The organism is Bradyrhizobium sp. BWA-3-5, assembly GCF_032917985.1.
In the GTDB taxonomy this organism is placed as follows: Bacteria; Pseudomonadota; Alphaproteobacteria; order Rhizobiales; family Xanthobacteraceae; genus Bradyrhizobium.
This window is the reverse complement of record NZ_CP136626.1, coordinates 5,423,413-5,480,720: the sequence shown is the minus strand read 5'-3', so window position 1 is coordinate 5,480,720 and position 57,308 is coordinate 5,423,413. Positions and strand designations below refer to the sequence as shown.

The 57,308-nt window shown below is 58.3% G+C and carries 51 protein-coding genes and 11 pseudogenes (2 of these 62 only partly in view); 45 read left to right on the top strand and 17 right to left on the bottom strand.

Annotated elements, in window-relative coordinates; genetic code table 11:
* From nifD to RX331_RS26330, 9 genes are all read left to right on the top strand, one after another.
* A protein-coding gene (gene nifD, locus RX331_RS26370; protein WP_317252698.1) for a nitrogenase molybdenum-iron protein alpha chain crosses the window boundary here: on the top strand, positions 1-1,258 show its 3' portion. The gene continues 236 nt to the left of window position 1, outside the view; only the last 1,258 of its 1,494 coding nucleotides appear in the window; its start codon lies beyond the left edge, outside the window; its stop codon occupies positions 1,256-1,258.
* Between the two features lie 68 nt (positions 1,259-1,326).
* Positions 1,327-2,886 carry a nitrogenase molybdenum-iron protein subunit beta gene (gene nifK, locus RX331_RS26365; protein ID WP_317252697.1) on the top strand — a complete coding sequence of 520 codons (1,560 nt, stop codon included), beginning with the start codon at positions 1,327-1,329 and terminating at the stop codon, positions 2,884-2,886.
* Between the two features lie 105 nt (positions 2,887-2,991).
* Positions 2,992-4,665 carry a nitrogenase iron-molybdenum cofactor biosynthesis protein NifE gene (gene nifE, locus RX331_RS26360; protein WP_317252696.1) on the top strand — a complete coding sequence of 558 codons (1,674 nt, stop codon included), beginning with the start codon at positions 2,992-2,994 and terminating at the stop codon, positions 4,663-4,665.
* A gap of 9 nt (positions 4,666-4,674) precedes the next feature.
* The gene (gene nifN, locus RX331_RS26355; protein WP_317252695.1) at positions 4,675-6,024 is read left to right on the top strand and encodes a nitrogenase iron-molybdenum cofactor biosynthesis protein NifN; all 1,350 of its coding nucleotides are present in this window, start codon (positions 4,675-4,677) and stop codon (positions 6,022-6,024) included.
* A gap of 52 nt (positions 6,025-6,076) precedes the next feature.
* Positions 6,077-6,472 (top strand): nitrogen fixation protein NifX, encoded by a 396-nt coding sequence (gene nifX / locus RX331_RS26350; protein WP_317252694.1) that lies wholly within the window; start codon positions 6,077-6,079, stop codon positions 6,470-6,472.
* A gap of 7 nt (positions 6,473-6,479) precedes the next feature.
* Positions 6,480-6,953 carry a NifX-associated nitrogen fixation protein gene (locus tag RX331_RS26345; protein ID WP_317252693.1) on the top strand — a complete coding sequence of 158 codons (474 nt, stop codon included), beginning with the start codon at positions 6,480-6,482 and terminating at the stop codon, positions 6,951-6,953.
* Between the two features lie 10 nt (positions 6,954-6,963).
* Positions 6,964-7,164 (top strand): CCE_0567 family metalloprotein, encoded by a 201-nt coding sequence (locus RX331_RS26340; protein ID WP_317252692.1) that lies wholly within the window; start codon positions 6,964-6,966, stop codon positions 7,162-7,164.
* 10 nt (positions 7,165-7,174) lie between these two features.
* Positions 7,175-7,471, top strand: a complete 297-nt coding sequence (gene fdxB / locus RX331_RS26335) for a ferredoxin III, nif-specific (RefSeq protein ID WP_317252691.1) — start codon at positions 7,175-7,177, stop codon at positions 7,469-7,471.
* Positions 7,472-8,229: 758 nt separating this feature from the next.
* On the top strand, positions 8,230-8,631 hold the full coding sequence (locus RX331_RS26330) for a Rieske (2Fe-2S) protein (RefSeq protein WP_317258254.1): 402 nt from the start codon (positions 8,230-8,232) through the stop codon (positions 8,629-8,631).
* Positions 8,632-8,640: 9 nt separating this feature from the next.
* On the opposite strand, the gene RX331_RS26325 is transcribed toward RX331_RS26330, so the two are convergent.
* Positions 8,641-9,231 (bottom strand): hypothetical protein, encoded by a 591-nt coding sequence (locus RX331_RS26325; protein WP_317252690.1) that lies wholly within the window; start codon positions 9,229-9,231, stop codon positions 8,641-8,643.
* 274 nt (positions 9,232-9,505) lie between these two features.
* Between RX331_RS26325 and RX331_RS26320 the strand changes: the two genes are divergently transcribed.
* From RX331_RS26320 to RX331_RS26190, 27 genes and pseudogenes are all read left to right on the top strand, one after another.
* Positions 9,506-9,826, top strand: coding sequence for an iron-sulfur cluster assembly accessory protein (locus tag RX331_RS26320; protein WP_317252689.1), 321 nt, complete (start codon positions 9,506-9,508; stop codon positions 9,824-9,826).
* Positions 9,827-9,845: 19 nt separating this feature from the next.
* Positions 9,846-10,136, top strand: a complete 291-nt coding sequence (locus RX331_RS26315) for a NifU family protein (RefSeq protein WP_317252688.1) — start codon at positions 9,846-9,848, stop codon at positions 10,134-10,136.
* The gene (gene nifS, locus RX331_RS26310) at positions 10,133-11,332 is read left to right on the top strand and encodes a cysteine desulfurase NifS (protein WP_317258391.1); all 1,200 of its coding nucleotides are present in this window, start codon (positions 10,133-10,135) and stop codon (positions 11,330-11,332) included. Before RX331_RS26315 ends, nifS begins: the two co-directional genes overlap by 4 nt.
* A gap of 3 nt (positions 11,333-11,335) precedes the next feature.
* Positions 11,336-11,560, top strand: coding sequence for a putative nitrogen fixation protein NifT (nifT, locus tag RX331_RS26305; RefSeq protein ID WP_317252687.1), 225 nt, complete (start codon positions 11,336-11,338; stop codon positions 11,558-11,560).
* A complete protein-coding gene (locus RX331_RS26300) occupies positions 11,557-12,420 on the top strand; it encodes an SIR2 family protein (protein ID WP_317252686.1) in 864 nt (287 codons plus the stop codon). The genes nifT and RX331_RS26300 overlap by 4 nt, the downstream gene beginning before the upstream one ends.
* Before the next feature lie 302 nt (positions 12,421-12,722).
* A complete protein-coding gene (gene nifB, locus RX331_RS26295) occupies positions 12,723-14,234 on the top strand; it encodes a nitrogenase cofactor biosynthesis protein NifB (RefSeq protein WP_410708019.1) in 1,512 nt (503 codons plus the stop codon).
* A gap of 11 nt (positions 14,235-14,245) precedes the next feature.
* On the top strand, positions 14,246-14,470 hold the full coding sequence (locus RX331_RS26290) for a 4Fe-4S binding protein (RefSeq protein ID WP_317252684.1): 225 nt from the start codon (positions 14,246-14,248) through the stop codon (positions 14,468-14,470).
* Positions 14,471-14,807: 337 nt separating this feature from the next.
* Positions 14,808-15,428: a hypothetical protein gene (locus RX331_RS26285; protein ID WP_317252683.1), complete on the top strand. Its 621-nt coding sequence runs from the start codon at positions 14,808-14,810 to the stop codon at positions 15,426-15,428.
* On the top strand, positions 15,425-15,745 hold the full coding sequence (locus RX331_RS26280) for a nitrogen fixation protein NifZ (RefSeq protein ID WP_317252682.1): 321 nt from the start codon (positions 15,425-15,427) through the stop codon (positions 15,743-15,745). Before RX331_RS26285 ends, RX331_RS26280 begins: the two co-directional genes overlap by 4 nt.
* Positions 15,742-15,982, top strand: a pseudogene (locus RX331_RS26275) (nitrogen fixation protein NifZ). The gene RX331_RS26280 and the pseudogene RX331_RS26275 overlap by 4 nt, the downstream one beginning before the upstream one ends.
* 12 nt (positions 15,983-15,994) lie before the next feature.
* The gene (locus tag RX331_RS26270; RefSeq protein ID WP_317252681.1) at positions 15,995-16,354 is read left to right on the top strand and encodes a hypothetical protein; all 360 of its coding nucleotides are present in this window, start codon (positions 15,995-15,997) and stop codon (positions 16,352-16,354) included.
* Positions 16,355-16,384: 30 nt separating this feature from the next.
* On the top strand, positions 16,385-16,654 hold the full coding sequence (locus RX331_RS26265; protein WP_317252680.1) for a DUF6129 family protein: 270 nt from the start codon (positions 16,385-16,387) through the stop codon (positions 16,652-16,654).
* Positions 16,651-17,830, top strand: a pseudogene (locus RX331_RS26260) (DegT/DnrJ/EryC1/StrS family aminotransferase); the annotation flags it as partial. The gene RX331_RS26265 and the pseudogene RX331_RS26260, both read left to right, overlap by 4 nt.
* An 83-nt stretch (positions 17,831-17,913) precedes the next feature.
* On the top strand, positions 17,914-18,174 hold the full coding sequence (locus RX331_RS26255) for a hypothetical protein (protein WP_317252679.1): 261 nt from the start codon (positions 17,914-17,916) through the stop codon (positions 18,172-18,174).
* Positions 18,175-18,558: 384 nt separating this feature from the next.
* Positions 18,559-19,125: a HipA domain-containing protein gene (locus tag RX331_RS26250; RefSeq protein WP_317252678.1), complete on the top strand. Its 567-nt coding sequence runs from the start codon at positions 18,559-18,561 to the stop codon at positions 19,123-19,125.
* Positions 19,037-19,486 (top strand): HipA domain-containing protein, encoded by a 450-nt coding sequence (locus tag RX331_RS26245; RefSeq protein ID WP_317258253.1) that lies wholly within the window; start codon positions 19,037-19,039, stop codon positions 19,484-19,486. The genes RX331_RS26250 and RX331_RS26245 overlap by 89 nt, the downstream gene beginning before the upstream one ends.
* Positions 19,487-20,226: 740 nt before the next feature.
* Entirely contained in the window at positions 20,227-21,111 is an 885-nt protein-coding gene (nifH, locus tag RX331_RS26240; protein ID WP_317252677.1) for a nitrogenase iron protein, read from the top strand.
* 142 nt (positions 21,112-21,253) lie between these two features.
* Positions 21,254-22,003: a nitrogen fixation protein NifQ gene (locus RX331_RS26235; RefSeq protein ID WP_410708018.1), complete on the top strand. Its 750-nt coding sequence runs from the start codon at positions 21,254-21,256 to the stop codon at positions 22,001-22,003.
* A gap of 1 nt (position 22,004) precedes the next feature.
* Entirely contained in the window at positions 22,005-22,448 is a 444-nt protein-coding gene (irr, locus tag RX331_RS26230) for a Fur family transcriptional regulator Irr (protein WP_317252675.1), read from the top strand.
* Positions 22,449-22,620: 172 nt separating this feature from the next.
* The gene (gene nifV, locus RX331_RS26225) at positions 22,621-23,829 is read left to right on the top strand and encodes a homocitrate synthase (protein ID WP_317252674.1); all 1,209 of its coding nucleotides are present in this window, start codon (positions 22,621-22,623) and stop codon (positions 23,827-23,829) included.
* On the top strand, positions 23,813-24,412 hold the full coding sequence (locus RX331_RS26220; RefSeq protein ID WP_317252673.1) for a hypothetical protein: 600 nt from the start codon (positions 23,813-23,815) through the stop codon (positions 24,410-24,412). Before nifV ends, RX331_RS26220 begins: the two co-directional genes overlap by 17 nt.
* Positions 24,413-24,581: 169 nt before the next feature.
* On the top strand, positions 24,582-24,923 hold the full coding sequence (nifW, locus tag RX331_RS26215; RefSeq protein ID WP_317252672.1) for a nitrogenase stabilizing/protective protein NifW: 342 nt from the start codon (positions 24,582-24,584) through the stop codon (positions 24,921-24,923).
* Positions 24,924-25,019: 96 nt separating this feature from the next.
* Positions 25,020-25,337 (top strand): hypothetical protein, encoded by a 318-nt coding sequence (locus RX331_RS26210; RefSeq protein ID WP_317252671.1) that lies wholly within the window; start codon positions 25,020-25,022, stop codon positions 25,335-25,337.
* A gap of 31 nt (positions 25,338-25,368) precedes the next feature.
* Positions 25,369-26,221 (top strand): annotated as a pseudogene (locus RX331_RS26205) (electron transfer flavoprotein subunit beta/FixA family protein).
* The gene (locus RX331_RS26200; protein ID WP_317252670.1) at positions 26,218-27,327 is read left to right on the top strand and encodes an electron transfer flavoprotein subunit alpha/FixB family protein; all 1,110 of its coding nucleotides are present in this window, start codon (positions 26,218-26,220) and stop codon (positions 27,325-27,327) included. The pseudogene RX331_RS26205 and the gene RX331_RS26200 overlap by 4 nt, the downstream one beginning before the upstream one ends.
* Positions 27,328-27,347: 20 nt before the next feature.
* Complete coding sequence (locus RX331_RS26195) at positions 27,348-28,655, top strand: FAD-binding protein (protein ID WP_317252669.1); 1,308 nt, start codon at positions 27,348-27,350, stop codon at positions 28,653-28,655.
* A gap of 38 nt (positions 28,656-28,693) precedes the next feature.
* Entirely contained in the window at positions 28,694-28,990 is a 297-nt protein-coding gene (locus tag RX331_RS26190; RefSeq protein WP_317252668.1) for a ferredoxin family protein, read from the top strand.
* An 821-nt stretch (positions 28,991-29,811) separates the two neighbouring features.
* On the opposite strand, the pseudogene RX331_RS26185 reads toward RX331_RS26190, so the two are convergent.
* Positions 29,812-30,052: pseudogene (locus RX331_RS26185) on the bottom strand (peroxiredoxin); the annotation flags it as partial.
* Between the two features lie 624 nt (positions 30,053-30,676).
* Between RX331_RS26185 and RX331_RS26180 the strand changes: the two are divergent.
* Positions 30,677-31,057 carry a hypothetical protein gene (locus RX331_RS26180; RefSeq protein ID WP_317252667.1) on the top strand — a complete coding sequence of 127 codons (381 nt, stop codon included), beginning with the start codon at positions 30,677-30,679 and terminating at the stop codon, positions 31,055-31,057.
* A gap of 29 nt (positions 31,058-31,086) precedes the next feature.
* Positions 31,087-32,943 (top strand): hypothetical protein, encoded by a 1,857-nt coding sequence (locus RX331_RS26175; protein WP_317252666.1) that lies wholly within the window; start codon positions 31,087-31,089, stop codon positions 32,941-32,943.
* 348 nt (positions 32,944-33,291) lie between these two features.
* Here the strand turns inward: RX331_RS26175 and RX331_RS26170 are convergent, their stop codons facing one another.
* The 4 genes and pseudogenes from RX331_RS26170 to RX331_RS26155 form a co-directional block, all read right to left on the bottom strand.
* Positions 33,292-33,804: a carboxymuconolactone decarboxylase family protein gene (locus RX331_RS26170; RefSeq protein WP_317252665.1), complete on the bottom strand. Its 513-nt coding sequence runs from the start codon at positions 33,802-33,804 to the stop codon at positions 33,292-33,294.
* Positions 33,805-33,810: 6 nt separating this feature from the next.
* On the bottom strand, positions 33,811-34,365 hold the full coding sequence (locus tag RX331_RS26165; RefSeq protein ID WP_317252664.1) for a peroxiredoxin: 555 nt from the start codon (positions 34,363-34,365) through the stop codon (positions 33,811-33,813).
* 15 nt (positions 34,366-34,380) lie between these two features.
* Positions 34,381-34,668 carry an ATP-binding cassette domain-containing protein gene (locus RX331_RS39045; protein ID WP_410708017.1) on the bottom strand — a complete coding sequence of 96 codons (288 nt, stop codon included), beginning with the start codon at positions 34,666-34,668 and terminating at the stop codon, positions 34,381-34,383.
* A pseudogene (locus RX331_RS26155) lies at positions 34,665-35,350 on the bottom strand (molybdate ABC transporter permease subunit). Before RX331_RS26155 ends, RX331_RS39045 begins: the two are co-directional and overlap by 4 nt.
* Before the next feature lie 1,042 nt (positions 35,351-36,392).
* On the opposite strand from RX331_RS26155, the gene RX331_RS26150 reads away from it, so the two are divergent.
* On the top strand, positions 36,393-37,574 hold the full coding sequence (locus tag RX331_RS26150) for a TlpA disulfide reductase family protein (protein ID WP_317252663.1): 1,182 nt from the start codon (positions 36,393-36,395) through the stop codon (positions 37,572-37,574).
* A 1,983-nt stretch (positions 37,575-39,557) separates the two neighbouring features.
* Here the strand turns inward: RX331_RS26150 and RX331_RS26145 are convergent.
* Both RX331_RS26145 and RX331_RS26140 read right to left on the bottom strand, forming a co-directional pair.
* Positions 39,558-39,815, bottom strand: coding sequence for a hypothetical protein (locus RX331_RS26145; protein ID WP_317252662.1), 258 nt, complete (start codon positions 39,813-39,815; stop codon positions 39,558-39,560).
* A gap of 265 nt (positions 39,816-40,080) precedes the next feature.
* Positions 40,081-40,168: pseudogene (locus tag RX331_RS26140) on the bottom strand (IS5/IS1182 family transposase); the annotation flags it as partial.
* Positions 40,169-40,171: 3 nt separating this feature from the next.
* Between RX331_RS26140 and RX331_RS26135 the strand changes: the two are divergent.
* Positions 40,172-40,403: pseudogene (locus RX331_RS26135) on the top strand (IS701 family transposase); the annotation flags it as partial.
* 144 nt (positions 40,404-40,547) lie between these two features.
* Positions 40,548-41,516 carry a metallophosphoesterase gene (locus tag RX331_RS26130; RefSeq protein WP_317252661.1) on the top strand — a complete coding sequence of 323 codons (969 nt, stop codon included), beginning with the start codon at positions 40,548-40,550 and terminating at the stop codon, positions 41,514-41,516.
* 3,862 nt (positions 41,517-45,378) lie between these two features.
* Here RX331_RS26130 and RX331_RS39040 read toward each other — a convergent pair.
* A pseudogene (locus RX331_RS39040) lies at positions 45,379-45,613 on the bottom strand (hypothetical protein).
* 2 nt (positions 45,614-45,615) lie between these two features.
* Positions 45,616-45,852: pseudogene (locus RX331_RS26120) on the bottom strand (transposase domain-containing protein); the annotation flags it as partial.
* Positions 45,853-46,157: 305 nt separating this feature from the next.
* Here RX331_RS26120 and RX331_RS26115 point away from each other — a divergent pair.
* The gene (locus RX331_RS26115; RefSeq protein ID WP_317252659.1) at positions 46,158-46,337 is read left to right on the top strand and encodes a hypothetical protein; all 180 of its coding nucleotides are present in this window, start codon (positions 46,158-46,160) and stop codon (positions 46,335-46,337) included.
* Positions 46,324-48,393, top strand: a pseudogene (locus tag RX331_RS26110) (recombinase family protein). The gene RX331_RS26115 and the pseudogene RX331_RS26110 overlap by 14 nt, the downstream one beginning before the upstream one ends.
* A 24-nt stretch (positions 48,394-48,417) precedes the next feature.
* Here the strand turns inward: RX331_RS26110 and tnpC are convergent.
* The 5 genes and pseudogenes from tnpC to RX331_RS26085 all read right to left on the bottom strand — a co-directional run.
* Positions 48,418-49,845: pseudogene (gene tnpC / locus RX331_RS26105) on the bottom strand (IS66 family transposase); the annotation flags it as partial.
* Positions 49,846-49,890: 45 nt separating this feature from the next.
* Positions 49,891-50,238, bottom strand: a complete 348-nt coding sequence (gene tnpB, locus RX331_RS26100) for an IS66 family insertion sequence element accessory protein TnpB (protein WP_317252658.1) — start codon at positions 50,236-50,238, stop codon at positions 49,891-49,893.
* On the bottom strand, positions 50,235-50,642 hold the full coding sequence (tnpA, locus tag RX331_RS26095; RefSeq protein ID WP_317252657.1) for an IS66-like element accessory protein TnpA: 408 nt from the start codon (positions 50,640-50,642) through the stop codon (positions 50,235-50,237). The genes tnpB and tnpA overlap by 4 nt, the downstream gene beginning before the upstream one ends.
* Before the next feature lie 255 nt (positions 50,643-50,897).
* Positions 50,898-51,143 (bottom strand): hypothetical protein, encoded by a 246-nt coding sequence (locus tag RX331_RS26090; RefSeq protein WP_317252656.1) that lies wholly within the window; start codon positions 51,141-51,143, stop codon positions 50,898-50,900.
* Positions 51,144-52,774: 1,631 nt separating this feature from the next.
* On the bottom strand, positions 52,775-52,996 hold the full coding sequence (locus RX331_RS26085; protein WP_317252655.1) for a hypothetical protein: 222 nt from the start codon (positions 52,994-52,996) through the stop codon (positions 52,775-52,777).
* A gap of 588 nt (positions 52,997-53,584) precedes the next feature.
* On the opposite strand from RX331_RS26085, the gene ald reads away from it, so the two are divergent.
* A complete protein-coding gene (ald, locus tag RX331_RS26080; RefSeq protein ID WP_317252654.1) occupies positions 53,585-54,697 on the top strand; it encodes an alanine dehydrogenase in 1,113 nt (370 codons plus the stop codon).
* Between the two features lie 315 nt (positions 54,698-55,012).
* Entirely contained in the window at positions 55,013-55,378 is a 366-nt protein-coding gene (locus RX331_RS26075; RefSeq protein WP_317252653.1) for a hypothetical protein, read from the top strand.
* Positions 55,379-56,160: 782 nt separating this feature from the next.
* On the opposite strand, the gene RX331_RS26070 is transcribed toward RX331_RS26075, so the two are convergent.
* Both RX331_RS26070 and RX331_RS26065 read right to left on the bottom strand, forming a co-directional pair.
* A complete protein-coding gene (locus RX331_RS26070; protein WP_317252652.1) occupies positions 56,161-56,841 on the bottom strand; it encodes an HAD family hydrolase in 681 nt (226 codons plus the stop codon).
* 9 nt (positions 56,842-56,850) lie between these two features.
* Positions 56,851-57,308, bottom strand: partial view of a hypothetical protein gene (locus RX331_RS26065; RefSeq protein WP_317252651.1) — the 3' portion only. It continues 1,129 nt past the right edge of the window; only the last 458 of its 1,587 coding nucleotides appear in the window; its start codon lies beyond the right edge, outside the window; it ends in the stop codon at positions 56,851-56,853.

Here is a 57,308-nt window from a genome sequence, read left to right as displayed (position 1 = left end):
CATGATCCACATCAGCCATGGTCCGGTCGGCTGCGGCCAGTACTCGTGGGGCTCGCGGCGCAACTATTACGTCGGCACGACGGGCATTGATACTTTCGTGACGTTGCAGTTCACCTCCGATTTCCAGGAAAAGGATATCGTGTTCGGCGGCGACAAGAAGCTTGCGAAGATCATCGACGAGATCCAGGAGCTGTTCCCGCTCAACAACGGCATCACCATCCAGTCGGAATGCCCGATCGGTCTGATCGGCGACGATATCGAGGCGGTGTCTAGGCTGAAGTCGAAGGAATATGGCGGCAAGACCATCGTGCCAGTCCGTTGCGAAGGCTTTCGTGGTGTGTCGCAGTCGCTCGGGCATCACATCGCGAACGACGCTGTGCGGGACTGGGTGTTCGACAAGGCCACGCCCGAGGGCAAATCGACGTTTGAGGCGACTCCCTACGACGTCGCGATTATCGGCGACTATAATATCGGCGGTGACGCCTGGTCATCCCGGATCCTACTTGAGGAAATGGGCCTACGCGTGATCGCGCAGTGGTCCGGCGACGGTTCGCTGGCCGAGCTCGAGGCAACGCCGAAAGCGAAGCTCAATGTGCTGCACTGCTACCGGTCGATGAACTACATCTCGCGCCACATGGAGGAGAAGTACGGCATTCCGTGGTGCGAATATAATTTCTTCGGGCCCTCGAAGATCGTGGAGTCGCTGCGCAAGATCGCCGGCTATTTCGATGACAAAATCAAGGAGGGCGCCGAGCGGGTGATTGCGAAATATCAGCCACTGGTGGACGCGGTGATCGCAAAATATCGCCCGCGCCTGGAAGGCAAGACCGTGATGCTTTTCGTCGGTGGTCTTCGTCCGCGTCATGTGATCGGCGCTTATGAGGACCTTGGCATGGAGGTCGTGGGCACCGGTTACGAGTTCGGCCACAATGACGACTATCAGCGCACCGCCCAGCATTATGTGAAAGACGGCACGCTAATCTACGACGACGTCACCGGATACGAGTTCGAGCGTTTCGTCGAGAAGATGCAGCCGGACCTGGTCGGCTCCGGCATCAAGGAAAAATATGTGTTCCAGAAAATGGGTGTGCCGTTCCGGCAGATGCACTCGTGGGACTATTCGGGTCCGTATCACGGCTATGACGGGTTTGCGATTTTCGCGCGCGACATGGACATGGCCATTAACTCGCCGATCTGGAAGAAGACCAAAGCGCCCTGGAAGGACGTCGCCAAGCCGAAGCTTCTGGCTGCGGAATAACCTGCCTGTCCGGCTCTCCGCCTCATAGCCGGCGCCGACATCGATTACGATTTTTCGAAAGGAACACCATGGCGCAAAATGCAGAACACGTGCTCGATCACTTCGAGCTTTTCCGCGGTCCGGAATACCAGCAAATGCTGGCCAACAAGAAAAAGATGTTCGAAAACCCCCGCGATCCCGAGGAGGTCGAACGCATCCGCGAATGGGCGAAGACGCCCGAATATCGTGAAAAGAACTTTGCGCGGGAAGCGCTGATGGTGAACCCGGCCAAGGCCTGCCAACCGCTCGGCGCGGTGTTCGCCTCCGTTGGCTTCGAGGGAACGCTGCCCTTCGTGCACGGCTCGCAGGGCTGCGTCGCCTATTACCGTAGCCATCTGTCGCGGCACTTCAAGGAGCCGAGCTCCTGCGTCTCCTCGTCGATGACGGAAGATGCTGCGGTGTTCGGCGGCCTGAACAACATGATCGACGGGCTCGCCAACAGCTACAACATATACAAGCCCAGGATGATCGCCGTCTCCACCACCTGCATGGCAGAGGTGATCGGTGACGACCTCAACGCCTTCATCAAAACGTCCAAGGAAAAAGGCTCGGTTCCAGCGGAGTTCGATGTGCCGTTCGCGCACACGCCGGCCTTTGTGGGCAGCCACGTCACGGGTTATGACAATGCACTCAAGGGCATCCTAGAGCATTTCTGGGACGGCAAGGCCGGAACAATGCCCAAACTTGAGCGGGCGGCCAACGATAAGATCAACTTCATCGGCGGCTTTGACGGCTACACCGTCGGCAATCTCCGCGAGATCAAACGCATCTTCGAACTGATGGGCATCCAGTACACCATCCTCGCCGACAATTCCGATGTCTTCGATACGCCGACCGACGGCGAGTTCCGGATGTACGACGGCGGCACTACGCTGGAAGACGCCGCGAACGCGGTTCACGCCAAGGCGACAATCTCGATGCAGCAGTGGTGCACGGAAAAGTCGCTACCGTTCATTTCCGATCACGGCCACGAGGTCTTGGCTTTCAACTATCCGGTCGGCGTGTCCGCAACAGATGAGTTCCTGATGGCGTTGTCGCGCATCAGCGGCAAGGATATCCCGGAGCAACTGGCACGAGAGCGGGGCCGCCTGGTCGACGCGATGGCTGACTCGAACGCGCATATCCATGGCAAGAAATTCGCGATCTATGGCGATCCAGATCTCTGCTATGGGTTAGCTGCCTTCCTGCTTGAACTTGGAGCCGAACCGACCCATGTGCTCTCCACCAACGGCAACAAGGCGTGGGAGGAGAAAATCCGGGGGCTGTTTGCAGACTCGTCGTTTGGGCAGAACTGCCACGCCTATCCGGGCCGAGATCTCTGGCACATGCGCTCGTTGCTGTTCACGGAGCCGGTCGATTTCCTGATCGGCAACACCTATGGCAAGTATCTAGAGCGCGATACCGGTACGCCGCTGATCCGAATCGGATTCCCAATTTTTGATCGGCATCACCATCACCGCTATCCGGTGTGGGGCTATCAGGGCGGCATGAACGTGCTGGTGAAGATTCTCGATAAAATCTTCGATGATATGGACAAGAAGACCAACATTGCCGGCAAGACCGACTACAGCTTCGACATCATTCGTTGATGACGACGACATGCCCCATCGCCGGCGAACGAAGGCCTCGCCCGGCGATGGGCCTGGCGAATGAAGGCTTTAGCTGCGACGAAACCCTCCGTTACGGAAAGAAAGATGAGTTCGCTTTCGGCCACCATTCAGGATGTCTTTAACGAGCCGGGCTGCGCCAAGAACGCCAGCAAGCCGGATGCCGAGCGCAAGAAGGGCTGCACCAAGCAGCTGCAGCCGGGCAGCGCCGCGGGCGGCTGCGCCTTCGACGGCGCCAAGATCGCGCTGCAGCCTTTTACTGATGTTGCCCATCTGGTGCACGGCCCGATCGCCTGTGAGGGTAATTCTTGGGACAACCGCGGTGCAGCTTCATCTGGTGCAAGCATCTGGCGCACGGGCTTTACCACTGACATGAACGAAACCGACATCGTGTTTGGCGGCGAAAAGCGATTGTACAGGGCAATCAGGGAGATCATAGCGAAGTACAATCCGCCGGCGATCTTCGTCTATCAGACCTGTATTCCCGCCATGATCGGCGACGATATCAACGCGGTCTGCAAGGCAGCTTCTCAGAAATTCGGAAAGCCGGTGATTCCGGTCAATTCGCCCGGCTTCGTGGGTCCAAAAAACCTGGGCTGCAAGCTTGCCGGCGAATCCTTGCTTGAGCACGTCATTGGCACCGAAGAGCCGGACTACACCACGCCCTACGACATCAACCTGATCGGTGAATACAATCTGTCGGGCGAGCTTTGGCAGGTCAAGCCGCTGTTCGACGAACTCGGTATCCGCATCCTCTCCTGCATTTCGGGGGATGGCAAATATCGTGAAGTCGCCTCATCCCACCGGGCGCGCGCTGCCATGATGGTATGTTCGAAGTCGATGATCAATGTCGCGCGCAAGATGGAGGAGCGTTACGGCATCCCGTTCTTCGAGGGCTCGTTCTACGGCATTCAGGACTCCAGCAATTCACTGCGCGAGATTGCGCGACTTTTGCTCGAACGTGGCGCGCCGAAAGATATTATCGACCGCACCGAGACGGTGATCGCGCGCGAGGAGGCGCGGGCCTGGGCCGCGATCGAACCCTATAAGCCTCGCTTTGCGGGCAAGAGGGCGCTGCTGATCACCGGCGGTGTCAAATCCTGGTCCGTTGTGGCGGCGCTGCAGGAGGCAGGGCTCGAACTGGTCGGTACCAGCGTCAAGAAATCCACCAAGGAAGACAAGGAACGGATCAAGGAGCTGATGGGCCAGGACGCCCACATGATCGAGGACATGACGCCGCGGGAAATGTACAAGATACTCAAGGACGCGAAAGCGGATATCATGCTCTCGGGCGGGAAGTCGCAATTCGTCGCGCTCAAGGCGGCGATGCCCTGGCTCGACATTAACCAGGAGCGATATCACGCCTACATGGGCTACATCGGGATGGTGAAACTGGTCGAGCAGATCGACAAGGCGCTGTTCAACCCGATATGGGAGCAGCTGCGCCGCCCGGCGCCGTGGGACGATACAGCCAATAACCGGCAGTTCAAGGCCATTGCGCAGAAGGACGCGCACATTGCGGAAATCACTGCCGATCACTTGCTTGCCGAGACGACCCGCCGCGCGAAGAAGATCTGCTTATGTAAGGCAGTCGATCTCGGCACGATCGAGGATGCGATCCGTTCGCATGGCCTGAGCACCGTCGAGGCAGTCAGACAGCACACCGAGGCAGTCGGTGGCTGCTGCAAGAGGCGGATCGAAGACATTCTGGCGTCCATGCCGGTCTCCTTGCCCCCTGCCATTCTGCAAGCCGCGGAATAGGACAGCGTCATGGCCATTGTCACCACGCCGAAGAAGGCCTGTGCGGTCAATCCGCTGAAGATGAGCCAGCCGATCGGCGGCGCATTCGCCTTCTTAGGGCTGCGTGGGGCGATACCGCTTCTGCACGGCTCGCAAGGCTGCACATCCTTCGGGCTGACGCTGTTCGTGCGGCATTTCAAAGAGGCCGTGCCGCTGCAGACCACTGCGATGAGCGAGGTGGCGATCGTGCTCGGCGGCTATGAAAATGTCGAGCAATCCATACTCAACATCTATAATCGGACCAAGCCGGAGGTGATCGGGATCTGCTCGACCGGGGTGACCGAAACCAATGGCGATGACGTTGACGCCTACATCAAGCTAATCCGCGAGAGACATCCCCAGCTCGCCAAGTTTCCTCTGGTCTATGTCTCTACGCCGGATTTCAAGGACGCATTCCAGGACGGTTGGGAAAAGACGGTGGCGCGCATGGTCGAGGTGCTGGTGGAGGCGCCGGCAGTCCAGGCTGAGCGCGATCCCGCGCGGGTGAATGTCCTACCCGGATGTCACCTGACACCGGGTGATCTAGACGAACTCAGGACCATTCTGGAGGATTTCGGCCTGAAGCCATCCATCCTGCCTGATCTGGCGGGATCGCTGGACGGGCATATCCCCGAGGAGTTCACACCAACGACCATCGGCGGCATCGGGGTCGACGAAGTCGCGAGCATGGGCAGAGCCGGCTGGACTATTGCCATCGGTGCGCAGATGCGGCGGGCAGCGGAAACCATGCACGCCCAGGCCGGGGTGCCGTTCCGCCTGTTCGAGCGCCTATGCGGACTCGTCCCCAACGATCAATTCATGGCATTCCTGAGCGACATCAGCGGACGCCCGATACCATTGAAATACCGGCGGCAGCGAGGCCAGCTGGCCGATGCCATGCTGGATGCTCATTTCCACATCGCCGGCCGGAGGCTCGCGATCGGTGCGGAGCCCGACCTGTTGTTCGATGTCTCCAGCATGCTGCACGAGATGGGCGGGCAGGTCACCGCGGCCGTGACCACGACGCAATCGCCGGTGCTGGAGCGCGTTAAGGCGAAGGAGGTGCTGATCGGCGATCTCGAAGATCTAGAGGAACTCGCGAACGCGCACGCATGCGATCTTTTGATCACCCATTCGCATGGCCGCCAGGCCGCTGCGCGGCTAAACGTTCCGTTCTATCGCGCGGGATTTCCGATGTTCGATCGGATCGGCGCGGGACACCAGCTATCCGTCGGCTATCGCGGCACGCGCGATCTGATCTTCGATATCGCCAATCTCGTGATCGCCGACCGCGAGGAAAATCAGCAGCCGACGCCCGATACCTGGCGATCACCGCGCTAGCCTGCAGGTCTGGCCGCCGCAGCTTTATTGACGCGACAGAGAGATCGATTGCATGAAAGTCGCATTCGCTACACAGGATTTGAGGCGCGTCGATGCGCATTTTGGTTGGGCTAAGAACATTGCCATCTATGATGTTTTTCCGGACGGGCACGTGTTTCTGAAAGCGTTTCAGTTCGACGGCGACCTCAAGGAAGACGGCAACGAGGACAAGCTCGCGCCCAAGCTCGAGGCGATCAAGGATTGCGCCATCCTCTATGTCGTTGCGATCGGTGGATCCGGCGCCGCGCGGGTGGTGGCGAACAAAATACATCCCATCAAGGTGAACAAGCCCGAGAACATCCTGGAGCTGCTCGAAAAGCTCCAGCGCGTGCTGAAGGGTACGCCGCCTCCCTGGTTGCGCAAAGCGCTAGCAAAGGACCAGGAGCGGACGTTCGATTTCGAAAAATGAGGACGATATGACTGAGACAGTAGAAATACTGCAGACCAAGAGCCTCGCTCTCGATGCGCCCTTCGTCAAGGAGCTGGTCAAGATCTGGCGCGCTCAGGACATGCATGGCTTATGGGAAGAAAAGAGCGATTTCGATCTGCTCGAGCCCTACATACTCGACAGGGAGAAGCGGAGGGAGTTGCCGATCGTCGGCGATCCCGATCCGGATACGATTTGGCGGTTGGAACTGTTCTTCAATGCGGTCGCGCTCTCGATCGAGAAGGCGACAGGTGTGATGATCCAGCCGATGCTGAAGATGCACCATGAAGGCTTTGGCCGCATAGTACTGATCGGCGGTCGGCTGATCGTAACAAACAAGCAGTTGCGCGATGTGCATCGCTTCGGCTTCGACGATCTCTCAAAGCTGGCTGCCGAGGGTGGCAAATATGTCAGAACGGGCATCAAGATGATCCGGAAATTTCCCGACGTGGCGAACTATTGAGGGGCAGCTCATGAGCAACCTTGAGATGCTGAAAGCAGAAATAAGAAAACTGTCGAGCAAAGCCACGCAGGCCAAGATGGATCTGCACGACCTTTCCGAGGAATTGCCCGTCAACTGGACTTCGATCATGGCGGTGGCGCAGAAGGCGCACGATGCCTTTGCGGAACTTGAGCGGAAGCACGAAGATCTGAAGGCGTTGGAAAAGGCGTAAGGGGCCAAGCATGTCATTTGCAACGCGCGATGGTCGCAACTGGACGCCGGATTACCTGATCTCGATCGATGCCAACCACTGCATCGGCTGTGGCCGCTGCTTCAAGGTCTGCGGTCGGAACGTCATGACGTTGAAGGGGATCACCGAGGGGGGCGAGGTTGTCGATTTCGATGATGACGACGATGAGATCGAGAAGAAGATTATGGTTTTGAATGACCCGGGCGCCTGCATCGGCTGCAGTGCCTGCGCTCGGGTTTGTCCGACCGACTGCCAAACTCACGCGCCCGCTTCCGCGGAAGCGGCTTAGCAACGCCTCTGTCTACTTCTCCCATGGAGCAGAGCGAGTTCGACACCAAGCTTCGGGCGAGGGGAATCTCCATGTGCTGCGCTCGCGGATGAGCCGCCTCGCTCGACCGTCCGCCACGGTGAGAGAGGACCACTCAATCCCCCGTGCGCCTTCGTCATCGCGGCGATGCGGAAACGTTCGGTGATGACGCCGGGACTCGCCAGCGTCGAGGCCTCGGCTTGCTTGGAAGACGCGAACGCGAGGTCCGCTTCCTCTCGCGTCAGCGGCACGCGGCCGGCCTGCGGGACAGCGGTCAGGATGGCACGCCGACTCGGATGCGCTAGCACCTCGACCAGTTCAATCGCTTCGAGCTCTCGGTCTAGACAGATGGCAAGCCCAATAACCTCGGACATTTGTTCACCAGCGTCGCCATCACTAGTCCAAATGGGGGCGCATACTAGCTTTAGCCGCCCACGCGGACCGCAACAGTGCCCGGTTAGCAGATAACCACCGAAGCTGCCAGCGCAAGGCGGTGTAGTAGGCATCGAAGCGGCGTCCGTCACCTGCAAGATGAGACAAAATAGTCCGTCCTGGAGACGGCAGCATGAAGGAGCTGCGGTCCACGGACTCAGGTCAGTCAAATCTCTCGCTGCGTCGACATGAGGTCGAGATCGCGCGTAGAATTCCCGAAAAGCTGAGGAGATCCGCACTTGCGCGATTTTTGCAGGGCTGATCGCACGGTGATCAATGACAGGGATCATGTCATGAACGAGCAACGGATGCAGTCGAAAATCGCCTATGCGATCTGCGGCTTCAACGACATTCCAAGTAGGCGCGCCATCGGCTTCAAGCTCATGATCCTCGACGAAGACGGCAGCCACAGGCCGTGGCCCATTGTCGTCGTGCGCTGGGGTAAGCAGGTGTTTGGCTATATCAATAGATGCCCGCACAAAGGCATCAATCTGGACTGGGAACGCAACCAGTTCCTCGATCCTAGCAGCATCCGACTGATGTGCGGCAAGCACGGCTCGGCCTTCGAGCTCAGCACCGGCCGCTGCGTTGATGGCCCATGCAAGGGTAGCGGGCTCACTCCGATCGCGTTGACGGTGTTGGACGGCGATATCTGCGTCATCGGCGTTCGGCTTCTCGAGGACGAGGACGATCGCTCAGGCGAAACCTGAAGCCGGCGCTCAGACCGGCCGGTTCTCGTTGCGGTTTTTCACGGGCTGCATCCTCTTCAAACCGTCTTCGTAAGAGATCTCGTCAAACGATGCGCCGACAGCCTGGGCTGCTTCGAGCAGGCAATCGAGCCTGCCACCCGCATCAAGCCTCTTGAGATCGTTCTTATCGACGCCGGCCAGGTACATCATCTCCTTCCAGACGGTGGATTCATCGCACGGCAGCACGTGGAAGGTGATATCGCCGAGCTTGGTTCGGTATTTCGCCAACAGGTCTATGTTGTTGCAGAAAATGAAATAGCTACCATGAGGGCTTAGCGCAGCGTCAAGAACCTCAGCGAAATCAGTTAGATAGGCGAAGGAGTGAAGGTAGCCGGCCAGCACCGGGATGGTGTTTTCGCCTTTCTGGGCGACCGTCAGTACCTGCTCGATCGAATAGTCGGGAGGCCGTTTCTCGTCCGCGACCTGGGCTTGGAATTTCAGTGCGATATCGCCGCGAAAGCCGAACCGGCCCGGCTTGGTGGTCGCGCCCTTGAATACGGCGTTGAGCAGGCGCCCCTCCTTCTCCAGCCGGCCGAGCGCGGTGTTCTCAATTGCAGTCATGAATCGTCCCTCGATCTAAGGCAATCGCCGGACAGCTCTGCCGGCGCGAACGCAATGCAAGTTGTTTGCCGCCGCGTGCGCCACGCTTATTGGCGGAATCCATGAGCGAAACACGAAAAGCGCGCCGCGATCTCTCGAATACTTGTCAACAATCCGACACGCGTCGCAAGACCAACAGGCGTGGTTCGAAAATGTTAGCATTTTCAACCGCGTGCGCGCTGGCATGCGACTTGCCAATTCGCGAGCAACCGAGCGAGGCAAATCAGGGTGAGCCATGATCAATCTGACGAAGAGCGCAGTGAATGCGGTCAAGGGCGCGATTTCAACATCGGCACAGCCGGCGAGCGGCCTGCGCATCATGATCGAGGCCGGCGGCTGCGCCGGATTCAAATACATGATGGGCTTGGTCGACGAGCCGAAGCTCGACGACACCGTGATCGAGCGCGATGGGGTCAAGCTGTTCGTCGACAACAAAAGCTATGCGCATCTTGCCGGCACGACCATCGATTTTGTGGTGGCGCTGGAGGGCTCGGGCTTCACCTTCGACAATCCGAACGCAAAATCGAGCTGCTCCTGCGGCAAATCCTTCGGCTGATGACAAGAGAACGCGAAGCATGCTGGTCGAGCCCAAACAACGGAAGCAACGCCCCGAGACTGAGACCGATCGGGAGCAAATCATTCAAGCTGTGATCGAGGAGATTCGTCCCAATCTGCAGCGCGACGGCGGCGACTGTCAGCTGGTCAAGATCGACGGCAACAAGATCATGGTCAATCTGACCGGTGCCTGCGTGTTCTGCAAGCTTTCAAGCTTTACGCTGGAAGGTATTCAGGCGCGGCTGGTCGAAAGGCTCGGCGAATTCGTTCGCCTGATCCCGGTCGCCGACGCCGCCAAAGCGCGGCATTGAACGAGGCGCTTGTGTCGGTTTATCTAGACAACAATGCGACAACTCGGACAGATCCATGCGTTGTCGAAGCCATGTTGCCGTTCTTCACCGAGCAGTTCGGCAATGCCTCCTCCACTCATGCCTTCGGGAACAAGGTCGCGGACGCTGTGATGAAGGCGCGCCGCAGCCTGAAGGCATTGTTAGGGGTTGCCTACGATCATGAGATCGTCTTCACCTCCGGCGGTACCGAATCTAACAACGCCGCCATTCTCTCTGCGCTTGTGACCCAGCAGGGGCGGGACGAGATCGTCACCACCTCCGTCGAGCACCAGGCGATCCTGACGCTGGTCAAACAGTTGGCGACCAGGGGTGTCAAGACCCATCTGATCCCGGTGGATTCGTGCGGCCGGCTTGATGTTGAGGCTTTTCGCTGGGCGCTCGGACCACGCACAGCGATAGCGTCGGTCATGTGGGCCAACAACGAGACCGGAACCATTTTTCCGGTGGAAGCTCTGGCCAAGATGGCGCACGCGTCCGGCGCGCTATTTCATACCGATGCGGTGCAGGCCGTAGGCAGGGTGCCGATCGACTTGAAGCTCAGTGATATCGACATGCTGTCGATGTCCGCGCACAAGCTGCACGGCCCCAAGGGAGTTGGCGCGCTTTATTTGCGCAAAGGCACAAAATTCAGGCCGTTGATCTGGGGCGGAGGACAGGAACGACAGCGCCGCGGCGGAACCGAGAACGTTCCCGGCATCGTCGGTCTTAGTAAAGCTGCAAAGCTTGCTTCAGAGCGCCTTGAGTGGGAGCGCGTTCGCGTTGGTGCGTTGCGCGATCGGCTGGAACAAGCGACGTTGCAGAACGGCCACTGCATGGTCCTCGGCGATGTCAGCAGCCGGCTGCCGAACACGGCCAATATCGCCTTCGAGCATCTCGAAGGCGAAGCTATCGCCCATCATCTCAATAAGGCCGGGATTGCCGTTTCGCTCGGATCAGCGTGCAGCTCCGGCTCAATAGAGCCATCTCACGTGCTGCGCGCCATGAATGTGCCGGCTAACAGCCTACGCGGCGCCGTGCGCTTTTCGCTGTCGCATGAAACCACTGTCGAAGAGGTAGATCGGGTCGTCCGCACTCTGTCCGACATCGTAGCTCACCTGCGCTCCATGTCTCGGGAGCACGCCAATCCCGCCAGCGATCCGTCCGATTCACGGAGTTGATTGATGAAAGTCATGATCCGCCGCTCTGCGGAGGCTGGCCTGTCGATTTACGTGCCGAAAAAAGACCTTGAAGAGCCGATCGTGGAATCCGAGCATGAGACGCTGTGGGGCGGTTGGATCAGAATAGCTAATGGTTGGGTCCTCGATCTGCCCAACATGCCGAGCGACACGCCGTTGCCGATCACCATCAATGCCAGGAAGCGTGGCGAGAACGCAGACGAGCGATGAAGGCGATCCGGAAAATCGATTTTGTAAATGCGGCGGATGCTGAGGCGATTCTCGCTGACGTGGCAGCCAGGCTGCGTGCCGGCAGCATCGTTCCCTATCTCGGTCCTGGCGTCGCCGAGTTGTCCAAGCCCTCTGTGCCGATGACGCCCGAAGCCCTGGCTGCCTTTTTCGCCAGTAAGGTCGCGCTGCCGCGCCGGGCAAAGGGCAATCTCTGGGCATCAGCACAGTACATCGAGAGCAATAAGCATCGGTCCACAGTGACGGCATTGATGGCGCAGGCCTTTGCGGCACCAGTCGAGCCGACGCCGCTGCACTATCATCTCGCCTTACTGTCCCTGCCTGTCGTCGTCGACGCTTGGTATGACGGCGCGATGCGTGCGGCCCTTCAAAAGCACGAGGGTTGGGGCGAGGTGCAGGGCGTCACCCGCGCAGGCTTGGGCGAAGATCACTGGTATCGGTTCTATGATGCAGAAGGCAAAGAGGTCGATCGCGCTGCGGCTGGCAGTTGGACGACAGTCCTCTACAAACCGCATGGCGGGGCGCTGCCCGCAGAGAACTTCTTGGTCTCCGATGCAGATTATGTCGAGGTGCTGACCGAGATCGATATTCAGACGCCGATTCCTGAAATTGTCAAGGAGCGACGGACCGGGCGGAGCTTCCTTTTCATCGGCTGTCAGTTCAACGACCAGCTGTTACGCATTTATGCGCGGCAGATCAGCAAGCGCTCAGCCAATGGCCATTACGCAATCGTGGAGCCGGACGCGCTCTCGCGCAACGAGCTGCGCTTCCTGGCCGAGCAACGCCTCATGCCGCTCGCGATTGCGCTTCCGCGCGCGGTCGAGATCTTGATCTCTGCCTGACGGGAGTTGCCTTCGAGCTTTCAGCAGAGCTTGCGTACTGTAAGACGCCAGTGTCGTTTGAGCGTTGATGTGCGCCCGATCGTATTCCATGTCGGTACCGCCTTCTGTCACCTTTCCAACAACTTAGAAAGATCGCGTGCGGGACGCTATCTCTAACATACTGACACCGCGCAGAAATTGCAAAGACGCTGTTAATGGCACGCGAGTTGCTAGTTCTCGCTTGAAGTTTCCGCCTGCAGAGAGAATGGCAAATGGACGTGCCGGAATGTAATGAAGCAAGCTCCTTGGGAGGCGGCGCTGATATGGCCGAGATCATGCAGCCCCACTCCGAGCAAAAGGGCTGCTGCACCTCGGGCGGCAGGAGCAAGGCGAGCTGCGGGTCTCAGGCCCGCCAAGGCGACCTGCCGACCGCGATATGGGAAAAGGTGAAGAACCATCCCTGCTACAGCGAAGAGGCGCACCACCATTACGCCCGCATGCATGTCGCAGTCGCACCAGCCTGCAATATCCAATGCAATTATTGCAATCGTAAGTATGACTGCGCCAATGAATCGCGCCCTGGCGTGGTGAGCGAGAAGCTCACCCCTGAGCAGGCGGCAAAAAAAGTGCTCGCCGTTGCTTCCACCATTCCGCAGATGACCGTCCTTGGCATCGCCGGCCCCGGCGATCCCCTGGCCAATCCGGAAAAAACATTCAGGACGTTCGAGCTGGTGGCCAAAGCCGCGCCGGACATCAAGCCATGCCTGTCGACCAACGGGCTGGCCTTGCCCGATCACGTCGATACTATCGCCCATTTGAACATTGACCACGTGACCATCACCATCAACATGATTGATCCCGAAATAGGCGCCAAGATCTACCCTTGGATTTTCTACAGCCACAAGCGCTACACGGGCGTCGAAGCCGCAAAGATACTGACCGATCGACAGCTGCAAGGCCTCGAGATGCTCACGGAGCGGGGCATCCTGTGCAAGATCAATTCGGTCATGATCCCGGGCATCAACGACAAGCACCTGATCGACGTTAACAAGGCCGTGAAATCGCGGGGTGCATTTCTGCACAACATCATGCCGCTGATCTCCGCGCCCGAGCACGGGACGGTATTCGGTCTCAACGCCCAGCGCGGCCCGACGGCGCAGGAACTGAAGGCGCTGCAGGACGCTTGTGAAGGGGAGATGAACATGATGCGGCATTGCCGCCAGTGTCGCGCCGATGCTGTCGGCCTGCTTGGCGAGGATCGCGGCGCGGAGTTCACCACGGAGAAGATCATGGCCATGGATGTCAGTTACGATCTCAAGACGCGCAAAGCCTATCAGTCCAAGCTCGAGGAGGAGCGCGTGGCCAAGGTCGCGGCCAATCAGGAGAAACTGGCCGACCTAGCGGGCGAGAAGAGCGATATCCGTCTTCTGGTCGCGGTTGCAACCAAGGGCTCGGGCCTGATTAACGAGCATTTTGGGCATGCCAAGGAATTCCAAGTGTACGAACTCTCAACATCGGGCGCTAAATTCGTCGGCCATCGTCGCGCCGATCCTTATTGCCAGGGCGGTTATGGCGAGGAGGGCAGCCTTGCGAACATCATCCGCGCGATCAATGACTGCCATGCGGTATTAGTGGCCAAGATCGGCGGGTGCCCGAAGAGCGAGCTGATCAAGGCAGGCATCGAGCCGCTTGATCAGTACGCGCACGAGTTCATCGAGAAATCAGCGATCGCCTGGTTCAAGTCTTATCTTGACAAGGTGCAAAGCGGTGAGATCCAGCATGTCGAACGCGGCGCTTTGGCATTCCGGAAGAGCGCGCTGATTTCGGCTGCGTAAGGGAGATATAGATGCCATTCAAGATTATTGCCTCGCAATGCACGAGCTGCTCGGCTTGCGAGCTCGAATGCCCGAATGTCGCGATCTCGGAGAAGGGCGGGACGTTCGTGATTGATCCTAAAAAATGCACCGAATGCATCGGCTATTTCGACGGACCGCAATGTGCGGCGGTTTGTCCGGTCGAGAATACCTGTGTGCTCGACGCTTCATTGCCGCGCTATCAGGCGCGGGCATAAGAGTGTAAGCGTTGTGAATTCCACAGGCAAGGACCCGGGAAAAATTCATGAATTTTGAGGTGCGCGCCAATAGCGCCGCTGATTCAGCCCGCCGGCTGGCCGGGCCGGCGGTTGCTCAGGATTGTCCACCGATATCGGTGTTGCGCCGGCACCGAAGCCCGGTCAGCAAGTCGTCGAGCGCAATGACCTAAAACGTGCTTCACAACGCCGGGGACAGTCGGCAGGTCGTCGGGGTGACGAGTCTCAACCGATACCGCTGCGCAGACCCGCCTGATCTTCCCCGAAGCAGGTGTGCTGCGCGCCACAAAGGCCGCCTATTCCAAGGAGAGAGCTGCCAATGGACCTGGATATAGCAGGCAAGCCGCTGTCCGGGAGCGCGAGGGAACTGATCGCACACACGCCGCTCGGCGAAGGCCTGCTGCGCGAAGCCGAGCGTCATCTGTGGCAGGCCGGGCTCTCCTATCATCTGGACGAGATCGCAGAAAAACACCTGCACCAAGCGCATGCGCTGGCGCCGGGCCACGCCGCCATCCTGATTGGCCTTTACCGTTTCTATCTCTACAAGGGCCGATTGTCGGAGTCGCGGGAGATTGCGCGGCGCTGCATCACCAAGGCCGCGCGTGAAAACGGACTCGCGGACGATTGGCGGCAGGTCAAAGCGGCCGATGCCGCCTTCGGCAGCCACGGAAGCATCCTGCCGCGCTTCTTTCTGTTTTCGCTGAAGGGCTTTGCCTACCTGCAGAGGCGGCTCGGCAATTTGGACGAGGGGCGCGTGGCCACGAAAAAGCTGCTCGAACTCGACCCGACCGACAAGATCGGTGCCAGGGTCCTTCTGGACGTGTGGCGAGGCGCATTGCGGCTGTCGAGTTGGCAGGTCTCATCGAAGATGAAAATGGTATGGTGCGGAAGGTCGCGCGCGGCCGTCTGGCCTGCAAGTCCGCGCGGAAGTGATTCATGAGCAACGTCGTCCGCGACAGTGACGTAGTCGAGCTAAGTGGGCCACCGTTCTTCAACCTTGGCGAAAAGGTACAGGCCAAGCGCACCATTCGCAACGACGGCACCTATGCCGGCAAGGAGATCGGTGACATCCTGGCCAAGAAAGGCGAGGTTGGGTACGTCGTCTCCATCGGGACGTTCCTGCAGCAATTCTACATCTATGGCGTCGAGTATCTTGAAAGCGGAAACCGCGTCGGCATGAAGCGCAAGGAGCTCGATCTGGCGGACGCGCGCGAGGAACCCGACGACCTGCCGTTGCCGGAAGAGATCGCGTCATGATCGAGCCGCGCCTTCCGAAATATCAAATGGGGACAGCGAGTCAGAGCCGCGGTCGACCTCGTTAACGACGGCTCCTTTCCCGATGCGCCGGCTGACGGGCTCTTGGTCGGCGCCGGCGCCATCGGCGAGATCGTGAAAGTCGGCATGCATACCGAAGCGAACTTGCCGATCTATGTTGTAGAGTTTGGTGAGCGGCTGGTCGTCGGTTGTCTTGAAGAAGAGATCACACTGTTTTGAGGGGCTTTCGCGATGAATGCCGCGGTGATGAGAAAGGTAGCAATCAGCTTGATCGCCCACCCGAACGAGCTCGATCGCAAGCGGATCGAGCGTGCCTTGAGCTCGCGCAAACGCTATCGCTATGTCTCGCCGAATGTGAGGCCGGTAAGGAATGGTTACCTAATCGAGAGTCCCTGCTGCTCGGGCAATATCGACAAAGACGGCGGCTTGATTGATGTCGCGCTGATCCATCATGACGCGGTGAGCGCGACATGGAGGCTGTTTCATAAAGATCACGCGCTGGGGCTCTGGGAGTTTCACAGCATCCACAACCGGCTGATCGCGGCGATCGACGAACTGAACACAGATGCCGAGCGAGTGTTCTGGCAATAGCCGCTTTGGAACTGGTCATAAGGAGTCGCGATGGCGCTCGGCACCGACGAACTTATCGAAATCGAACGGCTGCTTGCGGCAGCTGACGTCGATGCAAGCCCGTTCGCCGAGTTGCGGCGCCGCTTTCCACAGCTCGCTTGCACACGCTGTGACGCGTCTGACATGACGGAGGCGCCGTTTCGCAGGTTTTCACGGTTCGACCTGCATCTGATCGATGGCTCTGCCCATTGCGTGCAAATCACAGCCGATCCGGCGCGCGCGACTGGTATCGTGCTGGCGGCAAGAAGTACTCGGCGATGACTAGCGTCGCAATAGCAAAGGATCACGACGCCCACGCGGTCAAGGCGGATGTATCTCTTATTCCGCTCTCCGATCCCGATGTCACCTTCGCCGAGCTCTCCGCCGTGCAAACGCTGCTGTGCTCGCCGCGGATCTCGAACGGGCCGGTGACTGAGGCCTTCGAGAAAGCCTTTGCCGCCTATCTCGGCCGAAAATATGCCGTTGCCGTCCCGAACGGCAGGATCGGGCTTCAGCTTGCGCTAAAGGCCGTCGGCATCGGGCGGGGGCAACGACGTGATCGCCTCACCCTATTCGTTTCGCGAGACGGCGCATGCAATCAGTCTCTCGGGCGCGCGGGCGGTATTTGCCGATGTTGACTATTGGTCGGGAGCGTTGGATCCAGCGAAGGTCGAAGACCGTATCACGGCCAACACGCGGGCGATTGTTGCCGGAAATCCTAATGGCCATCCGGCACCATGGTCGGAGCTGCGCGCGATCGCACAGCGCCATCAGCTGATGCTACTGGAGGATTCGACCGAGGCGATCGGATCGAGATACAACGGCGAACTCGTCGGCCGCTTTGGCGATATCGCGGTGTTCGACTTTGCCCAGCCTCTGGCCCTGACCTGCGGCGAGGGCGGCATGGCGGTGACCGACGATATCAACATAGCCGTCGGCTTGCGTCGCAATCGCGCCCATCGGCTGGATAACCTCTCCTCCTCTGTGGTCAGCAGCGCAGCGCCTTACCAGGTCGGCATGAGCGATCTCACAGCCGCGTTGGGCCTTGCGCAGCTGAAGCGCCTCAATGAAATCCTAGAGCGGCGCCGGCTCATCGAGCAGCTCTACAACGCACATATGTTATCATTCGAGGGTATCAAGCCGCCGTATGTCGGCACCGATGTGACGGTGGACTGGTTCCTCTATCTCGTGCATCTCGGGACGCGCTTCACGCGCTCCAGCCGCGATGCCATTGTCGATGATCTGTGCATCGCGCAGGTCGAGGCCGCCGCGTACTGCCATCCGATGCATTTGCAGCGTTACTATTTTGAGCTTGGCTATCGCTACGGCGATTTCTTGGTCACGGAAAAGATCGCCGATCGCGCCGTGGCGCTACCGTTTCACAGCCATCTCACTGACAACCAGATCGAGTTCATCGTGGAGACGACGAAGGACGCGTCCATAAACGTCGGGGCAGGTGACGGAAGCAAGGTCCTTGTCGACGGGATAACAACTGCCAACAATCTTGGCCTTACCAACGCAGTTCCGGCCAAGGTAATTGTATGGACGGACTGAAGAAACTGACCATGCGCATGTCAATGCGCGGCTTCACTCGCCTGACCAATGCGTTCTCCAAGAAGTTTGAGAACAACTGCCACGCGCTGGCGCTCTTTTTCGTGTTCTACAGCTTCTGCCGCGTCTTAAAGACTTTTGGCGCTACGCCTGCAATGGCTGCGGGACTTGTGGATAAGGTTTTAAAAATGTCGGTCGTGGTTGCGCCGATCGACGCGGCCAATCCGGTCCCTATAGTTCGCGGCCCTTAAAAAAACGGGCTATCGCTGCCGAATTCTGATTCGATCCGACGCAAGCACAAATTGCGTCGATCCAACATGTTTATTTTTCCTGAGCGCAATGACCCTATTGTCGCTCGCGGAAGGATCGCGTCGAGTTCGATCCCGTCGAGCTGAAGCTCCAGGGGCCCCCGTTCCGGACGACGAAGCTGCGCGGCAATTTCGGACCTTGCGCGATAGCTCGCCAGACGCCTGGGGACGCAAGCTCATCGAGACTCGCCTGGGCAATCCGTCGCCGACCGAAGTACAATATCTACTCAACTCGCCAGACGATCGCGCTGGCGCGCTCGGCTTCGGTCTGAACGTTCAACCGCCGGCATCGGTTCGCAAGTTCAACAAACGCTCGATTTGGCACGCTTGATCGCGCTTGCGGACCAGATCGTCGCCGCCGAGAAGGACCCAAAGGCGCCGGCACCTGCTGGCTCCGACGCCGAACAGGCTGAGGCGCTCATGCGCGCCGGTACGTCCATGGGCGGTGCGCGGCCGAAAGCCACGGTCGAGGACGAAGGCGCGCTCTGGCTGGCGAAATTCCCTCATCGCGATGACAGATGGAATAATCCGCGTGTAGAACACGCCATGCTCACCCTAGCTCGCGAGTGCAGCATCTCTTGTGCCGAAAGCCGGATGACGACCATCGCAGATAAGGACGTACTTCTGGTGAAGCCGTTCGACCGCCACAAGGCCGAGACGGGGTATCTGCGCAGCAGGATGGTGAGCGCACTTACGCTGCTTGATGCGGACGATACCCAGGAGACCGCCGACAAGCGCCAGAAATGGTCCTACTTGCTTCTTGCCGACGAAATACGGCGAGCTACATCGGGGAGTCAGACCAAGGATCTGCCCGAGCTCTTCCGTCGGGGTATGCTTCAACGCACTCATCTCCAACACCGACGATCATCCGCGCAACCATGCGATCCTAGCTAAGGACCATGCTTGGTCGCTGTCGCCAGCTTATGACCTTACTCCGAACCCGATGATCGCGCTGGAACGCCGCGACCTCGCCATGGCGTTCGGCGATTGGGGTCGATACGCCAACCGGACCAATCTGCTGTCTCGGTGCGAGCGCTTTCTACTCTCTAAGGATCAGGCCGCGGCCATCGTCGATGGCCTGCTATCAACGATCAGCTCATCCTGGTACGCGGTCTGTCGGCAGGCGGGAGTCAGCGAACGCGATTGCGAACTCATCCGCAGCGCTTTCGTGTACGAGGGATTCGAATACGACTTGAATGATCCGACGATCGTAACCGACGACCCGGAGGAGTTGCCGACGATGCGCGCCCGCTAGACTAGACAGCGCGGAAGTGCATCTTGGCCGAACTCCAGGGCGTCTTGCCTTGGCCCGGGCCAAGCGACCGCTGCGGTGGCATATCGCCTCGGCGGGATGGATCTCACGGTCCTCCGCCAATGGCGTGGCGCTGGCAATCATCACCACGACCAGCTTGCCATCCCTGGCATGCCGATTGCCCCGCGGCGGCAACGGCGACGCCCTTGGCATAGGGCTCCTCTGGTGTCGCCAGCTCATGGGTTTCGATGTCATCATAGCATGAATTGCAGGGCCGCGCAGTGATCTCGTCATGATCAAATCACGAACACCCGTCGCCGGTCCACGGCCTTCGATGTTTCGACATCGATCTGCATTGTCGCTCTCCTGAAAATCGCGCCGGAGGGGCAGCTTACAAAAGTCGGTTGGCAACGTGCGTTCCGCGGACGGACTGAAATCGCCTACGGCGCGGGTCTCCTGCCGGTTGGAGCGCTTGTTCGCTTCCTGACAACGGCAGAGCTGCTGTCACTTTCAAGCCAGCTGACGCCTATGGCTGGGCCGTATTTTTCAAAGCCTAATCAGAAGGTTAAGCAGCACGGACAGTGCTGGCATGACGGTTGCTATGAGCTTGCCGCAACACTGAGTGAGGGCTGAGTGCACGCCGACGCGCAAAAGACGAGCGATGCTCTCCTTCCCTTGAGCCCGTGTGCACAAGCTCGCGCGCACTTCGCGCAATCTTTGGCAATCGGTTGATGGAGAGTAGCATGGCTTCACTGAGACAAATCGCATTCTACGGCAAGGGTGGCATCGGCAAGTCGACCACCTCGCAGAACACGCTGGCGGCGCTGGCCGAGATGGGCCACAAGATCCTGATCGTCGGCTGCGATCCCAAGGCAGACTCGACCCGCCTGATCCTGCACGCCAAGGCGCAGGACACGATTCTAAGCCTGGCTGCGAACGCTGGCAGCGTCGAAGACCTCGAAATCGAGGACGTCATGAAGATCGGTTACAAGGACATCCGCTGTGTGGAGTCGGGTGGCCCGGAGCCGGGTGTGGGGTGCGCCGGTCGCGGCGTCATCACCTCGATCAACTTCCTGGAAGAGAATGGCGCCTATGAGGATATCGACTACGTCTCCTACGACGTGCTCGGCGATGTCGTCTGCGGCGGCTTTGCGATGCCTATCCGCGAGAACAAGGCGCAGGAGATTTACATCGTGATGTCCGGTGAGATGATGGCAATGTATGCCGCCAACAACATCTCCAAGGGCATTCTGAAATATGCCAACTCCGGCGGCGTGCGGCTCGGCGGCCTGATCTGCAACGAGCGGCAGACCGACAAGGAGCTGGAGCTGGCGGAGGCGCTGGCCAAGAAGCTCGGCACGCAGCTGATCTATTTCGTGCCGCGCGACAATGTCGTACAGCACGCGGAGCTGCGCCGCATGACCGTGCTGGAGTATGCGTCGGACTCCCAGCAGGCAGATCACTATCGCAATCTCGCGACCAGGATTCACAACAATGGTGGCAAGGGCATCATCCCGACCCCGATCTCCATGGACGAGCTCGAGGACATGTTGATGGAGCACGGCATCATGAAGCCGGTCGACGAGTCCATCGTCGGCAAGACCGCCGCCGAACTCGCTGCTTCGTAAAGAGTGCGCGAATGAATGCCGGCTTCCCCGATTCTCGGGGAGGCCGGCGTTCTGGCGAGATTTGAGGGCCACCACAGTATCCGCCGAAGCACGCTTGAGCGTAGTGGGGTCGTGAAGCCATGTTCGAAGCACAATCAGTCCGATGAATATCACCACAGTGACGAACGCGAGCGGCGCGTCGCGTACGGGAATTGCGACCTATCGCCTGCTCGCAGGTTGCCATCCCGCAGACGCTGACATCAGTAGCGACAGCGATTTCGATCGCCACGTGCTCGCGTCCATTCTGGCCACCGCTGCGATGGAGGGGGGGCGGATTTCTGACAGGGCCGGCCTGTCCGGCGACGAGCTCGTCGCATTGTTGGAGCAGCACTTCCCCTCGTTTCGGATCAAACCCGAGGAGCTGCATTTGCATTTCACGTGCGATGAGAACGATGAGGTCGCAATGTTGCGTGATCTCCTGCTCGCGCAACGGTCGACCGACGGCGACACCGGTCGCTGGCTGGCTGCGATGATCGCGCGTCGCGCCATCGAGCCAAATCACCTATGGGAAGATCTCGGATTGCGCGATCGTGGCGAAGTCTCCCGACTTTTAAGCCGTCATTTCGCGCCGCTCGCCGCGCGCAATATCAACAATATGCGCTGGAAGCGCTTCTTTTATCGCACCCTGTGCGAGGACGATGGCCTCGTGATGTGCACGACGCCGGTGTGCACGCAATGTAACGACTTCAACGTCTGCTTTGGCGATGAGAGCGGTGAGAGCCGGATGGCCGAGCGCCGGCGAGACGCTCTGTTGCCGGCGGCTGCACTAGCTGAGTCGCGCCGGACAGATCGTCCGTTGGCGAGCGTTTCGGTCGATGACCACGCGGGTCCTGCGGGGTTTGCGGGGGATTAAGGTGGACGCGGCTGAGGCCGATTTTGGCGGGCTAGGCCCCAAGGCCGGCTGCAAGGATCTCCTGCTCAAGGCCGGGCTGCGGCCGACGCGCCAGCGCGTGATCTTAAGCAAGCTGTTGTTTGCCGGGGGCACCCGGCATGTTACAGCAGAGATGCTGTTTACCGAGGCGCGCGCCGCCGGCTTTCCGATCTCGCTGGCTACCGCCTACAACGCATTGAAGCAGTTCACGCAAGCGGGCCTGTTGCGCCAGATTCCTCCAAACGGGGTACGATCATTTTTCGACACCAACACCACGCCGCATCCGCATTACTATCTGCACGGAGAGGATACCCTGCTCGATATTCCCGCAGCCGATCTTCTGCTTGCGAGTGCGCCTGAGGCGCTGCCGGGCCACGAAGTCTCCGGCGTCGATCTGATCATTCATCTGCGCCGCACGCCGAGTTGATCCGAACCTATCGCGCCGAGAAGTAAGCCGGCCCGCCGCTTTGCGACGCTGTCGCGTTTGCGACATTAGGTCTGCTACAAAAAATTCAGCTTTATGAGTGAGTTAGGTCGACTGCTGACGTGGCACGCGGGTTGCTGATGCCTTCATTGACTAAGGTCAACAAGGAGCCGCCATGATCGCCGCCGCCGCTACGAAACCTCCATGGTCCGACACGGCTCGGACCAAGCCGATCGTGCTCAATGACACGACGCTGCGCGATGGCGAGCAGGCGCCGGGCGTCGCCTTCAAGGCAGCCGAAAAGGTGGCCATCGCGCAGGCACTGGCAAGGGCTGGCGTCACCGAGATTGAGGCGGGGACACCCGCCATGGGCCATGAGGAGATCGCCGCCATCCGCGCCATTGTCGAGGCCGATCTGCCGCTTACCACCATCGGCTGGTGCCGGATGCGTGAAGCCGATATCGACGCAGCCATCGAGGCCAAGGTATCCATGGTCAATGTGTCGATCCCGGCCTCTGACCTGCAGATTGCCGCCAAGCTTGGCGGTGACCGCGATGTGGCGGTGGAACAGGTGAAGCGGGTGGTCGGGTATGCCCGCGAGCGGGGGCTTGAGGTCGCTGTTGGTGGCGAGGACTCCTCCCGCGCCGATGTCAATTTTCTCATCACTCTGATCGCAACTGCAAAGGCTGCGGGCGCGCGGCGCTTTCGCATCGCCGATACGCTCAGCGTGCTTGATCCCGACTCAGCCTCCGCGCTGATCGCGCGTCTGCGCGCGAAGACCGATCTCGAGCTCGAATTTCACGGCCATGACGATCTTGGGCTCGCGACCGCAAATACGCTCGCCGCCATCAAGGGCGGCGCGAGCCACGCCTCGGTGACTGTCATCGGGCTAGGCGAGCGCGCAGGAAATGCGCCACTGGAGGAAGTCGCGGTTGCGCTCAAACAGCTCTACGGGCACGACACCGGCATCGTGCTGTCGGAACTCGAGAAGGTCGCTGCAGTCGTCGCAGCCGCGGCTACACGCGCGATTCCTCTGAACAAAGCGATCGTTGGCGAGCATGTGTTCACTCATGAGTCCGGCATTCATGTGGATGGCTTGTTGAAGGATCAACGCACCTATCAATCGCTCGACCCGCAATTGCTCGGCCGCTCCAATCGTATCGTGATCGGTAAGCATTCGGGGCTGTCGGCGATCACCTCGCTGCTTAAGGAATTGCAGCTCGCCGTCAGCGCAGAAGAGGCGAAGCGGATCCTGTCTCGGGTGCGCGAACATGCCGTCGAGTACAAGAGGCCGGTGCCGCGCGAGACCGTGGCGGCGATTTGGCGCGATGTTTGCGAACGATCATTGACCGACTGCGGTGAGGGCCATGTCCAGCATCGTTAACCCCGATCGCGTCGCAGTAACTCCCGCATGGCGAAAGCCCTCGCTGCTCGTGCTTGGTTCTGTGTTTCTGCGCAATCGCGCGGCGTGCAACCAGCTCGAGACCTTGCTGACCTACCGCAGCATCCATGCTGTGATCTGCTATTTCCTCGCGAGACGCCTCTGGACAGCCGGCTGGCGGTTTCCGGCGCGGCTGTTGTCCTGGTTCGGCGGCTTCCTGGCTCATATCGACATCCATTTCGGCGCGACCATGGGTCGTTTCTTCATCGATCGTGGAGCCTGTCGTGCTAGGCGAGACTGCCAAAGTAGGGAGAGCTCAATGCTCTATTACGACATCCCGCTTGGCGGCGTCATTGTCGCACGAGCAAGTGCCATCCTACCGCGGAGGACTGGGAATTGGTCGGTGACGGAGCAAAGATCCTCGGTCCGATCACCCTCGGGTTCGACGCGCGCATTGGGAAGACATCCGGTTATCATCGAGAGCACCCCGTCCGACATCACTCTGGTCGGCATTCCGGCGCGCGCGTGCGGTCGCAGCGGAGCCATCGCCGCTTTATCGGCCATATCGGCCTTGACCACCATCTGATGCTGTTCCGCTCAGCAAGGCGATCGCTGTCCTGCTCGACCGGTCGAGTTTTTAGGAGACGCGTTTGGGCCATATGCAGCGCCAGCGTCGCAAGGTGGGCTGCCGCGAAACGACCAGCTTATCCCGCGTCAAGAGCACGGGCCGGCGGCCTAACCCAAGGAGATTTTCGATGAGCGACACACAATCGGCTGCCGGCATCCTCTATCGGCTCAACAAGGCCTGCTCGGCGGAGGATTTTTTTGCCCTTCTCGGGGTCGACTACGACCCTAAAATCGTCAACGTCGCGCGCCTGCATATCTTGAGGCGCATGGGGCAATATCTCGCCAAGGAACAGTTCGCAGGTGCGGCGGAGGCAGAGGTGACGGCGCGGTGCAAGTCGGTATTGGAGCAGGCCTATGCCGATTTCGTGGCGTCGTCACCGATCGAACAGCGCGTGTTCAAGGTTTTGCAGGATGCGGTCGCGGAGCCGAAGAAGCAGGCGGCTTTCGTGCCATTGAGTGCGCTGAAGTAACCTCGTGCATCACTTCAGTGCAGTTTGCCCATGTCGGATCAGCGCGTTGCGCCGCCAAACTCATAACTGAGATCAACTCTGTCGCCTTCCCGACGTATGTCGAACCTGAAACCGTCGGCGATGCTAACTGCCAGTTTATCATCCTCTCTCAACGCGTTGGTTTTTCAACCATTTTTGATGGCGCCGCAATTGGTACAACACTTGCTGTTCTCCGGCCAAGTCCGTCGTCTACGCAGACCCGACCGAATGTCGCTGTCCGAGATGAAATTTGGAGAAAGACCAATGATGTTGTCGTTACTGCTCGCAGCTCGCGCCGGAATCATCTTGTGGGTCACGTTCGCAATAATGCCGCTCGAAATTGCCTTTGACGCCATCGAGGATGTGATTGACCGGGAGATGGCCGCCAATGGGTAACTCGCGTGTGCACCGTACCTCTGGAGAAGGCATGCACAGCGTCGCTTGCGTCAAGCAGATCCCAGGCTCCGCGCAGATCCGCGTGCACCTCGTGAGCAACACGATCATGCGGCAGGTGTGCCGACCATCATCAACGCCTGTGACCCGTTCGCGATGCAAGCCGCGTTCGAGTTGCTTGACAGGTTTGGCGGTGAGATCACCGTGCTCACGATGGGCCCACCATCGGCAAAGGATCCCCTGCGCAAGGCGTACCTTCGGTGCCGATCGTCCGGTTCTGCTCAATGACCACTTCTTTGTCGGCGCCGACACGCTGGCCACGACTTACGCGTTCGCGTCCGCGATCCGGACAATCCGTGGTGCGTTTGGCTCGCCCGATATCATCTTCGCCGGCAAGCAGAGCATCGACGGTGACACCGCTAAGGTATTAGCCTGGCATAGCCAGGAAGCCAGGCCTGTTGCAGTTCACTCTGGTCGTCGAAATCGCCGTTCTCGATCTCACCTGCCGCACCGTCGAAGCAGACCGCCGCGCCGAAGCCGACGTGCAGATGTTGCGCACAAAGCAGTCCCACCTGATCACCTGCCGGAATCGACGAACCAGATTAGCGGCGGCGTCGATGGCCGACGCCCCGCGCGCCGGTACGGCGCCGGTGGTGAAATCGAGCGCGCAGGAAGCTGGCTTCGAGGATATCTTGAAAGGCGACCTGCACGACTCAGCGACCATCGTCAAACTGGTCTTTGCGCCGTCGCCGCACGCCGCCAAGACGGAGCTGGTGGAAGCCGCAAAGCAGCCGGTAGAGGCGCTGATCGAACCCATCTTCAAACCGGAATCCGGAGTCGAGCTTTGCGGTGCTGGCGCGCTGATTCTAAGGGAGTTTGAGCCATGAGCAATTTCATCAAAGGTCCTACGCCTACCGCCGGCGGCCGGGCAGCAGCTAAGAAAGAATTGCCGGAACACTTCAAGGCCTACAAGCATGTCTGGGTCTTCATCGAGCAGGAGCGAGGTCAGGTGCATTCCGTTTCCTGGGAGCTCATGGGTGCGGGCCGCAAGCTCGCAGACAAGCTGAAGGTCGATCTCGCTGCGGTTGTAGTCGGCCCGGAGGGCGAGGCGGCGCGCAGCGCCGCCATCGAATCCTTCTGCTACGGCGCTGACCTTGTCTATCTCGTGGCCGACAATGTGCTATCGGAGTATCGTAACGAGTCCTACACCAAGGCACTGACCGATCTCGTCAACACCCATAAGCCCGAGATCCTGCTATTGGGCGCCACCACACTCGGTCGCGATCTCGCGGGCTCGGTCGCGACAACGCTACTGACGGGTCTCACCGCCGACTGCACCGGGCTGGACGTCGACGCGGATGGTTCACTTGCGGCCACGCGTCCGACCTTTGGTGGCACGCTACTTTGTACGATCTACACCTTGAATTACCGGCCGCAAATGGCAACCGTCCGCCCACGCGTCATGCCGATGCCCGAGCGCGTCGCACGCGACGCCGCCCGTATCATCATCCATCCGCTTGCTCTCGTCGAAGACGATATCGTCACCAAGGTCCTGTCGTTCATCCCAGACCGGGATTCCGCAAAATCCAACCTCGCTTATGCCGATGTCGTTGTCGCCGGCGGCTTGGGTCTGGGGTCGCTGGAGAATTTTCAGCTGGTGCGGCAGCTCGCCGCCATGATTGGGGCCGAATTTGGCTGCTCGCGACCACTGGTACAGAAGGGCTGGGTCACTTCCGACCGGCAAATCGGACAAACCGGTAAGACCATACGGCCAAAGCTCTACATCGCCGCTGGTATTTCCGGTGCGATCCAGCATCGGGTCGGCGTCGAGGGCGCGGACCTGGTCGTCGCCATCAACACCGACAAGAACGCGCCGATTTTTGACTTCGCCCATATCGGCATCGTGACCGACGCGATCCATTTGCTGCCGGCGCTGACGGCCGCATTTCGTGCGCGGCTGTCGCCGCATTCGCGCGACCGCATTGCGAGCTAGCGCACCAGAAGGAGAGACTCATGATCGAAGAACGATTCGACGCCATCGTCGTTGGCGCCGGCATGGCAGGCAATGCAGCGGCGCTGACCATGGCTAAGTGTGGCATGAAAGTGCTGCAGCTCGAGCGCGGCGAATATTCGGGATCGAAGAACGTGCAGGGCGCGATCCTCTATGCCGATATGCTGGAAAAGCTAATCCCGGACTTTCGCGAGGACGCGCCACTCGAACGTCATCTGGTCGAGCAGCGGTTCTGGATGATGGACGATCGCTCCCATGTCGGTCTGCACTACTGGTCCGACGAGTTCAATGAGCAGCGGCCCAACCGCTACACCATCATCCGCGCGCAGTTCGACAAATGGTTCTCCTCGAAGGTCCGCGAGGCCGGCGCGACGGTGCTGTGCGAGACCACGGTGACCGAACTCGCGCGAGATGCCAACGGCAAGGTCATCGGGGTGCACACGGATCGCGGTGACGGCGAAGTCCATGCGGATGTCGTAGTGCTGGCGGAGGGCGTCAACGGCCTGCTCGGTACTCGTGCGGGTCTGCGCGATCGGCCTAAGCCTGACAAGGTTGCACTCGCGGTGAAGGAAATGCACTTCTTGCCGCGCGAGACCATTGAGGCACGCTTCAATCTCGAAGGCGACGAGGGCGTCGTGATCGAGGCTGCCGGCACCATTTCCCGCGGCATGACTGGGATGGGCTTCATCTATGCTAACAAGGAGTGCATCTCGCTCGGCATCGGCTGCCTCGTCGCCGACTTCCAGCGCACGGGCGAGACGCCCTATGGGCTGCTCGATCGCTTCAAGCGGCATCCGTCTGTGGCGCGGCTGATCAAGGGCTCCGAGGTGAAGGAATATTCGGCGCATCTGATCCCTGAGGGAGGCTACAAGGCGATCCCGCAGCTTTATGGTGAGGGCTGGGTGGTGGTGGGCGATGCCGCGCAGCTCAACAACGCCATTCATCGCGAGGGCTCTAACCTCGCGATGACCTCGGGCCGCATCGCGGCCGAAGCAATCTCGCATGTGAGGTCGCGCCGGGCTCCCATGAGCGCTGAGAATCTCGCGCTCTACAAGAAGATGCTGGACGACTCCTTCGTGATCAAGGATCTGAGGAAATACAAGGATATGCCAACGCTGATGCACACCAATTCGCAAAACTTTTTTCTTACCTATCCGCAGCTTGTCTCAAGAGCGATGCAGAATTTTGTGCGCGTCGACGGCACGCCAAAGGCTGAGAAAGAGAAGGTGACGTTGAAATCTTTTGTCAATGCGCGGTCATGGACAGGTTTGTTCGGCGATGCATTCCGCTTCGCCCGCGCCTGGCGCTGACCAACCAACGTCGAAGCCGAACCTAAGGAGCTGAAAACATGACTGTCGAGCCCTCAATGCGCGTCGAGGATAAGCTGTTCTACAATCGCTATCTCGTCGACGTCGGTCGTCCGCACATCAAGGTACGCGCGCACACCAAGCCATCGCCGCAGCTACTTGCCCTTTTGAAAGCGTGCCCCGCGCGCTGCTATGAGCTGAACGACAAGAGCCAGGTCGAGATCGCCGTCGACGGTTGCATCGAGTGCGGCACCTGCCGCGTCATCGGAGAGCCCACCGGCGACATCGAATGGAGCTATCCGCGTGGGGGATATGGGGTGCTATTCAAGTTTGGGTGAAGGCTGAACGACAGGCAGTGTGTGATTGCCATTAATGAGGCGATCTCGCGGCGGATACAGTTTCGCCGCGCACCGCCTGCGCGAGAGACCGAAATCTAGCAAAAACCGCAACTTGGGGTGAGGGGACGCTTCGCGAACTCAGCGCCTTAGCCCGGCGGATTCTTCTCACGAACGCATCAAACGGGGAAACCGCCGAATGAGGCCTTATCCAGCTTAGGCTCGCGAGCCGTCCGAGGGCTGTATCAAGCCGCGCTTATAGCCAGCGACCACCGTCCGGGCCGGGATCGCTGATGAGGATGGTGCATGGCGAAGATGGAACCGCTTCGCCCCAGACACGACAAGACATGCTGGTTGTAAATGCGACCGCTGTACCGCGCGACTTTCGTAGGGTGACGCCGCAGGTGCATTCATTATGGATAACAAACTCGCGCGATGATGCCGGACTCTCGCCCGCGGCCGTTCGCGCGTGGGCGTTGATCGGCGCGTTAGTCAATCTCGCTTTTGTTGGACTAGTTCTATTCTGCTGCTGAGCCCAGATCTGGCCAACTAGCCTTGACCGCATCCGGTCGCTGACAACATCGTTTGGACAACTTGCGTTTGCTCCACCAAGGAAAAATCGATCGATGTTGAGAAAGAAGAAGTAGTAGTGTCGTGGACGGAGATGCACCAGATATTACAGCACGAAATGCATCAGAGATCCGGTACGCATTTGCGGCCGAGGTTCTATCGCCCGCGGCGCTTACGGCGCGTCTTGGATGAGACCTTCTCACCGCAGAACAAATACGCGCTGTTGTGCTGGCTACCGCGATCGCGACCCGCACCACGGCCTCCTTCCTGCTGCGACCGACATTCAGATTGGTCGCATAGACATGCTGGATGGTGTTGTCGGGATCGACGACGAACGTATAGCGATATGCAACGTCGTCAGGGGAGCGCGCGCCCAGGCCATCGACCAGCCGGGCCGTTGGTGTCGGCAAATTGCCAGATCGGCAGATGGTGCAGATCCTTATGCTGGCGTCGCCAAGCGAGCTTGCAGAACTCGTCGGAGATCACGCCGCCTAGCGTTTGCCGCGGGACACCAATTCAGTCTCACGGTGCCCAGCCGAAAAGACGAGCTCGGCGGTCACGGCCTGACCCGCCAATGTTATTCCTGCAGGGCCCCTCAACTAGCCGTACGGAGGACTACTCCAGGTCGGCGCAACCGAGTTTGCTAGTGCTTGCTCAATCAATTTCCTAACACCTTCCGATCTGCTCATGCCATAGGATCTTGACCAGCGTTCGATCCGTTGAATCAGCTCCTCTGGCGCTCGGAAGGACAGCATAGGGTCCTTACCGGTGGGGGGCCGCCCCATTTTGGCATGCGGCTTCCGTTCCTTTCGTCTTCCAGCTCTAGTTCTTGTCTTCATAAGCAACCCTGAGTCTGATTAGGTATTACCCGAAGGGTAGACAGTGATTCGGGTATTACCTTAAATAAATCTCTAAAATATAGGTAATACCTTTTCCTCAAAATTCAAAGATGGGTATTACCCAAAGGCGAATTGTGGCCAGCCTGTGCTGCAGCAGCAGCGCTGTGATTCGTCGCATTGAACGGAGGGCACTAGGACCTTACATCTGAACGGGAAGGCACTGGTAAGTGCCACGACCAGGTCAAGATCCTGTGCGATAGTGCAACTATACGGAGAGATCTTGATTGACCTATCCAATCCAACCTTGTTATTAACGCCACGTGAACACTTTCCCGCCACACTCCAGTCCAGCCGTTTCCTGATGGGTAGTGCCAAGGACATGAAGCGCCGTTTGAAGCCGCTCTCGAAGAGCAACGAGATGCGATCGCTCGCTCTCGCGCTCGGCGCAGGCCAGGGCGCCCCGGACATATTGAAGCTGCTGGAGTCTGATCCAGAAGCGGCTAAGCTCATTGGCAAGTACGCAGAACGTGCGCGCTCGTCCTTTGCTGCCGCGTATCCGGGGCAGACGCGGGAAAAGACGATCAGCAACGGCGATTGGGAACAAGCGGGCTACGCGGGCATCGCGGGATTGAACCGCATCTTGGGACTTAAGAGCTCCTAGTACCATCGCCCCTCATTGCGGGGCAGGGGATGAAGGGAAGACGCCGGTCGCGCGCGACGAACTTTCGCGCGTCAGCGACTGTTGGCAGCGAGCTGAGGAGGCTATTTCCGAACGGCACCAACCCCGATACGGGACGTTGGTCGTATCCTCCCGCGCTACCTGCCGAGCTGTTCGGTGCCGTTGCCCACCTGCTTGAGGCTTCGGGAGCCTACACCTACATCGTCGCTCCATTCGCCTCTACAAGGGGCGTGCCTAAGGTAAGCTACTCCGGTGCAACCCAGGCGCCGAGGGAGACGCAGCTGGTCGCTTGGCGAAGAATCGGTAAGCGGTGGGCTTCCAATGTGTTCAAGGAGCAACCGGAAATCGTCGAACTCTGGGCTGAACTGTGGGCCTGCCGCAACCACGTGCTTGTTGCTGGACAAAATTCCCGACCACGTCTCTCGTGGTGGAAATCGGCTCACGCGTTGCTGGTGATTGCGGATGAGGCCAGCACTAACTGCGGCTATGAGACATTCGACGATGACGGCGCCGATCCAAACTGGGCAAATAAGCTCGCCTCGTATTTGCTTATCAACCGCACCGGAAAGCTCGTGATCCCATCGAGCCGCTCTCGCTCGGACGACAGGCATCTCAGCCGCCACGTGGCGCTCGACAGCCTCGCGGTCGATGCGTCTCGTGACGTTGTCCGCGTTCTTCCAAAGGGACGCACCACCGACGTGGGCTGTACTATGAGAACGCTAAGTCACAACCTGACTATGCTGCGCCCGCACGGCCATCCGAACGTCTATTGGCATCAGCAGCTATGGTCGAGCACGTCAGATCGACATGACAGCCTGAGCGTGCTGCTTATTCCGTTTCCCTACGATATACCGGACGGTTGTTTCAAAGGCGATATCCACAACGGCCCTGCTGATATGAAGTGGGGAAGATTTCGGGTGGAGCAGAAATGGCTTTACCCAAAAGTCGGCGACTGTCATTGGAGCGATCGTAGCGCTCGTCGTTCGTTCGTCGACTTCGTCAATGAGCTCCTTTTGCGAGCTAATAAAGACGTGCATGGCGTGGTGCTGCCCGAATATTCACTGGACTGGGCTACATATGACGAACTGGTCCGGTACCTTCGGGATGAATGGCCCGCCATCGAGTTCTTGATCGCCGGGGTTTCAGAGGATTGCAACAGGCGCAAAGGCAATCAGGTCGTATTCTCCGTCATGCATCAAGAGTTGGGAAACCGGATCGCCGAAACCCATTCCAGAAGAAAGCACCACCGTTGGAGGCTCGATGACACACAGATCCGCACCTACGGTCTGCAGGCCGATCTGAGCACGGACTGCATTTGGTGGGAATATCTCGAAATCGAGGAGCGTGTGCTCCACATAGATGTGTTTAGGTCTCAATCGGCATTCACGGCGGTTATCTGCGAGGACCTCGCGCGAGCAGATCCAGTCGTATCCGAGATCCGGTCGCTCGGACCGAATTTGATCTTCGCCCTCCTGATGGATGGCCCCCAAATGAAGGAACGCTGGCCGGGTCTTTACGCCACCAACTTGGCTGACGATCCCGGTTCTTCAGTTCTGACGCTCACTTCCTTCGCACTGATTAAACGGTCGAACGCCACGTTCGGACGGAATAAACGGACCATTGCTCTGTGGCGCAACCGACCAACCAATCTTTCATCGCGAGCGGCAAAGGACTTTGTTGAACTCGATTTGGCTGATGATGCGCAGGCGGTTGTCGTGAATTTAAGAAGCACACCGGCCGTCGACGTGACAATAGACGGTCGCCAGGACCGAAATACAACGTCGTGGCAGTTTGAGCACGCTCGACAGGTCGGGATTCCGAGCGACGAAATCGATGCTCGTGGCTGGCGCTGGATCGTCCCATATTGATGGCGAGGTGGTTCTAGTACATTTCGATAACGAGACGTCAGAACATTTAGAAAAGGCGATTGCTCTCTATGACGAACACGATTAGCTGGGAGGCGCTCAGCAGCGGCGTCCTGATTGATAAGGACGAAATCGCTGGAAGCGAAATCGCGCGATCTTCGAACTGTCGTCAATCCTCGCGTGGTGCCGTTGCGTCGGTTCGCGACCGAGCAGTTTGTGCTCGACGATCAGGTGGGCCATACGACAATGGTGGACAACGAGATGCCTAGCACTTTTAATCCCATTCGGTTCGAGTCGAAGTGCACCATCTTTTCGAGATGAAAGACACGGAAAAATCGTTTGCGAAATCACCTACGAGATCGCAACCGCAACCGACTGCACGATCGCGGCAAAGCGCACTGCGGTCTGGATCGCAGCCGAGCCGACGCCAGCTTCCTGCAGTGCCTTCTCATGGGCATCCATGCAGGCACCGCAGCCGTTGATGGCGGAAACCGCCAGCGACCATAGCTCAAAATCGGCCTTGTCAACCCCAGGATCGGCGATCACGTTCATGCGCAGCCGCGCCGGCATACTCTTGTATTCCGGATTGGAAGCGAGGTGAACAAAGCGGTAATAGACGTTGTTCATCGCCATCACCGAGGCTGCAGATTTCGACGCCGTAAGCGCCGCGGGCGATAAAACCTCGGCCGCAGCGGATTCCATTGCGGCGATCACGGCCGGGGTGCAGGTCGCGATCGCGGTGGCCAGCAACAGCCCGTATTTGCTCTGTGGTGAGAAGGTCTCATCCGCCACGATCGACGCCAGATTGAGTCTGACGTCCTTGGCGAAATCCGGAATCTGGTCCTTTAATTGCTCGATAGACATGATACCTCAGGCAACTTTCAGAGTTTCGCCACCGATCTCGCGGTTGCAGGGGCAGAGCTCGTCAGTCTGCAGCGCGTCCAATACGCGCAGCGTGTCCTTTGGGCTGCGACCGACATTCAGATTGGTCGCATAGACATGCTGGATGGTGTTGTCGGGATCGACGATGAAAGTATAGCGATAGGCGACGCCGTCAGGAGAGCGCACGCCCAGGCCATCGACCAGCGCGCCGTTGGTGTCGGCAAATTGCCAGATCGGCAGATGGTGTAGATCCTTGTGCTCGCGTCGCCAGGCGAGCTTGCAGAACTCGTTGTCGGTCGAGCCACCCAGCACGACCGCGTCACGATCGGCGAAATCCTTGGACAGGCGCGCGAACTCCGCGATCTCGGTCGGGCAGACGAAGGTGAAATCTTTGGGGTAAAAGAAGATGATTTTCCATTTTCCGGAGAAGCTATCTTCAGTCAACGTTTCGAATGCGCTCTGTCCATCCTCTTCCTGCAGGTGAAAGCCGGGCTTCACACCTGTGATTTCGAACGACGGCAGTCTGTTTCCAATTCCAAGCATATTGTCCTCATAAGATTACTTCGCGCGCGGAGTGACGATTCCGCCACCAGCGAAGCAAGCTATATGCCATTTGCTTTGGGATGTTCGATTGTCGGAATCCAGCAGTCGGATGCGTGGCATGCGACCGTCAGGCAAACGCACGAGGCCGGCGATGCACCGCGCGACCGGGGTTTTGCCGCAGCCTGACTGTCCGAAAATCGCCGCTACACCCTTAGCCGGTACGCTGAACTGCGCGTCGAGCGAAAAGCTACCCAGCTGGCCCTTGAAGGCGATGCCGATCCCGCCTGGTATGGCTGTCCTCACGTGCGCCTCCTTCGGCTGTATCTTTCGATCAACGTTAAGGTAATGATTACCGCAAACGCGAAACATCACCATGCCGCCGGCAAGGCGGTTTGCTTCGCCCTAGCGCGACGCTTGGACATAGTCGAAGAGAAAGGCCGACAGCACTTTGGTGCGTCCAGGAATGTTGCCGCCGATAATCAGCACGAGGCCGAATGAGCTAATTGTATGCGCAAAGCCAAGCACAGCGGCTGTGAGAAAACCCGGTCGCGCCAGGGGCGGGGCGACCGTAAAGAAGGCATACAATGGAGAGGCGCGCAGAGTGGCCGCAGCTTCCAGCGGACGGTTGCCGATGGCCAAAGGCATTGCGGATAGGCTGGACTACGAAAGTAAGCGCCCACAAAACCGATCCAACCACGAGCCTCGCAAAAGTGAAGGCGAGTGTGTGTCCGTCCCAGAGCCAGGCGAGAAGGCCGCCCGGGCCGTTTGGTCCAAGCAGCACCAGCAGATAAAACCCGCGTACAGTTGGCAGCAGCACCAGCGGCAGCGCAATGATCGTCGCCACCGCCTCGGTCCAAAGGCTCTTGGAGTGTGCTAGCCACCACGCGAGTGGCGTGCCAACGATTAGCAGGATCAGGGTCGTCAAGCTCGCGAGCTCGATCGTGAGCCCGAGCGACTGCCAGATCTCTGCCGAAAAGCTCCTCATGCGCGTCAACTCCGGTCGTCGAGCCTGAATGACACTGCAATCTCCCTCGCGGGCTCGTTGAAGTTGGCGGCGACCGCAACTTTGATGTTCGCCGCCGCCTCCGCATTGCCGACCATAAGCGAAATCAGGGTTGCATTGATCAGAACTAATCTGGGAGGTTTCATCGGATCGGTCCTGGGGCGGAAGCGCAGCCACCGCTCTCGCCGCGGCGGGTCTTCGCTGCTCATCCTAGCAATCGGCGTGCCGCTCGCAGACCTGATGAGCGCCTTGCTGCCTAGAAGAGTGAAGCAAGCATGGACGTCAGCGCGCCTTCTGGAATGGCCTGGCGGCGTTGTAGGGTGTCCGACATCGTCGTTTTCAACCGAATACGGCTTCATTCAAAGATGGAGGGCTGATGTGATGCCGATCGCCTCTCGTCCGAGCTTAAAAACGGCTGCTTGAGGATGATGAAGGCGGTGTCGACAATGTCACCGCTACGCGTGCGCATTAATAACCCATGGTCGGGTAGCCATAGGCCCGTTCGACGTCGGCAACCCATGGCTCTCGATTTGGTCATGCAGCACAAGCTGCAGTCCCTGCAAAATTGCGTAGTCACCCTCCACGAATAGGTGTCACTGCTCCACGGCTTTCACTCATTCGGTTCGCAATCTTCATTGTCGCTTTCATCTAATCATGGCTGACGGCGGACCCGGATTAGCAGATTACGTTCGACGGCTCGCAAGGCTAACCACGCTGCTCTGGCAGCGCCAATCGCGCAACGTGTGTCCAATTTCTGACAACGGCACAAAGGCACGTCAGGTTCAAAACACCATCTGCTTGCGGCGCCGTGGAGGACTTTGAAAGCGTAATCAGGCGCTTAGCACGTGTTGACGGCACTGGCACGGCCATTGCTGTTGAGATGCAGCAACACGAAGCGAGGGCCGAAGGCACGCCGACGCGCAAGACAAGCGATGCTCTCCTTCCTTTAAACCCGTGCGCCCGCTTCTACAGAGACAGCGCGTATAAATTCGTGCAACTACTAGCAATAGTTTTGGAGAGCAAAATGGTCGTGCGCATGGAATCCCAGGCTCCTCCCATTAAAGTGCAGAACTGGCTGCGCGGCCAGCCCGTGACGATCTTCCAGGCCGGAAAGGTCTACATCGTCGAATTTTGGGCAACTTGGTGCGGACAATGTGTGGCGTCGATGCCTCATCTGGTGCAGCTGCAAGAGAAATACAAAGACAGAGGGCTTGAGATCGTCGGTGTCGCAGCTAGCGAAAAAGCTTCAACCGCGGACGAGGCCCGAACCAAGTTGGACGCATGGTTGACCGAAAAGTTCTCGCAGCTCAATTATCGGGTCGCTTTCGACTACACAGGCGAAATGAACAAACTTTGGATGGACGCCAGTCTCTCTGTCGGCATTCCCACCTCGTTCGTCGTCGACCGTGACGGCCACATTGCCTTTATCGGTCATCCAATGCTACTCGATGAAGTTTTGCCGAAAGTTTTCAATGGCATCTGGCGCACAAGCGATGAAGCTAAAGCCGCCGATACGAAGCGGATCGCCGAAGGTCAACGCAGAACGCGCGAAACACGCAAGCGAGCGTTGACCAAGACGATCCTTGCCAAACTGCAGCCAGCAATGAAGGCTGGGGATTGGGCGAGGGCGCTTTCGGTGGTCGAAGAGGCCGTCGCTGTGATGCCGGACGACATCAAGTTCCGCGTCCTTCAAGTGGATCTTTTACTTCACAAAATGCATGACATGCGGACCGGCTTGCCGGTCCTGCGCCAACTGGTTCGTGACGCGATCAACCAAAAATCCGAGGTCTGGATGGCCGGCGCAATGCGCGAACTCTTTGATCCGGCGAAGGACAACTCCTACTTCCCGTCAGCCGAGCGCTTTGCCATAGGCAAGGAGTTGTCGGAGCACATCCTGGCACTCAATCCTCCGCAACGCGACGATGGCCCCAAGTTCCTGTCCTATGCGGCGGTCGCTCACTATTATTACGAGAGCGGCAACAAGGATCGCGCGATCGAGTTGGTCGAGCTCGCTCTGAAGTCACTGGACAGTCCGGAGCCTATCCAGGACGAACTGAAACAGCATGTCTTGTCGCCGTTGCTCCAAGCCCTGGCCAACTACAAGGGCGAGAAGGCTTGTTACTGGGGTTCTTGTTCGGTTCCGCAAGCCAAGTCTGCTGAAGTGCCAAAGCGCAGGCGCCGCGGAAAAAATGAAAGAAAGGGGTGATAATCGGAATTTTACTTACTGGCCGACTCGTCCATTTCTCTGGCAGCCCATTCGCAAGTGGCGTCCAAAACACCTGATATTGACTTAGATCGATCAAGTGTCAGGAGAAGAGACTGGCCAAGAGTTGCCATAGCAATAGGCTGAGCTACCGAATGCTGAGGACAGTATCGGTGGGCATCGCACCTCGTATGCCAAAGCGAGTTGTGGCCCATTCGAAGCTCGGATGTGAGTGGCCGATGGCCCGCTCTATGGCGGAACTCCTCGCACCTCTTGATGTTCGGCGTCTCCTGCCGCTTCTGCCCTGAGGAGCCCCCGAATTTGTAATCAGCCGGGCGACTGTGGCTCCAGATAGCCTTTGTCAGCGTGGAGCCGCTCGATGGCGTTGCCGATCGGCGCCTCCATTTCCGGGATCACGGTTGCAAGCGCATGACGATCATAACGCAGCGCCTTAATATGGTAACGTGCTTTGGCATGCGCCTACCTCGTGGCCACCGAGACAGGGCACGGCGCCTTCACTGAGGACACGAGGTATCATGCGACGAGCGATGAGGGTATCGCAATTACTTCATTGCGGCAGTCGCTCCGGGGGGCGGCTCAATCCGACGGCCGCTATTCCTTTTGTGATGGGTGACCGCGTCCCATTGGATCTCGTGCTCACCTCTTATTGCTGCACTCCCGGCCCGGTCTACCCAAACAGCTGTATGATGTCCCACGCTTCGAAAATGCGACAAAGACGTAGGCGGTCGTTACGGTTGCAACAAAAGAGGCCGACCGCCTAATGGGGCGGCCCAGAACCCGATTATAAAGCCGAGATAAATGGGGGTGTGACACAGGTTTATAGTACTACAGCTGGGTTTGGGAATTGCGGGGCCGGCATGTCGCGGCCCTTGTGATCTGAACAATTCGAAGTGATTGATCAGAAAGCGTGCTCTTCAGCACGATCATTCAACCGATGAGTGAGACTGTCGCAGTTGTCGCCGCGACATAACGTTTCTGAATCTGCCAGATAATTGCCGGCAACAGGGTGCCACTACTCGCTTGCAGCGCAAAAGTACTTCGGTCAATGCACTTCGGCACATAGTGTCTCCAACAATCTTTGAAGCGCTTGCGCGCCACGACGCTGTGTCGAATGACAAACAGAGCCCTCAAGGCTGTCTCCGGCAAGCGCTTCCGTGCACGTAGGTTGGCCCGTGTCGATCGTCCTCGGCACGAGCAGGCCGCTTGCGAAGCCGACAGCACATAGAATTGTGATGAAGAAAGCGATGTCCGCGGCTGATCCGTGGAGAAAACTGACGATTCTTGAGATCCCAGTTCCGGAAGGCTCCTGAGGGATTCGTGCCATGATCGACTACGCTAAGCCCAACCTGCCGCACGCAGAAAGGCGGCGCCGAAGAATAGTAAAATAACGCGCTCAAAGCCATAGGCGCTTGGCTTGTCGCTAACATGACAAGAGTTTTTCTTGAGGACTGAATCGCTCGGAAGGTACTCAACAAGGAGCAGGTCTTCTCGATTCTGGTAGCGGACAGAAACAATGAGAGGTGTAAAGTGGATATGTATCTTCCGCCCAATCGGCGGACTGGTAATGCCCCGGGCCAGCCCCTCTTCTTGGATTGGACGAAGTCTGCATACTACCTATGCATGCCACTCGAACGTGATTTGTCGGATGATGCCTGTTGGCTCCTGGCGGACGTTAAACCAGCGCTCTGCTTGCTACTGGGTAAAGTGGACATGGCAGATGTCGGCGGCTCACCGGCCACTTTTATTAGGGTCAGAGCTCATTAATTTCTTTGCGCTCACAGTACGATCCTGATTCGTTTTTGGAAGGGGCTAGGATCGTGCGCAAGAATCTCTTTTGGCTGAGCGACGAACAGTGGGGGCAGATCGAACCGCATCTGCCGATGGATGTCCGTGCTGTCGATCGTGCCTGCGCAGCGACCGCTGCCGAGCCGGGGAAGTGCCGAAAAAGTCCGACGTCAGTGGCATTCATTTGTGATTCGTCAGCTTCTCGAAAGCTGTCCGTCCCAAAATGGAACTTGAAACAACTGTGCTCGCGGCGAAAAGAATGACCACCGAACGCCGCAGAAGACTCCACTCTCGCTCACGATCTCCTGCGGCAGCAGCAGCGGGCGCAGCAACAGCCAGGCGACCTGAGCGCACAAACCAGCTCACCGGGATGCCCATCCACGGATCAACCGAACCTTGAGCAGCAGCTAAGTGACTTGCGGCCGATCCATCAAACATCAGATTCAGCTGTCACTTTCGCACATTCCGAGATTGGATCCTCTTCGGCTCTGACCACTGGCAATGAGAGCGCGCGCTATCCAGGAAAGCGAGCGGTGCCCAGCCGCATCCTTTGTCAGGGGACGTGCCGAACTTGCCGCATCGCTGGCCGGAGCGAGCCTTGAGGCGCTCAGGAACGAGATCAGGCTGGCTGAGCAGCGAACGGAATCGATCATTTGCGTCTGCATTGCGCGCCCCCGGCCGGAAAGCTCACGGAATAGGTTTTCCCAGACCCCGCGTCTTGCCCAGCGCACAAAGCGATTGTAGATCGTCATCGGAGGACCATATTCGGCCGGGCAATCGCACCAACGGCGTTTGGACGTTATCACTTCGAGGGGCGATCATGGCAAGGTCTTCATCGCGACGCCCTCATGACAATGATTGCCCACGCCTTCCTGCAACATCGTCGCATCGCACACGCGGGGCGGAAAAAAAGAATCAACGGACCTCCGCTTCAGCCAACCATGCCCGCCGTACGTCACGCGATCGTCGATCTCTCCTTCGGCCGCCGTCTCAAAGGTGTCCATACTGCCGAAAACAAATCCTTGAAAAACGCTGCGCAAACAGATTCTGCCAAACTGGTGCTAGCCTGCTACGCCATGGCCTGAAATTGCGCGCGGCCCGGTGCCGACTGGACCAATCATGCCATTCATGCTTTTGTTTGGAACGGCCTCCCAATGGCGAGATTAGAACTTGGATCCTCTTTCGAACTTTGCCGCCGGAACATCTCTGCAAGACCTGATCGAGCGAATTGGCTCAGAACATGTTGAGCGGCGACTGAAAACCGAAGTCGAGCGCGAGGCCCAGCTGTTTGGCCAGGGACTGATCTTTTTCAACCTTGAAAACTGGTACTCAGCACCTTGGATTATCAGAACTGCGCTTAAGCTGACTGGACTTTATGGCCGTGCGCGTCGAAACGCTGACCACGTCCTTGTCAAAAAACACAGCGTGGCTTTCGCGAATCTTCCCTCGGCATTTCACAATTTCACTATCCTTCACATTAGCGATCTGCATGCCGACGTAAGTGTAGGCGCGATGCGGCATCTGGTTAGCGTGGTCGGCCGCCTTCAATACGACATTTGCGTCTTAACCGGCGACTATCGCGGCAAAACATATGGTCCATTCGAAAAATGTCTAGAAATCATCGATGAACTGCAGGCCCAATTGAATGGGCGAATTTATGGGGTGCTTGGTAACCACGACAGCATCCGTATGGCCCCTGCAATGGAAGCCATGGGAATCTGCATGCTATTCAACGAGTGCGAACCGATTGTTCGCGATGGACAGCGTATTTTCTTGGCCGGCGTTGACGATCCGCATTTCTATCGGGCAGACGACATTGAGAAAGCCGCGTCGCAGATTCCTTCAGATGCATTTTCGATTTTGTTGGCGCATACGCCGGAAGTTTACGATATAGCGATGAGCGCCAGATTCGATCTCATGTTATGCGGACACACCCACGGAGGTCAGCTTTGCCTACCCGGCGGAATTCCGATCAAGCTGGAGGCGGCCTTACCTAGATTCATGGGCGCTGGACCATGGCGCTATGGCTCGATGGTCGGATATACCTCTGTAGGCGCTGGCACGAGCCTTCTGCCAGTGCGGTTAAACTGCCCGCCGGAAATAACTCTGCACACCTTGCGCGAGGTAAAGCAGCTCTAGTTCACGGGCCAGTGGCAGAAAGAATGCGCTATCAAAATTTGGGCCGCGGTATCAAATCAGAGCCAACGCGCCGCATAAGATCACGCCTAACGGCCCTCGCAGTGCTCTCTATTGATACCATGAAGGCTGTGGAGCACTACGCTTTGGTGAATGGCGATGGGAGTGGGCCATGATTTCACCTTCCTTCCGAAGGCGCCGTCACCGCGAGATGCGGCGCGCATGACGCGTCGAGCTCAAAGAACACGAGACAAGTACGCCGGACGCAAAGTTGGGACCCAGACGTTTCAATTAGATTAGCGATTTCGAGTCTTCCAGCGGCCGCGACAATCGCCGCGAAGCAGTAGTCTTTCGCACGCCAACACTGCGGATGCTTGTCCGCTTTCTGACAGCAATACACGGCTGTCGGGTTCAGAACACCGCCAACGCTCGCCGGGCAGAAATTTTAAAGAGAATCGGAGACCAAGCTGTTTGAACGCGGATGGCATGGCTGTTGCTTTTGAGAGGCAGCAACACTGAGAGAGGCGAGGGCATTCAGACGCGCAGGACGAGCGATGCTCTCCTTAAACCCGTGTGTCCATTTCTGAGAGAGAGCAACGAGCGCGCGGAAAAAGCGTTGACAATCGGAAGGAGAGCAACATGCCTTCAGGCGAGACAAAGCATGATCTTTGGCGAGGGTGGCATCGACAAGTCGAACTGCTCGCAGAAACGTTAACGGCAATGGCCGGATCGGCCACAAGATACGTGCACGAAATGGCGAGCACTATCGCCGGAACCGCGAATGCGGGATCGGACGGTGCCAGTGATGCTGACGAGGGTTTTTTGTGGGTTTGCCGCGCGATCCCAAGGCGGATCTCACCGGATTTTCCGCACGTGAAAGGCGCAGGACGGGCTTTGCTGCGAACCAGCCACCTTCTGGGATCTCGAAATCGGTGCCGTGATGAAGATGGGCTACAAGAACGATCTGGTGCATCGAACCCAGCGGTCCAGGGTGGGTCAAGGCCTTGTCATTCGATTAACTGTTTGGAGGAGATCGTCGCCCTGGCGCGGTTGTAGAATGCGCGTCGGGATCCAAGGAGGCCGATCACTATCGCATGCTTGAAACCAAACTAAACAAATACTCGGCAAAGGTATGACCCAATCTAGAATCGAGCACAGCATTGCGGATGAGGTCGGAAGTCCATCATCCGCAGGGCAGTCGCTTAAGTCCTCGCTTGATGGAGAGCTAAATGACTTCGCCGGTGGCTTCTTCCGCACTTCAGGGAAGCTCGTCCGCATTCTTGGGAGCTCAGGGCTTGGATGTCGTGCGCGAAAAAGCTTCGCGCGATCCATCGCTGGCTCGGTAATGTGCGGCTGTTCGTTCTGCTGTCCGCGATGTCACTCGATGTACGGGGGCGCACGCTGAATGGCTCGTGGTATAAGTGGTTGATGCCGAAGAGCAGCGTGAACACGGCTAACGCAAGCGCGATCATGCGATAGTGCCATTCGACCGAGATCTGGCTGATACTCGCGCTGAGCTTGAAGAGGGATTGTCACATCGATCCATCGGCGGCGATTTGTCTGTAGTGTGCGTAATAGGTTCAAAATCGCTGGATCTGTACGCCATTTCGCCGTCTGCTTTGCAAGTTTGCACTGCGCTTCCAATTGTAAAAGTGCCCAAGTTGAGGAGATTGCGATGAAGGTCGGTGTTCCCGAGGAAGTCATGCCGCACGAATTCGATGTGGGCCTTGCGGCTGGAGCTGTCCGCGAAAATGTGGTAGCCGGCCACAGGGTGATAGTCGAAACAAAGGGCTCCGCCGGAAGTTGGCGCAACCGACAACAATTATCGCAAAGACGGGAAGGGCGCAGCTGCGAGCGAACCAGATCCCCTTTAGGTATCGTTTATCTAGCGCCGGAACCCCGAGGATGTGCGTGGCTCAAACAAGGCTAGCGCAGAGTGCCTTTGAAAGATCCAGATGCCGTAGCGGCAATCGTCTCAACTTTGCGGCGCGTTCACGGCGACAACATTGCACGCACGTTACTTGCAGACGGCATGAGCTTGGCGGTACTTATCGATGCAGCGTTCTCCTTGCCGATAAGCAACAGTGATGCGGTCCGAATGATCGCGAGAGCGCTTGACTCTGGCGATTTCAGATTCACACCGGACATAGGGCCGCTCTGGCGCGTGCGGTACATTTATGAAGATCGATGTGCATCGATGTGCGTTGTGGATATGGAGATGTCAACGCCGAATAGGATCTTCGCGAGCACTAAGATTTCGTTGCAGCTGTCCATATGATGCGAAGTCCAGGTCCACTGCCGACATTTTATCTCTAACCGAAAATCGGCCAACTACGTTGGATGAGGTTTCGTTGTCGGTATCAAACAAGCAGGCAAAGAGTGGCGTCTACGAATGCTCAGTCAGAACCGGGTTTAGCGGCATCGTGTTCGTCGACCTAGAAATGGCCTTCATTCAGTCCGACCAGTCGCACCTTCGTGAGAACGCATTAAACTTGACGGCTCCTTCCTCGTGGTACTGGACTTCCAGATCTACTCCTGCAGCTCTTGCGGCGTACTTCGTTGCGGCGTTGACGGGTTTGTCGCGTCCGGGATGAGGTTAAGTGCGGCCGGCGCGCCGCCGCACTCACCGTTAAGCTGGACTACCTCGGGACGAGCAGACGGCGGGCGCGCAACGCTATAGGCTGTTGCCGCATCACCAAGCAAAACCAGTTCACATGAGCGAAAGCTTGCGCTTGGCCGCTTGCGTCTCCATTTGTTCCTAACGGGTCCTTCAACGCTGCATTGTCAGTATGCGTCGGCCATAAGGCGATTAAGCCACATCGTCTCCACCCAACCTTCAGCCGTTGACCTCCGAGCCTCCAGCTCGCCGAACACGGCTTTCCGTTTGTAGATGCCGGCCCCTTTTAACGCCGCTTCAGGCATAACTTGGGAGCCGATACGCCGGCCTCGTGTTGCTCCCTGAATCCCTATGATCTGCTCTTCATGATCTGCTCTTCCGAAAAGCGGGCACGCCGCTTCCGAGCCGGCAACGTGTCTGATCAGTTTTCGAAGCTATGCCGCATTTGTCTTTGCTTCTCGTGCACCAAACCTGTAATTATTCCATGCTCCTCGCGTCACTAATCTCCTTTCACAGAGCTGGGTGCCGCGGCATTGTCATTGATCACGTCGGTCAGTTTGCTGGATCACTTGGTCCTTGCACTTCGTTTTGAATGGGCATTAGTAGGGAACAGCCGGCGTTGGTAGTTGTTGGCTCACCTGTTGTAATAAGCTCGCCTCGACCCCGCGCCGAGGCGAGCTCGTTGCGCTGGCTCAGTCCCATCCCGGATCGGGGTCGATTAGGCACACTTCTTCTTCACCGTCGTCGTAGCACACCATCAATTCCCCCGCACTCACCCGTTCCGTGAATGCAGCTGCCGCCGCGATCAGAGCAACAAAAAGGGCTGTTCTCCAGGAACGCGTTCTGTTGTTCCAAGACCCAGCAGCGCACGCTTTTTGAATCATTATACTTTCCTCAGTTCGTACATATTCGGGTACGGTGACGTCCGGACGCCGATCGCCACTAGTACAATCTGACGTAGCGTGCGAATCAATCCCTTTTTGAGGTCACCTCGTTCGAATACTTCAAACCCGGTCCTCCAGAAGGCCCAGCGCGCCTCGGTCAAGTTGCGTCGAACTGATGGCGTCTGATTTGGCGCGCGGTGAGCTTGAGCCGAACAAGAACCAGTTCATCACTGGCTTCGAGTATGTGAAAGTGACTCTGTGACTGCCGTGAACGGCGACAGCTCCGTCGGGCTTTCGTTGCTGGCGGGCCTTCTCCCGTTTGACAGTATCCATCCGAGCTAGGCCGCGGAGTGGATTCCCGATTTCACCGCTTGAGGGGTTCGGGGTTTTCCTTGTGTATCCTGACGAGCTCCATCAGATTTTCGATGCCGAAGTCGGTGAACGCCATGACGCCTTCGTCACCTATGCCGTAAACCCAAATGACGCCGTCCTCCGGGTCCATTCCGTTGGCCACGTCCCAGAGCCAGTCCTCCGTCTTCGCCGAGGTCCTTTGCGACGCGACCGATTTTGAAGACGGAATGAACTTTGTTGACGTGCACGGCTACGCCGCCTGAGCGGAGGACGTCGACGTGGGAGGCGTCCAATTCCACGGCAGCAACTCGTGCAGCCGGCTTTGCGGCATGTCGGCGATGCGCGCAAAGACGTCGGCGAGCCAGGCTTTCGGGTCGATGTTGTTGAGACGCGCCGTCATGATGAGCGTAGCCATCACGGCGGCCCGCTCGGCACCGCGATCCGAGCCGGCGAACAACCATGCCTTTCTTCCAAGAGCCATCACCCGTTCATTCTGCCCATGTCGGGCAGGAGTTGGAAGTTCAATACCGCTGGCATCCCTATTTCAGCTGCAAGGTCGGCATCCGGCGCATAGCGCAGCGAGCAACCGGTCGATTTCTGAGCGTTAGGGGTCGGCGGGCGTGGTCGTTACCATCGCCGACTGGATGCTCGATCCCGTCATTTGCGCCGGGATGTCCATGGGCACGCCGTGCGTGGACCTCGCGGCACTTGTTGAACTGAAGCGGCTGTTGATAGGCGCCGCCAACACGGCACACTCCTGGGGCAATGCCGGAATCGTTCAGGAGAAATGCCATGACGTATCCCAAGCTGCCGTCGACAATAGCGAGTTGGCAGATGAACCTGCTGTTCGACGCCAAAAGATCGGAAGGGATGAGTCCCACGGAGCGGAACAGAGTTGTATTGATACTGGCTCAGATGCTGATGCAGGCGGCCGGCCTCAACGTCGAGGAGCTTGAAGATGACAAGCTCTGAGCTGATTCCTGCGGCCGTTCTTAAACGCAAGGCGGTCGTATATGTGCGCCAGTCGACGCAATCCCAGGTCATGACCAATCTCGAGAGCCAGCGTCGCCAATATGATCTGGTCGACGTTGCCCGCCAGCGCGGATTTGTCGACGTGGAAATCATCGATGACGATCTCGGCCGATCGGCAAGCGGAACGGTGGCGCGGCCTGGGTTCGATCGCCTAGTTGCATGGCTCTGCGCCGGCAAGGTCGGTGCGGTCTTGTGCTTCGACGCGTCGCGGCTTGCGCGCAACGGTCGCGATTGGCATCACCTGCTTGAGCTGTGCGGGCTTGTCGAAGCCCGCGTCATAGATCTCGACGGCGTCTACAATCCCCGCCGGCCCAATGATCGCTTGCTTCTGGGCATGAAGGGCAGCATCAGCGAGTTCGAACTGGGCGTACTCCGAGCGCGAATGCTGGACGCCGCCGGCTCGAAGGCGAGCCGTGGTGAGCTGCGACTGTCAGTTCCGTTCGGCTATGTCTGGCATCGCGAAGTCGGACTTGGCCTTGATCCCAACCTCCGCCACCAAGAAGTGATCCGACTGATCTTCACGCGCTTCCACCAGCTTGGCAGCGCGCGCCAGGTGTTGCTTTCGATGAAGACCGATCAAATCCATTTCCCAAGACCCTCCGATGAAGGGTGCATGACCAGCTTCGAATGGGTGCCGATTTGTTATCGCAACGTCATCGCGGTTCTCAAGAATCCGTTCTACGCAGGAGTCTATGTTTACGGAAAAAGCGAGAAGCGCACCGCCATCGTCGATGGGAGGGCACGGCGAAGCGACGGGCACAGCAAACCCTTTGGGACGTGGGAAGTGATGATCAAGGATCATCACGAAGGCTACGTCACCTGGGACGAGTTCGAGCGCAATCAGAAGCAGCTCGCCCTCAACAACTACGGCCGTGCCGGAGGCGTCAAGACCGGGCGAGGCGGAAGAGCGCTTCTCTCAGGCATCATGACCTGCGGACGATCCGGACGACGGCTCAGCGTCGCCTATACGGGCAATCCGCAAAGTCGGCCGGTCTATCGCTGTGACAAGCCAAACCTTATGATGGGCTTGCCTCGGTGCATGACCTTCGGCGGTCCGCGGGTCGATTCCGCGATCGCGAGGGAACTGCTCCGGGCTGTCGAACCAATGGCGATCGAAGCCGCGTTCAGGGCGGAACGGATGCATCGGGAACAAGAGGAAGACTAACAGAGAATCCTGGATCTGGAACTGCAGCAGGCGCGCTACGAGGCAAGCTTGGCCGAGCGCCGCTATGCCGCCTGTGATCCTGACAATCGTCTGATCGCGGCACAGCTCGAGAAGAATTGGGAGATCGCGCTCCGCCGCGTTCGCGATCTGGAGGAGCGCCGGCCGGCCGCAAAGCAAGCGGAGATCGGAGTGTATCCGAATGCTTTTGCCAATTTGGCAGAGAACCTCTCTGAGGCTTGGAATGCGCCGGGCGTCACGATGCGTGCACGCCAACAATTGCTGCGGGCTTTCGTCGACATCATCGTCGATGTCGACGAAGAAGCGCGTGACGTCGTGCTTACGATTCACTGGCGCGGCGGCCAGCACTCCGAGCTGCGCGTGCGCAAACCGCGAACCGGAGAACATGGCTGCGCGACGACCGAAGATGCGCTGGCGGTCATGCGCAGCATGGCCGGTCGCTGGTCAGACGAGCATATCGCCGCGTCGCTTAATCGGATGGGCCTGCCTACCGGTCAGGGCAAGACCTGGACGGCGCATCGCGTCTCTTCAGTTCGCCGCGTGCGCGGTATCCATGCCTACCGATCTGCGGAAAAGGATGGCGAATGGCTGACCTTGACCGAAGCGGCCGCGGCGTTGCGCGTCACAAGTCATATGATACGCCGTCTGATCAAATCCGGCGTACTGCCGGCGGTGCAGGTTGTGCCCGGCGCGCCGTACCAGATTCGCGCCGACGACTTGGCGTCGGAATCGGTCAAATCTGCGGTGGCCCGAAAAGGTCGCCCGTATCGCGTCGACGACACCGACACGATTCCAATGTTTACAGACACTTGAAGAAGGAATGCACAATGAATCAGGCATCGCAAAACCGCGCAGCGCTCGCTCTGCGGCATTGTTGGTCAGGCAAATCCTTCCATCATGGGCAAAGCGGGCAAAGCCATCCCACCGGTTGAGCAGATAGTCAATCGGCTTGATGACGTTGGACGAACGCGAGAGCCGGGCAGATTCCGCCCGCAGCCAAGCCTCAAAATCGGTCAGCAGCGGCGCGCTTCTCACCTGGCGGACCCGCAGCCGCTCCTCGGCGCTCAGCCCATAGATATCACGCTCGATCTCAAACAGCTGGTCAATCCGACGGACCGCTTCCAGCGCCAGGGGCGAGATCGCCGCTGCCGACCGTCCACGGCGCGCGTTCTGGGCGATATCCGCCAGTTCGAAGAACGCCCTCCGGCCGTGCGCCCAGCAGAAGGCAGGCGTGGCCGGCGACGCCTTGCGCCCGGATCGAAGAGAGCATTGAACCCGCTATAGGCATCGGCTTGAAGGATGCCGGCGAAGTTCTGAAGATGCCGCGCCGGATGTTCGCCGCGCCGATCGCGCGAGGCGCAAAACAGCGCCGCCGGCGGACCTTGCCCGCCAAATGGCCGATCGTCGCGGACATAGGTCCAAATCCGGCTAGTGTCCGTCCTCCCCTTCGCCAGGATCGGGATCTTGGTGTCGTCGCCATGGAGCCTGTCGGCGGAGAGCACATAGGCTTCGATTAGTTCAAAAATCGGCCTAACCGCAAAGGCTCCGGCGCCCACCTGGTCCGCCAGGGTCGAGACCGACAGGTCGATCCCTTCGCATTTAAAGCGCTGGCTCTGTCGGTTTAACGGCTGATGCTGGCCAAATTTGTCGAACAGGATCGTTGCCAGAAGCTGGGGTCCGATATAGCCCCGTGGCGTCGCATGGAACGGCGCCGGCGGCTGCGTAATCGCCTCGCAGTCTCGGCAACTGAACTTCTGCCGCACCGTCTCGATCACTTTGAACCGTCGTGGGATCTCCTCCAGCGTCGAGGTCACGCTTTCGCCAAGCTTCGACAGCCGCGCCGACCCGCAGCAGGGACATTGCGTCGGAGCCGGCAGGACCACGCGCTCTCGCTCGATGTCGTCGGGGAAGGGTTGGCGAACGGGCCGCTTGCGCTCAAACGAACGCACCGTCTGCGTCTTCCCGGCCTTTCTCGGCGGCGAGTTCATCCTCGGTCGCAGCCGCCTCGAGCTCTTCAAGCTCCAACTCTAGCTAGTCGAGCAGTCGCGCCGACCGCTCCGAGCGCGCGCCATAAAGCGTCCGCCGCAGCTTCTCGATCTCGAGCTTGAGGTGGGCGATCAGCGCTTCAGTGCTCGATTGCTTCGCCTGGGCATTGGCCGCTTCAGCAAGCTTGGCTTCCGCTGCAAGCCTGGCGGCGCGCTCGGTCAGGATCATGGCGTGCGCGGCGGCAAGATCGGGCGGCAGTCCGTCAGCGGCGGAGTCCATGACCAGATGGAATCATATTCGCCGCCAGATTCAAACGACAAACTTTCAGCCCACGCTCGTGGGACGCCAGGACTCCTGTGGATTGCGCCAATCGATTCCGGACAAGAGGTAGCTCATCTGCGCCTGCGAGATCGACACAACGCCGTCAGCCAGCGACGACCATATAAAACGACCTCTCTCCAACTTCTTCGTAAACAGGCACGCTCCCTGGCCATCATGCCAGATCACCTTCAATAAATCGCCCCGGCGTCCACGGAAGCAAAACAAATGTCCGCTCAGCGGATCGCGGCGCAGCACCTCTTGCACCTGCAACGACAAAGAGGCGAAGCCTTTGCGCATGTCGGTGTGACCTGTCGCCAGCCACACCCGAACTCCCGTAGGGATCGGAATCATCGCGGATCCAGAGCCTCGATGATCCGGCGAAGCGCCTCAACGTCGACGCTCGCATCGACAATGACGCGCCGCCCGCCGGTCAGCTCGATCTCAATCCGACGCTCGGTCGAATGTGCTGTCGTACTACGCGATGAATCCGCCGCCGACGCCACAGGCCCATCCTCGGCCACAACTACCATGACAAGGCGAGCCTCGGATTTGGTCCGGTTCGCTGCGAAGGCTCTTCGCCAGGTCACCAGCAGAGAACGCGACAGGCCATATCGCCGCGCCGTCGCCGCAACCAAACGCGGCTCGGACATGCTTTCCAAAACAATCCGCGCCTTCTCCTCCTCAGACCAACGCCGTCGCCGGCCCGTCTCCACCACTTCAAGTCGATTCAGCGCGCTGATCGTATGGCTGTCCATACGTACAGTTCTCAACCATCAGGTCAGCCCGCCGCAAGGCGGCTCTCCTCGGTTCTCCTCGGAGGCTTACCATTTGTCTAACTACGGGAAACGCGCAACTACTGCCATGAGCAGGGCACCGTCCGATGAAAGAGCGAAGCTGTGTTCTCCCGATGATGGATTGCTTCGTGCCCAGTTGGCCTACACGGGGCCAAAGCGTACTAGAGTACTGCGCGAAAGGTAGGCTCCCTTCGCTCAGCCGAGGCGCGGTGGATACTACAGGTCTGAAGGCCGTCCTAGTTCGGCGCGCAGCTTCCAAATCGCGCTATTTGCAAGATGCAATATGTCCTGCTCGCCGTTTCTGCGTGAGAGTGCCAGATAGGTTCGTAGCCGATTGCGCAGCAATTCCTTTGCATTATGCACAAGCAATGGATCGGTCTCGACAAAGCGCCATGACTTGTCGAATGCGGCGCTCACGAGGCTGTCAGAGGCCTGGTATCGCTCGGGTGAAGTCTGCTCCATGTTAAGAACTCCAGCGTAACATCGAGCGAATACACAACTCGCCCGATCAAAAGTGGGTACGTCGATCGGCCCGCTTTTTGGAAGACCAAAGCACGGCCTCAAACAATCCACCATACAAGTACTCCGGCCAGACAGGCGTCGTCGATTGGTTAGAGTGCGCCTGGCGTCCGTAAGTCTGTTGAAAGCACTCTCGGATGGACCGAGGAAGCTAATACGGACGTTTGGTGAAGCTGAGATGACTGCGTTCGCTTTCAAGCCCATTTAGTTCTTCGCGCAATCTGGCATTGTTGTAGGCGCGTCGCCAAGCATGCGTTTCGGTGGTATCACTCTGCGGATCGTCACTCCGCGAAAGGACAGTCGTATCCTTCACCTCTGCTCAGCAAGAATGGCAATTAGACGTCACTACCTGCGACGTCTGGATCTTCATGTCGTAGAACGTGAGGTGCCGCCGCTGAGGGGGACATGCATTGCTTTGAGAGGGCGCGGCAGTTCGCGCACGTGCATCAGGCCGGCAATCCGCGTGCGGTACAGACGTTCCCATTGTGGTCCCCAGCTCGACAACAGCGACGCTCGTGAGGTTAGATTGTTGGGATTGTCTCCAAACAAACAAATCGTCGCTTCTGGTGTCGTACGCCTCAAGAGATTGACGTCGCATGTGTAAGGCCGCGATGCAAAAGAGCAAACGCGCTCGCCAAACTTGTGAAAGCTTCGAATCGTCTACCGAAGAGCGGACTGCGATGCGATCGAGAGCTTTCCATTAACGAATAACGCTAAGAATTGCCCGTCATTCCAAGCAAGCACGTGAAACGTAATTCCTTGGACGGTCTCACGTGACGTGATGGTGCCTGCGCAGCCGAACAGGTAAACAACGTCTGCGTAGTTTGAGCCCAGCCGAACGTTGCTGAGCTCCGAATCCGTGACGCGACAATGCCCGGCCGGGAGTGAGCGAGCGTTAACTGACTTGTATTCCGTATCCAGGTCATCGGGCGTGGCCGGATTGGCGGCAGCTCCGCTTGGCGGAGCGCCGGCTCGTGCCGGTCGAGGGGCGCTCGAGATCTGGGCTAGCTGCATGAATAGCCACGCGAAGGCTGGAATCGCGGTGATCCGCAGGACTACTCGCCAGTTGATGGAACGCCCTATCAGGTGGAATGCTTGATAGATTTTCATCGAATGCCAGAGGCTTGCTAACGTCAATACTCAGCCATTCACGTAGGAAGGGGGCAGGCCATCTGCAATCCACGGTGAAAGGCTGTATGCGAAAATGTGGGCTTCGCCTCGCGTTAGTGTTGCTGAGAAGTAGAATGACGTGTCGTGGACAAAGCACCTGTACTCCCAAGCCATTCGGTTCGAGTATTAGGTCCGACTTTTCACCGTGATGGTACAGATTAGGCAACCCGCCAGGACGTAGCAGTAGCTGATGTTGTTGTATCGGCTGACTACGTTGCGGAACAAGCCGATTCCGCAATACACACGCCTTTCGAGTTTACACTCGGACGATAAGACGACCGAGACTATGAGCCAACGCGACCGCCGCTGCCCAAACGTGTGGTTTCATATTGCACCTGCTACGGATTGGCCGCAGAAAGTTGGGCGGAGCGACCCGACCGTGGCCAGGGCGCGCGGAGTCACCCCTACCTCACGGGCGCATTGGTGATGCTGCCTGAATAGGCAAGCAACGTGCCGAAATCAAAAACATCAGCTTCTGCAGGCGCTTCGCTTGAATCTGTTCGAGGGGCTTGAATCTCACGTAACGTCAGGGTGTAGAGAGTGGCAAAGCTAACGAATCGGGCCTCGTGGTGTCCGACCAGCATTCCCGAAGCGAAACTAAGTGTGCCGCCGATGCTACTGTTCATTTTGCTGTCGATCTTCTTCGCTGTGTTCGGCGCACTGTACGCTGTGAGCGCATGGCTCTCCCGTGGGCAGCACGAGCGCGACGCGCCTTGCGTTCGCCCTACCCAAACACCCAAGCGACGAGCATTCTAACCTGTAGAGCGCCATCACCCGATGGGCTGCACGCTCAGCGCGGCTCGCGCGGCCTCTAAATCCATCTGGAGGAAATATGCAGTGCTTACTGGCATCAGAAAGCAGCGCTTCACTGAAGGCATTTAACGATGCCGGTTCTGAACAGTTCCGTGCCTCGTTACTTTGACTGCCCAGCATGACTCTAACCAGCACGGAAGTCGAACGGGTTCAGGTAATGCATCGCTCTAGATACGCCCTTATCTTCCAGCGCGCGCTGAAGGTGCTCGATCGCGTTGCTGAACAATTCCATTCGATTCGACAGTGATGGCACTGAGCTCGGCGCTGGAATGCCATTTCGATGGAATCCTGCGTGATGCTATCAAGAATAGCTGAATTTCGGCGCTACTTGGGCGCCCGCGTCGCAGGTTTGCATCGCTCTTTCCATTATAAGAGCGGTTGTCCAAGTTAGGAGATTGCAATTGAAGGTCGGCGTTCCCAAGGAAATCAAGACGCACGAATACCGGGTGGGCCTGACCCCTGGAGCAGTCCGCGAATATGTGGCCGCAGGCCACAGCGTACTGCTCGAGACCAATGCCGGTGCTGGTATAGGTGCCACAGATGAGAATTATCGCACGGCTGGCGCAACCATTCTGGACTCTGCTCGCGAGGTGTTCGCGTCGAGCGAGATGATCGTAAAGGTCAAGGAGCCGCAGCCGTCCGAATGGACCCAGTTGCGAGAAAATCAGATCCTCTTCACTTATCTTCATCTGGCCCCGGACCCCGAGCAGGCCAAGGGGCTCATTAAGTCCGGCTGTACAGCAATCGCCTACGAAACTGTGACTGACGCGCATGGCGGGCTTCCGCTTCTTGCGCCGATGAGCGAGGTCGCGGGCAGGCTTGCCGTCGAAGCGGCCGGTGTGGCCCTGAAGCGGTATACGGGCGGGCGCGGGCTGTTGATCGGCGGCGTGCCGGGTGTCCAGCCGGCCCGTATTGTCGTGATTGGAGGCGGCGTTGTCGGTACACATGCGGCGCGGATGGCCGCGGGATTGGGTGCCGAGGTCACCATCCTCGACCGTTCGCTTCCTCGGCTTCGTGAGCTGGATGAACTTTTCGAAGGGCGCGTTCGTACTGGGTTCTCCACGATAGAAGCCGTTGAGGAGGAAGTATTTGCGGCGGACGTTGTGATTGGCGCAGTACTAGTTCCTGGTGCCAGTGCGCCGAAACTCGTCAGTCGGAACATGTTGAGCTCGATGCGCAAAGGCTCCGTCATCGTGGATGTAGCTATTGACCAGGGCGGATGCTTCGAGACATCGCGTCCGACGACGCACGCTGATCCAACTTACGAGCTAGACGGCGTCATTCACTATTGTGTGGCCAATATGCCGGGAGCTGTCCCGCTGACCTCGAGCCAAGCGCTGAATAACGCCACTCTGCCTTTTGGTTTGGCTCTCGCTAACAAGGGATTTGCAGCCATCCTCGAAAATCCGCATCTGCGCGCAGGCCTCAATGTCTATCGAGGGCGGCTGACTTATAAGGCGGTGGCCGAGAGTCTCGGCTTGCCATTCTCACCGATCGAACAGGCTGCGGCCTGATCCCAGAGGCCCTCAAGGGCGTTTCCTCCCTTACTTGGGCCACTCCTTCGGAGTGGCCCCTTTTTTCGGAGGCTACGAACACTCAACGCAATTTGATTGTCTTGTAACTCGCAGATCAAGTCGGGGAGCTCTCCCGGAGAATATCCAGTCATCTTTTTCAGCTGCACGGCGATACGAAAACTTGGGGCTAATGGTGATGATGCACCCGTTCGTAGCGCTCGCCTTCCGGTGTTTTAAACCGCCAAGGCGACCGGCGACCGCCGCCATCCATTCGGGTTGCGGGTGGGTGGACGCCGAACGAGAAAGGAAGCGGTGATGGCGTTGAGAAATACGGAACTGCGCTACTACGACAGCAATGTCCTGCGCCTCCCTGACGACAAGCGGAAGGAATATCATGAACAGGTGGATCGCCCGATCGCCGAACTGTGCAAGTCCGTCCGCGACAAGACCGAGATCAAGATCACAAGGGTAGTAAAAGCTGGCTCCTTCGCCAAATATACCATCTTACGAGAGACGAGCGTCGATCCCGGCGATGTCGATGTGGTGTTCTATATTTCTGGACGTGATGCCGACAAGGAGACGCTCGATAGTCTGAACAACACCATCTACGACCTGCTGATCAACAGTATCCCAACAAGTCGGCCGAAGATTTCGAGATCCAGCGCAAGGCTGCGACCGTGACCTTTGTCGGCACGGGCTGAGCGTCGACATCGTCCCGGTGATCCAGGACGAGAACCGGTCAGGCTATTTGACATCCGTGACGGGTCGAAAATCCAGACCTGCGCTCCCTGCAAGATGAATTTCGTCCGGGATCGCAAGAACCAGGACGGCGATTTCCGCACGCTGATCCGCTTAGGAAGAAGTGGCGCAACTATGCTGAGATCAAGCCGCTCAAATCCTTCGCTATCGAACTCATCACGACCCATATGCTGGCGATGCAGGGTAATCTCGGGAGCATCGAGCTGCGCTTGCGGAATTTCCGTCTCTACATCGCCCAATCGGGTTTGAAAGAGCGGATTAGCTTGCCCCGAGAATACGGCACCGTTCGGGACCTTCAACGATTGCGTGGTCATCCTCCACCCTGTTTTGCCCATACCGCGAAGCCATGCAAGGCAAGGCTCTTTCTCAACGCCACTGCATTCGGCCTCTGATTGCGACATCGACATTATTCCGTCGCTAAACAGCCAGGTCGTCCTTGATTGTGACATTGCGGATCGCGTGTTCGTATCCATAAAGTTAAAACCGTACTTTGGGGCTGTTCGGCCAGCGTGCATTGAAGCAGTACCTCGCGAAGGCGAGGACAAAACGACAGCATCTATATGCCGCTCCAATTCAGCAACGGAAGCCCGTTCATAGGCACCCAAGCCGATCCGTGCCAGTTCCCGTGCTTCCCGCGCCGATAAGGCCGCTTCTTTGTCCGCCGCCGTAGGGGGTGGGAGTAAAGCCGAGTTTCAGCCATGGTCCTATACGTTCCGAAGAAAGCCGTGCCTTTGCAAAATTGGCAGCACCTCATGATGGTCATGAATGATGTAATCCGGCTGCGCAGCCTGCAAACGCGACTCGGAAACAAACCCGCCGGTAATGGATATGCTGATAAGCCCAAGCTCGCGCGCAATATCCGTTTCAATCGGCATATCGCCGATGATGAAGGTCGACTCGGGCTTCAGATTATTTGCTTGCATATACAGGCGAAGCCGTTCGCCTTTGCTCATGCTTTTGAATTGAGTGGCGCGGCTTTCGAAGGCGAGAACGTCGTTGACGCAATCGTCGATTCCGAGCCTGCGGATTTGCGAACGAAGAGGGTCGACTATATAGCTGCTGAGAACGATCGTTGAGACCGCCTGTTGACGTGCCGTTTCCAAAATGCAGCGGGCGCCTTTGCGCAGATGAGCCTTGCTCGCCAAGGGTTCGTAGGTATCGTGAAAAATAGCGCTGCCATCGCTATCCACGATTGCGGCTTCACCTTCCGACATTCCGACACTGCGGTATAGGACGGAAAGCGGGAGCTCGCACTGTTCCCGAAAAGTTGGCATATCGATCTCGGCGCGACCGAAGCGGCCTAAAAGGGCATTGATCGTTTTCAGCAACGCATCGGCATCGTCGAGCAGCGTGCCGTTCCAATCGAATACTAGAGTCGGTTTCATGATGTGACCTTAGGCAACGGCTGATTCTGGGAAGGGAAGATCGGAGATTAACTTGTCCAAATTCTTGTTCGCGCGTTTTTGCCCCGCTGGGGTTGGCATCTCGAACGTAAACGGCGACAAATCGATTCCATTATGCCCTTGCGGAAGCAAGGATACGAGAACTTGGAAGGGTAGATAAGTGACAGTCGCAGAGTTGATGGATACGGCAATTGTGCTTTCGATGACCCTGAGCATTTGCGGTTCGATGTTATGAAAGCGCAGGCTTTGCTTCCGCTGTTCGGGTTGCAAAGTTTTCCATATTTGCCAGAAGGCCAACTCCTCCATCGTGTCGATACCCATGCCGTAGTAATTTGGCGCCACTATAGGCGGTGAACCGATTGCCCAATGCACAGCTTTGGCTCCGGCGGAAAGGAGCATGTTCGTGACAGCCCGACTTGTGTCGCCGCGAATGAGAGCTTCATCGACCA

What these genes read in the sequence shown, in the direction of transcription:
- nifK (WP_317252697.1), top strand. Translation starts at nt 1,327, where the DNA reads ATGGCGCAAAATGCAGAACACGTGCTCGATCACTTCGAGCTTTTCCGC.
- nifE (WP_317252696.1), top strand. Translation starts at nt 2,992, where the DNA reads ATGAGTTCGCTTTCGGCCACCATTCAGGATGTCTTTAACGAGCCGGGC.
- nifN (WP_317252695.1), top strand. Translation starts at nt 4,675, where the DNA reads ATGGCCATTGTCACCACGCCGAAGAAGGCCTGTGCGGTCAATCCGCTG.
- nifX (WP_317252694.1), top strand. Translation starts at nt 6,077, where the DNA reads ATGAAAGTCGCATTCGCTACACAGGATTTGAGGCGCGTCGATGCGCAT.
- RX331_RS26345 (WP_317252693.1), top strand. Translation starts at nt 6,480, where the DNA reads ATGACTGAGACAGTAGAAATACTGCAGACCAAGAGCCTCGCTCTCGAT.
- RX331_RS26340 (WP_317252692.1), top strand. Translation starts at nt 6,964, where the DNA reads ATGAGCAACCTTGAGATGCTGAAAGCAGAAATAAGAAAACTGTCGAGC.
- fdxB (WP_317252691.1), top strand. Translation starts at nt 7,175, where the DNA reads ATGTCATTTGCAACGCGCGATGGTCGCAACTGGACGCCGGATTACCTG.
- RX331_RS26330 (WP_317258254.1), top strand. Translation starts at nt 8,230, where the DNA reads ATGCAGTCGAAAATCGCCTATGCGATCTGCGGCTTCAACGACATTCCA.
- RX331_RS26325 (WP_317252690.1), bottom strand. Translation starts at nt 9,231, where the DNA reads ATGACTGCAATTGAGAACACCGCGCTCGGCCGGCTGGAGAAGGAGGGG.
- RX331_RS26320 (WP_317252689.1), top strand. Translation starts at nt 9,506, where the DNA reads ATGATCAATCTGACGAAGAGCGCAGTGAATGCGGTCAAGGGCGCGATT.
- RX331_RS26315 (WP_317252688.1), top strand. Translation starts at nt 9,846, where the DNA reads ATGCTGGTCGAGCCCAAACAACGGAAGCAACGCCCCGAGACTGAGACC.
- nifT (WP_317252687.1), top strand. Translation starts at nt 11,336, where the DNA reads ATGAAAGTCATGATCCGCCGCTCTGCGGAGGCTGGCCTGTCGATTTAC.
- RX331_RS26300 (WP_317252686.1), top strand. Translation starts at nt 11,557, where the DNA reads ATGAAGGCGATCCGGAAAATCGATTTTGTAAATGCGGCGGATGCTGAG.
- nifB (WP_410708019.1), top strand. Translation starts at nt 12,723, where the DNA reads ATGGCCGAGATCATGCAGCCCCACTCCGAGCAAAAGGGCTGCTGCACC.
- RX331_RS26290 (WP_317252684.1), top strand. Translation starts at nt 14,246, where the DNA reads ATGCCATTCAAGATTATTGCCTCGCAATGCACGAGCTGCTCGGCTTGC.
- RX331_RS26285 (WP_317252683.1), top strand. Translation starts at nt 14,808, where the DNA reads ATGGACCTGGATATAGCAGGCAAGCCGCTGTCCGGGAGCGCGAGGGAA.
- RX331_RS26280 (WP_317252682.1), top strand. Translation starts at nt 15,425, where the DNA reads ATGAGCAACGTCGTCCGCGACAGTGACGTAGTCGAGCTAAGTGGGCCA.
- RX331_RS26270 (WP_317252681.1), top strand. Translation starts at nt 15,995, where the DNA reads ATGAATGCCGCGGTGATGAGAAAGGTAGCAATCAGCTTGATCGCCCAC.
- RX331_RS26265 (WP_317252680.1), top strand. Translation starts at nt 16,385, where the DNA reads ATGGCGCTCGGCACCGACGAACTTATCGAAATCGAACGGCTGCTTGCG.
- RX331_RS26255 (WP_317252679.1), top strand. Translation starts at nt 17,914, where the DNA reads ATGGACGGACTGAAGAAACTGACCATGCGCATGTCAATGCGCGGCTTC.
- nifH (WP_317252677.1), top strand. Translation starts at nt 20,227, where the DNA reads ATGGCTTCACTGAGACAAATCGCATTCTACGGCAAGGGTGGCATCGGC.
- RX331_RS26235 (WP_410708018.1), top strand. Translation starts at nt 21,254, where the DNA reads ATGAATATCACCACAGTGACGAACGCGAGCGGCGCGTCGCGTACGGGA.
- nifV (WP_317252674.1), top strand. Translation starts at nt 22,621, where the DNA reads ATGATCGCCGCCGCCGCTACGAAACCTCCATGGTCCGACACGGCTCGG.
- RX331_RS26220 (WP_317252673.1), top strand. Translation starts at nt 23,813, where the DNA reads ATGTCCAGCATCGTTAACCCCGATCGCGTCGCAGTAACTCCCGCATGG.
- nifW (WP_317252672.1), top strand. Translation starts at nt 24,582, where the DNA reads ATGAGCGACACACAATCGGCTGCCGGCATCCTCTATCGGCTCAACAAG.
- RX331_RS26210 (WP_317252671.1), top strand. Translation starts at nt 25,020, where the DNA reads ATGTCGAACCTGAAACCGTCGGCGATGCTAACTGCCAGTTTATCATCC.
- RX331_RS26200 (WP_317252670.1), top strand. Translation starts at nt 26,218, where the DNA reads ATGAGCAATTTCATCAAAGGTCCTACGCCTACCGCCGGCGGCCGGGCA.
- RX331_RS26195 (WP_317252669.1), top strand. Translation starts at nt 27,348, where the DNA reads ATGATCGAAGAACGATTCGACGCCATCGTCGTTGGCGCCGGCATGGCA.
- RX331_RS26190 (WP_317252668.1), top strand. Translation starts at nt 28,694, where the DNA reads ATGACTGTCGAGCCCTCAATGCGCGTCGAGGATAAGCTGTTCTACAAT.
- RX331_RS26175 (WP_317252666.1), top strand. Translation starts at nt 31,087, where the DNA reads ATGAAGGGAAGACGCCGGTCGCGCGCGACGAACTTTCGCGCGTCAGCG.
- RX331_RS26170 (WP_317252665.1), bottom strand. Translation starts at nt 33,804, where the DNA reads ATGTCTATCGAGCAATTAAAGGACCAGATTCCGGATTTCGCCAAGGAC.
- RX331_RS26165 (WP_317252664.1), bottom strand. Translation starts at nt 34,365, where the DNA reads ATGCTTGGAATTGGAAACAGACTGCCGTCGTTCGAAATCACAGGTGTG.
- RX331_RS26150 (WP_317252663.1), top strand. Translation starts at nt 36,393, where the DNA reads ATGGTCGTGCGCATGGAATCCCAGGCTCCTCCCATTAAAGTGCAGAAC.
- RX331_RS26145 (WP_317252662.1), bottom strand. Translation starts at nt 39,815, where the DNA reads ATGTTTGATGGATCGGCCGCAAGTCACTTAGCTGCTGCTCAAGGTTCG.
- RX331_RS26115 (WP_317252659.1), top strand. Translation starts at nt 46,158, where the DNA reads ATGACGTATCCCAAGCTGCCGTCGACAATAGCGAGTTGGCAGATGAAC.
- tnpB (WP_317252658.1), bottom strand. Translation starts at nt 50,238, where the DNA reads ATGATTCCGATCCCTACGGGAGTTCGGGTGTGGCTGGCGACAGGTCAC.
- tnpA (WP_317252657.1), bottom strand. Translation starts at nt 50,642, where the DNA reads ATGGACAGCCATACGATCAGCGCGCTGAATCGACTTGAAGTGGTGGAG.
- RX331_RS26090 (WP_317252656.1), bottom strand. Translation starts at nt 51,143, where the DNA reads ATGGAGCAGACTTCACCCGAGCGATACCAGGCCTCTGACAGCCTCGTG.
- RX331_RS26085 (WP_317252655.1), bottom strand. Translation starts at nt 52,996, where the DNA reads ATGAACAGTAGCATCGGCGGCACACTTAGTTTCGCTTCGGGAATGCTG.
- RX331_RS26075 (WP_317252653.1), top strand. Translation starts at nt 55,013, where the DNA reads ATGGCGTTGAGAAATACGGAACTGCGCTACTACGACAGCAATGTCCTG.
- RX331_RS26070 (WP_317252652.1), bottom strand. Translation starts at nt 56,841, where the DNA reads ATGAAACCGACTCTAGTATTCGATTGGAACGGCACGCTGCTCGACGAT.